The organism is Rahnella sp. ChDrAdgB13 (genome assembly GCF_017655185.1).
GTDB classification, from domain to species: domain Bacteria; phylum Pseudomonadota; class Gammaproteobacteria; order Enterobacterales; family Enterobacteriaceae; genus Rahnella; species Rahnella contaminans.
Window position 1 is genome coordinate 1 of record NZ_JAEMGT010000041.1, and the last position, 53,763, is coordinate 53,763.

Here is a 53,763-nt window from a genome sequence, read left to right on the forward strand (position 1 = left end):
GGCCGGATTTGAACCGACGACCTTCGGGTTATGAGCCCGACGAGCTACCAGGCTGCTCCACCCCGCGTCCGATGGAGGCGAACTATACTCCCCATGAGATTTCGTGCAACCCTTTTTTGAATTTATTCAAATAAAGCACCAAGTTGCTGGGTTTTTGTTCACAAAATCGTCGTTTGGGGGGCAATTTGGCTCAGTACACTTTTTTATACTGTGGCAATTCCTTTCTGATATTCCGTTTGTTATCGTTTCGCCAGTCATTTCCCTGAAAGTAAGAGAGCGCGGCAACAATGAAAGGACGTTGGAGTAAGTATCTGCTGAGTGGTCTGTTGATTGCAGTGTTGGCGGGCTGTTCCTCGCGGCCGACTGATCGGGGCCAGCAGTATAAGGATGGCCGTCTGGACAACGCGCTGGAATACGTGAATGAGCCGAACGCCACAGGAAAACCGGTCAACGCGCTGGATTATTCAAATCAGGTTGCTGCTGTACAAATCGCGTCTTCCTCTTTATATGGGAGAAATAACACGACGTTTCAGGCCGTGGAGCAATGGCTGCGCTCCGGGGCTGACACCCGTAACCTGAGCCAGTACGGCCTCAGCGCCTACCAGATGGAAGGTGCCGATAACTTTGGTAACGTGCAGCTGACTGGCTATTACACGCCCGTTGTGCAGGCGCGCTATACCCGTCAGGGCGAATTCCAGTATCCGCTATACCGGATGCCGCCAAAACGCGGTCGCCTGCCGGATCGCGCCTCTATTTACTCCGGTGCGCTAAGTGACAATTACGTGGTCGCCTGGACCAATTCCCTGATGGATAACTTCATGATGGAAGTGCAGGGCAGCGGTTATGTGGATTACGGTGACGGGCGTCCTTATATGTTCTTTGGTTATGCGGGCAAAAATGGTCACGCCTACCGCAGCATCGGCAAGGTACTTATCGACCGTGGCGAAGTAGCGCGCGAAAATATGTCGATGCAGGCCATTCGCCAGTGGGCTGACACTCACTCTGCGGCTGAAGTGCGTGAACTACTGGAACAAAACCCGTCATTTGTCTTCTTTAAACCTGAACCTTTCGCGCCGGTTCGCGGTGCCAGCGGTGTTCCGCTGATTGCCAAAGCCTCGGTGGCTTCCGACCGTTCGCTTATTCCGGCAGGCACCACGCTGCTGGCAGAAGTGCCTGAACTGAATGATAAGGGTAAGTTTACCGGTAAATATCATATGCGTCTGATGGTTGCGCTGGACGTCGGTGGTGCGATTAAAGGACAACATTTCGATATGTATCAGGGAATTGGTACGGATGCCGGGCATGCAGCAGGATTTTATAATCACTACGGGCGCGTCTGGGTGTTAAAATCAGCGCAGAACGGCAAACCGCTGTTCACCGCTTATTCACAATCAAATTAAGTTTTCAGACGCACTGAGGTTTTTCGTTCATGACAGCAACATACTCCGACGCTTATCAGCAACGCTTTGGCGGTACTGCTCGCCTTTATGGTCAGCAGGCGCTGGAGCTTTTCTCGCAGGCGCACGTCTGTGTGATCGGTATTGGCGGTGTCGGTTCCTGGGCGGCGGAAGCGCTGGCGAGAACCGGCATTGGCGCTATCACGCTGATTGATATGGATGATGTGTGCGTCACGAATACCAACCGGCAGATTCATGCATTACGGGAAAACGTCGGGCAGGCGAAGACTGAGATTATGGCGCAGCGTATTCTGGCGATTAATCCGGAGTGCAATGTGACCTGCATCGACGATTTCATTACACCCGACAATGTCGCTGAAATGCTCGACAGAGGTTTCAGCTACGTCATTGATGCTATCGACAGCGTGCGTCCGAAGGCGGCTTTGCTGGCGTACTGCCGCCGCTTTAAAATCCCTGTCGTCACAACGGGCGGTGCCGGTGGGCAGATTGATCCGACGCAAATCGCCGTCGTCGATCTGGCAAAAACCATTCAGGATCCGCTGGCGGCGAAACTGCGCGAACGCCTGAAAAATGATTTTAATGTCATGAAAAACAGCAAAGGGAAGCTGGGCATTGATTGTGTATTTTCGAGCGAGCCGCTGATGTACCCGCAGGCGGATGGATCGGTATGTACCTCACGCGTGACGGCGGAAGGGCCGAAACGTATGGATTGTGCTTCCGGATTTGGTGCGGCGACCATGGTTACCGCCACATTTGGTTTTGTCGCGGTTTCCCATGTCCTTAAAAAGATGATGGCGAAAGCTCAGCGTCAGGCTCAGGCGGCCTGACGGGCGAGGGCGGTTACGCCTTCTGCCAGCGCATTCAGCCCGCTGGAGCGGCTGGTGCTCAGTTGTTCGCGCAAACCTAATACGTCAAACAGCGCCAGCGGATCCCGCTTCAGGATTTCCGCTGGCGTTTTGCCTTCGACGGCCGTCAGTAATACGGCCAGCAACCCTTTCACGATCCGTCCTTCGCTGTCGCCATAGAAATGCATTGTTCCGTTTTCTGCCTTTTCGGCACCCAGCCAGACGCGGTTTTCGCAGCCTGATAATTCATTTTCAGGTGTTTTGAGCGAAACATCGAGCGGCGGCAGGGATTTCGCGAGCAGGATTAACTGGCGGTAGCGATCTTCCCACTGACGGAATGAAGCAAATTTTTCCGTCAGGGACGTTTCAGTGATTTCATGCCCGAAAGGGTGTGGGGCTAACATGGCTTTCCTCGGTGTAAATTAATCTGCTAACAGCGTCAGGGCGTATTTTACCGCCGCGACCAGCCGCGACACGTCGTTTTCGTTATTATACGGTGCAAATGAGGCACGCAATGTTCCGCTGATGCCCATCGCCTCCATTAACGGCTGCGCGCAATGCTGTCCTGCGCGAAGTGCGATCCCCTGTTCGGCCAGCAGTGTCACCAGATCGCTGTGGTGCACACCGGCGATATCAAAAGATAAAATCGATGAGTTTTGCGAACGGAAACTACGGAAACCTGCAAGTTCCGCAAGCTGTTGCTCTGCGAGCGTCGTGAGGTGCTGTGCATAAATTTCGGCGGCTGGCATATCGACAGTTTCCAGCCATTTCAGCGCCGCTGACAGGCCGATAACGCCTGCAATATTCGGCGTGCCAGCTTCGAAACGATGCGGAACGGTCTGAGGCGTAAAACCGGTCATCGATGCCTGTGTCAGCATTTTTCCGCCACCTTGCCACGGCTGCATATTTTCCAGCAGCGCCGTTTTGCCATAGAGCACGCCAATGCCTGTCGGGCCGTAGAGTTTGTGGCCGGAGAAAGCATAGAAATCAATGTCCAGAGCCTGCATGTCAGCCGGACAATGCACTGCGCCCTGCGCACCATCAATAAAGACCGGCGTTCCGTTGGCATGGGCAAGTTCGACAGCGCGTGCCAGATCCGGCACCCCTCCGGTGACATTCGACATCTGCCCCAATGCCAGCAGGCGGCTTTTGGAATTCAGAATGGTCGGAAGAGCGGAGATATCCGGCAAACCCTGCTCATCAACAGGCAGCGTGACGACGCGCGCCTGGCATTGTTGCGCCACAATCAGCCACGGGATCAGGTTTGCATGATGCTCCGCCTGGCTGACAATAATCTCATCGCCCGGTTGTAATTGCGGGCGCAGCCAGCCTTGCGAAACCAGATTGACGGACTCCGTCGTGCCGCGCGTCCAGACAATATCTTCTGAGCGGGGCGCATTAATCCACTGTGCAACCCGTGTTCTGGCCTGCTCATATTCTTCTGTCAGCATTTGCGCTGCGCGGTGCTGGCTGCGGTGAACCGTCGCGCCTTCCTGAGTATAAAAATTCAGGGTTGCGTCAATTACCGCCTGAGGCCGGAGCGCCGTCGCAGCGCCGTCGAGATAGCATTGCCCTTGTGACAGCGCGGGAAATTGTTGACGAAAATCAGCAGGTTTAAAGTCTTTCATACGAAATCAGATCCTTCGGCCTGAATGAAAAAGTACAGATTTATCTGTTACACAAGCCACTTATTCATTTTAGGAATGGTTACCTGGAAATTTATCAGAGGTTTGTTATGCTGAATTACGATGACTAGAAGCATTAGCCTGGGGTTTTCCCAGGATTTTAAAGCATTTTAATCTGCAAGGAGTCTATGATGAAGAAGATCGCCGCCGTAATTTCAGCCGCACTGCTGACAACAACACTTGCCGCCTGTTCAAGCAATTATGTGATGCACACCAACGATGGCCGGACCATTGTTGCTGAAGGCAAACCAAGCACCGACAGTGATACCGGTATGATCAGTTATACCGATGCGTATGGCAACAAGCAGCAGATCAATAAATCTGAAGTTAAAGAAATGGCAGAAGGGAACTGATCCCTCCGGTGAGACCCTGACGGGCACTCACTCAGATGCTTTATGGCAAAACCGGCCCCTCTTGCGACGTGGCCGGTTTTGTCACATTATGCGCAGCACAAAACGTGGCCTGCGGTGAAATTTGGGCAAAAAAAAGCACCGCAAATTGCGGTGCTGAAAAATCACTTTGGACAGACAGGGTAATGTACAGGAAGTGAAAAGTTTGTAGCATTCAAGCTACGTGTCCGGATTGCCAGACAATTGCAAACACAACATCACAACCACAAGCCAAAAGTATTTCAGCATCCTCATACCAATCTACTTTTCGTTCCGGCTCAGGAAGTGGCGCCACTATAGGTTTTTGCCTGTACATCCTCAACGGACAAATTATAATGTCTCGGATTAAAAAAACTAATATCAAAACCCACGGACAGGCGCTCCGCTTACCGGCGAATAAGAAGTATCCATTCTATGTCAAAACGTTTACCGCCTCTTAATTCTCTGCGGGTGTTTGATGCCGCAGCGCGCCACCTTAGTTTTACTAAAGCGGCTGAGGAATTGTTCGTCACACAGGCCGCCGTTAGCCACCAGATTAAGTCACTTGAGGACTTTTTAGGGCTAAAACTGTTTCGCCGGCGCAACCGGTCATTGTTACTGACCGAAGAAGGGCAGAGTTATTATCTGGATATCAAAGAAATATTCTCGGCTCTGAATGAGGCCACACGCAAACTTCAGGCGCGCAGCGCGAAAGGCGCGCTGACCGTCAGTTTACCGCCAAGCTTTGCGATTCAATGGCTGGTGCCGAGATTGTCTGGCTTTAACTCAGCTTATCCGGGCATTGATGTGCGTATTCAGGCTGTGGACCGCGAAGAGGACAAATTATCCGATGACGTGGACGTGGCGATTTTCCACGGGCGCGGCAACTGGCCGGGTCTGCGGGCAGAACGTTTATATGCCGAATATTTACTCCCGGTTTGTTCTCCGTCTTTGCTGATGAGTGATAATCCGCTGAAAGAACCGGCAGATTTGAGTCATCACACGTTATTGCACGATGCCTCGCGCCGTGACTGGCTGGCCTACACCAAACAGCTGGGATTGCAGCAGGTAAATGTTCAGCAGGGGCCAATTTTTAGCCACAGTGCGATGGTCGTTCAGGCGGCGGTTCACGGGCAGGGAATTGCGCTGGTGAATAATGTGATGGCGCAGACGGAAATTGAGGCCGGACGTCTCGTGTGTCCGTTCAGTGAAGTTTTAATCAGTAAAAATGCTTTTTATCTGGTTTGTCATGACAGTCAGGCAGAACTGGGTAAAATAGCCGCCTTTCGTCAGTGGATCCTCGCCCGCGCTGCCAGCGAGCAGGAAAAACTGCGTTTTCGTTTCGATCAGGCGTGATGCCTGAGTCTGGGGAAGGTTTTCCTGAACAGGCTGACAAAGCTGATAATTCGCGGCTTTATCAGCAAACAACGATAACAGGTAACGCATAATGACCAGTCGTTCAATGTTGATCTTTGCCGCGATCAGCGGTTTTGTTTATGTCGCTTTTGGCGCATTCGGTGCACACGTCCTGAGCCAGTCGCTCGGCGAGGCGGAAATGGCATGGATCCATACCGGCTTAACGTATCAAAGTATTCACACGCTGGCGGTGATGATTTTAGGTGTTGCGATGCAGCGCCAGCGTAATGTGTGGTTCTACTGGAGCAGCGCCTTTTTAGCGCTGGGAACCGTTTTATTCAGCGGCAGCCTTTATTGCCTGGCGCTGTCTCATCTCCGGTTATTCGTTTTTGTAACTCCGATTGGCGGTACCTTATTTCTGGTCGGTTGGATTTTGTTGTTGATCGGCGCACTGCGCCTGAAGAAAAAGGCCGAACGCCATGAATAAAGTTGCTCTCTACTGCCGTCAGGGTTTTGAAAAAGAATGCGCAGCAGAAATTACCGACAAAGCCGCGAAGATGGAAATCTTCGGTTTTGCCCGCGTAAAAGAAAACAGCGGTTATGTGCTGTTTGAATGTTATCAGCCGGATGACGCTGACCGTATTGCAAAAAATCTGCCTTTCCGCGAGCTGATTTTTGCCCGTCAGCTGATTGTCGTTGGCGAACTCCTGAAAGATTTACCGCCGGAGGATCGCGTTTCGCCGATCGTCGGTATGGTGCAGAACGTCATTACCAACGGTGGCGAACTGCGCGTTGAAGTGCCTGACACCAACGAAAGCAAAGAGCTGACCAAGTTCTGCCGTAAGCTGACTGTTCCGCTGCGTTCTGCGATGCGCGAGTGCCGCGTGTTGGGTAAGAAAGAAAATGCCCTGCGCCCGGTCGTTCACGTGTTCTTTATCGCGCCAGGTTGCTGCTATGTAGGCTATTCCTACAGCAATAACAATTCCCCGTTCTACATGGGTATTCCGCGCCTGAAGTTCCCGTCCGAAGCGCCGAGCCGTTCAACGCTGAAACTGGAAGAAGCGTTTCACGTGTTTATTCCGGCCGACGAGTGGGATGAGCGTCTGGCGAGCGGGATGTATGCGGTCGATCTGGGCGCGTGCCCGGGCGGCTGGACGTATCAGCTGACCCAGCGCAGCATGATGGTGACGGCGATTGATAACGGCCCTATGGCACCGAGCCTGATGGAAACCGGTCAGGTCATCCACTTACGTGAAGATGGTTTCCGCTACAAATCCACCAGTACCAAAAACTACTGGCTGGTTTGCGATATGGTAGAAAAACCGGCGAAAGTAGCCGCGCTGATGTGCGACTGGCTGGTGAACGGCTGGTGTCGCGAGGCGATTTTCAACCTGAAGTTGCCGATGAAGAAGCGTTATGAGGAAGTGTCTAACATTCTTGAACGCATTGATGAGCGCCTGAAGGAAAACGGCGTGAACGCGGAGATCTTTGCCAAGCAGCTTTATCATGACCGCGAAGAAGTGACCGTGCACATCCGCCGTTTCTGGTCGGCAATTGGTGGGCGTCGCGACGAGCGGGACCGCTGATACTTTCGAACATTCAGTCTGTTAATGAGGCGCTTCTCTTCGGAGAGCGCCTTTTTTAATGCAAAATTCAGGGTAAGCGCAGTTGCTGTAAATTGCCATCCAGCGCGATATCGGTTTGCAGCGTGGAAACCCGTTTACAGGCATAAGCCAGCTCGCGGTGTTCTTCCAGCTTTTTGCGCCATTTCTCCGGAACACCTTCCAGATTTTGGTAAAGCTCGTCCAGCGAACCGGTCTGCGTCAGCAATGTCACCGCTGTTTTCGGCCCAATTCCCGGCACACCCGGAATTTTACTGCTGCTGATCCCCGCCAGCCCCCAGTAATCGGTAAGCTGCTGCGGTAAAACGCCAAAGGTTTCGCGCACGAAAGGCATGTCCAGCCAGCGTTTCTGGAAGTAATCGCGGATTTGCACGTTCGGCGCCAGCAACTGGCAGTAACCTTTGTCCGTTGACACAATCGTGACCTGATGCCCGCCGGAAGAGACTTTTGCCGCCAGTGTGGCCGCCAGATCGTCCGCCTCATTTCCGGCGGAATGCCAGCAGGTGATGCCCATCGCGGTAAAACCCGCTTTCAGTTCCGGCATCTCCGCAAACAGGTTGTCCGGCATCGGGGAACGTCCGGCTTTGTAATCCGGCAGACACTGATGACGCCAGCTGTCGGCGCGATCGTCTTCATCGAAAACCGCAACGGCATGCGTCGCCTGTGTATGCTGAACGAGTTGTCTGGCGGCATTTTGGCAGGTGAGAAGACAAGGAGAACCCTGGACCGCGTGAATGCGGCGGATCAGGTTGAGGGCATCAATAATCAGCAGGTGTATTGCCATAAGCAGGTCATCAAAATCCATAAAATCAGAGCGACTTACGTCGCTCCGGGAACTGTTTCAGAAATGCAGCCTGAATGGTGTCAGGCGCAAATTTCATAACAGGGAATGTACGCGCTGCCCGGCAATTTCATGCGGTGCTGTGCGACAAAGCCCTGCAACAGACTGTCCATTTTTTTCATCAATGCCGGGTCGCCATGCAGCTTGAAACGCCCGTGCTTTTCGATAGCGTGAATACCGAATTCTTTCACGTTGCCGGCCACAATCCCGGAGAAGGCGCGACGCAGTGCGGCGGCCAGTTCCTGTGGTGGCTGGTTCGGATACAGATTCAGGTTCGCCATGTTTTCGTGATTTGGCTCAAACGGATGTTGCAGGTCCGGCGCAATACGAATTGACCAGTTGAAGCTGTAAGCATCCCCACTGTTTCGGCGGTTTTCTTTCACCAGCGGCATGGCGCGTTTCATCTGACGCGCGACTTCGGTCGGATCGTCAACGATGATGGTGTAGAACTTAGCGGCTTCTTCGCCCAGCGTGTCTTTGATAAAGGCATCCAGAACGAGGAAGTAATCCGCGCTTTCTTTCGGCCCGGTCAGGATCAGTGGCAGAACCTGATCGCTGTTTTCCGGATCCATCAAAATACCCAGCAGATACAACAGTTCTTCCGCCGTGCCTACGCCGCCCGGGAAGATAATGATCCCGTGAGCGATACGCACGAAAGCTTCCAGCCGTTTTTCGATATCCGGCATAATGATCAGTTCATTGACCAGCGGATTCGGTGGCTCAGCCGCGATGATAGAAGGCTCGGTCATCCCGATAAAACGACCGGCTTTATAACGCTGCTGCGCGTGGCCGACGGCCGCACCTTTCATCGGTGCTTCCATCGCACCCGGACCACAGCCGGTACAAATGTTCAGTTCACGCAAGCCCAGCTGGCTGCCGACGTTGCGGGCATACTGGTATTCGTTTTCATTAATTGAATGACCGCCCCAGCACACCACCATGTTCGGATCTTCATCCAGATGGAGCGCGCGGGCGTTGCGTAAAATAGAGAACACCATGTTGGTGAGATGGGCTGAATTCCCGCTGTTGAAATTCTCAAAGCGCGAATTGCTGGAAATCTGGGCATTAACGAACAGGATGTCGCGCAGGACGGCGAACAGGTTAGCCTGCAATGAACGGATTATCCGGCCGTCGACGAAGGCATCTTCCGGTGGATTAACCAGTTCAAGTTTCACGCCGCGCTCTCTGCGCAGCACGTTGATATCAAAACTTTCGAAACGTTCGAGGAGTTCTTTACTGCTGTCAGTCTGACTGCCGCTGTTGAGAACGGCCAGTGAACAGTTGCGGAAAAGACGGTATAAGTCGCTGCTCGCGGTTCGCTTGAGCATGTCGACTTCCAACTGCGACAACAAATCCATTGAGCCCAACGGGCTGATATGTGTAATCAAAGTTGCTCCTTGACACCAAATGGTGCTGTGAATGTTTCTGCTGAGTCCCGCTACGCATGATTTTTCGGATCACGTTTTTTGCGTCGCATCGCGGAAGACAAACAAAAACACTAGCCTGATAGCAAAGAGAACGCCGGATACGCTGTCCCCGGAATCTCTCTCTGAATTAACAGTAACCTTGTCATCAGGCTTTTACCAATGCTGACAGAGCGTTAGCTCAGTTCTTGAGCAATGCCCCGCATTATTGTCTGACAAGCCTCGCCGTTGCAGGTTCAAACGGGAAGTTAGATCTCCACGGATTGATATCCAGACCGCCGCGTCGGGTATAGCGGGCGTAGACGGCCAGCTTTTCTGGCTGACAGAAACGCAGGATGTCATTAAAGATGCGTTCGACGCATTGTTCATGGAATTCATTGTGATGGCGGAATGAAACCAGGTAGCGCAGCAGCGCTTCGCGATCAATTTTCGGGCCGCGATACTGGATTTGCACGGAGCCCCAGTCTGGCTGATGGGTGATCAGGCAGTTAGATTTCAGCAGGTGGCTGACCAGCGATTCTTCGACAATTTCTTCACCGGCGGATTCAGCAAGGTAGTCCGTGCTGAATTCATAGCTGTCGATTTCAATGTCCTGGTCGTCAATGCAGATACCTGCAAAGTGTCCGACCGGCGAGCCTTCGATGTCGGACAAACGGCTGACGGTGACGGTGACGTCGCCCTGAGCACAGGCGCCTAAATCCCGCGTTAAAGTTTCCTGTACCGCCTGCCAGTCCGGGAACACGGTCTGGTTGAAGCTGTTGAGGTAGAGCTTAAAGCTTTTGGACTCGATCAGATTCTGGCTGTCGGCTTTCAGGCTGATTTCACCGACGGCCACCTGTGGCAACCCTTTGGCGTTGAGCCACGACAGTTCGTACAGCGTCCAGATATCCGCGCCCTGGAACGGCAGGTTGTCAGGGAACAGGCCCAGCGGTTCGCGGTTCATGCTGCGTGGAACCGCCTGTAATAAAGAAGCGTCGTAGTGATCGACGTAAGCCGTGCTTTTGCCCAGCGTCAGTTGCGCCAGTGCGGGGTTATCCTGATAAGAGGACATGCTGTCACCTTGCTTAGAGATAGGTACAATAGGGAATAGCCACCAGTTTAACCCAGCCTTACCGGAAGATGAGAGAATTATGGAGTCTGAAGTATCTGTAGCATTGCGTGAATTTACTCAGCGTTATGTCGATGTCTGGCAGCAGGAGACAGGTATGCCGCCGTCCAGCGAAGCGCTGTTCGGCGTCGATTCCCCTTGTGTGGTGAAAACCGATGATGACGTTGTTTACTGGCTGACTCAGGTTTTCAGCCCGGCGGCCACGCTGGAAAATGTGGAACGTGCGATGGAATTGCAGTTGCGACCGGAAGCACACGCGTTTTACACCACGCAGTTCGCTGGTGATATGACGGCCAGCTGGCAGGGTAATGCGATGACCCTGCTTCAGGTCTGGAGCCCTGAAGATTTTACCCGTTTGCAGGAGAATCTGATTGGCCATCTGGTGACACAAAAACGCCTGAAACTGACGCCGACGGTTTTTCTGGCCACCACGGATTCCGAGCTGGATATGGTTTCTTTGTGCAATGTGACCGGAAATGTTGTTCTGGAACAGTTCGGCAGCAAAAAAAGAACGATACTCTCGCCTTCGCTGCCAGAATTCCTTACAATGCTGACCGCTGTTTACCCCGCCTGATGTTGTTCTGAACCCCCCATTCCCGCAGAGCTCAAATGGCTCACAAGCGTGTGAGAGATCTCTCACAAAGACTGTAAGAGATCTCGCTAATTTGACTTAATTACTCTCCCTCTTTATTTAATAAACTCTTTTATTTCAAATGGATAATGTTTTCTCCACCTGTAAGACGGCTCACATTCCCTGGTTTTGGCTTACACACTGTCTTGCTCCCAAGGTCGAAATCGACGATTCTAGTCGTGCACCAAGGAAGCATGAAACAGAACATCAGGATGATGGCTGATTCATAAAGCAGGGGACGGCTCAGGAAGAGTCAGGACGGCATCGGATTATGCCAGGATGTTTCAGGACGAAACCAGGGACACCTCCAGGACGGAGAAGAGAGCTCACAAAGGAAGCTGAGCGGGTCACAGATGACCAAGGGATTATAGTCAGGATGACTTAGGATAGCCCGTCAGGATGAAAGTAGGACGATGCGAAGGACAGCCGGTTAGGATAACCGCAGGAAAAGTTTTCAAGGATTGAGCAGGGAGCACTAATGTAGCTGGATTGCTATAAAACGAACCGGGGGCACTGTGAAAACAGTGCCCCCAACTTTTTGTTTTTCCGCTACAAATTCATGCGCTTTAAACCCACGCGTTATAAGACGCTACTGATTGAACAGGAGCATCTGTTCTTGTCAGCCAATCGCACCCAGCACGTCATCCTGCCCTTGCTTTTTAGGCAGCAGGAAAAGCGTGGCGAAAATATCCAGCAGGTAAATGGCGGCCAACAGGCTAATGGCGGCGGTAAAGGAAACCTGCGAAACCAGCAGGCCGATCACCAGCGGGCCAAAACCGCCCACACCGCGCCCCAGATTGAACAGCAAATTCTGTGCCGTCGCCCTGACGCGTACCGGATACAAATCAGAAATCAGTCCGCCGTAGCCGCCAATCATCCCGTTCACGAACATGCCCATCACCGCGCCGGCAAACAGCATCAGCGTCGGGTCAGAAAGCTGCGCGTAACACACTACCATGATGACCGCGCCAATCTGATAAATCAGGAAGATTTTCCAGCGCGGGAAACGGTCCGACAATACGCCGAACAGCCAGATCCCAAACGTCATCCCCACCACCGTTACCGCAGTCCATAAACCGGATTTTGTCAGGGAGAAACCGAAGTTTTTCGACAGATAGCTGGGCATCCAGATCATCAGCCCGTAATAGCCAAAATTCTGCACGGAGCAGAGGATCAGAATGCCGAGGCTGGCTTTGGTGGTGGCTTTATCACGAAACAATAATCTGATGCGGCTCAGCAGCGACCCCTGGTTATCAGTGGCCGTGTTTTTGACGAAGGCTTCTGGTTCGCCCATTGTGCGGCGGATCAGGAAAGAAGTCAGCGCCGGTAGCAGGCCTACAAGGAACATCCCGCGCCAGCCGATAATGCCGAGCAACATCGGTGTCAGGAAGGCGGCAAGTAACACGCCCAACTGCCAGCCCATCCCGACATACGCCGATGCGCGGTTACGTTTTTCAACCGGCCACGCCTCGGCAATTAACGCCATACCAATACCAAATTCGCCGCCCAGGCCCACGCCTGCCAGCGTGCGGTAAATGAGCAAATCCCAGTAACCTTGTGCAAAAGCGCACAGGCCGGTGAAGACGGAGAACATCAGAATGGTAAACGTCAGAACGCGGATTCGGCCAAAGCGGTCACTTATCGGGCCGAAAATGACGCCGCCGAGAACGGCACCAATCAGCGTCCAGGTGACCAGCGAGCCACTTTGTGATGATGTTAACCCGAATTCACTGGCGATGGCGGGCAGCATGAAACCAAGGATCAATAAATCGAAGCCGTCCATGGCGTAACCCGTGACGGAAGCCAGCATGGCTTTGGCTGGCGTAGCGTGTGTTTTTTGCGGATGTTGTGAGGACATGTTGACACATCTGTGAAGAAAAAAGTGGCGGTAGTTTGCCCGTATCGGGCTTTTACCGCCACCATGAAAAACTTATAGATTGATTGATAATTTGGATACGATGCAGAAGGTTGGGGCATCCGGCCTTCAATGTTATGCTTTGCGCCCCCGGCAGAAGCTGCCCGGGCCATGAACGAAGAGAGTAACCATGAATACAGAAAAACAGGTTCGCGAGATTTTAGAAGATATCGAACAGGCGATGCGCAACGATAAGCTATGGCATGCCACGCCGCCGGAACCAGAAGCTTTTGAAAGCAAAGAGCCGTTTTCGGTGGATACCATGTCCGCCGATCAGTGGTTGCAATGGGTTTTGATCCCACGCATGTACGCGTTGCTGGCTGCTGAAGCCCCGCTGCCTAGCCGTTTTGCCATCACCCCCTATTTTGAAGAAGCGATGCCTGAAGCAGCTCTGTTGCTGAACCAGCTGCAACGCCTCGACGACTTGCTCAATATAGAAGACTAACATGCTGGAAATTTTGTATCAGGACGAACATCTGGTCGCAGTGAATAAACCTGCGGGTATGCTGGTTCATCGCAGTTGGCTGGACCGACATGAAACAGTGTTTGTGATGCAAACATTACGCGATCAGATTGGTCAGCATGTTTTTACCGTTCATCGTCTGGATAAGCCGACGTCGGGCGTTTTGCTGCTGGCGCTGTCGAGCGATGTGGCGCGGCTATTGTCTCAGCAGTTTGAAAATCAGCAGATGAGCAAGGTGTACCACGCCGTGGTTCGCGGCTATGTCACTGAAGACGGAACGCTTGATTACGCGCTGACAGAAGAGCTGGATAAAATTGCCGATAAGTTTACGAATCCTGATAAAGCGCCGCAACCCGCAGTGACCCATTACCGTTCGCTCGCGCAGGTAGAAATGCCGGTCGCCGTCGGGCGTTACAATACAGCCCGATACAGTCTGGTGGAACTCATGCCGGAAACCGGTCGCAAGCATCAGCTTCGCCGTCATATGTCGCATTTACGTCATCCGATCATCGGCGACAGCGCACACGGCGATTTAAAGCAGAATCGCGGTATGACCGAGCATTTCGGCTGTTCCGGTTTGATGCTCCATGCCAGCCATATGCAGCTGCCACATCCGGTGACGGGTGAGTTGCTCAGCTTGCAGGCTCGCTGGGATCATCGCTGGCAAAATGTCGTGACGCAGTTCGGCTGGCAGGGAAAAGTCCCCGGGCTTGAAAGGGTTGAGTTTGACCCCGCTTACGGTCAGGATAGTGCACAAATTTAAGACGTTAAGATCATACAGGAGTGAAGCTCATGGCTGAAGTCGGAATTTTTGTCGGGACGGTTTACGGCAATGCGTTACTGGTAGCGGAAGAAGCGGAAACCGTGCTCAAAAGCCAGGGGCATGACGTCAAACTGTTTGAAGAAGGCACACTGGAAGCCTGGCAGTATTACCGCCATCATTTTGTGCTGGTGGTGACGTCGACGACCGGTCAGGGCGATTTGCCCGACAGCATCGCGCCGCTTTATGCCGCGATTCGAGATACCGTCGGTTATCAGCCAGAGCTTCGTTATGGCATGATTGCGCTGGGCGACAGCAGCTACGATCATTTCTGTGGCGGCGGTCATAAGCTGGATGATTTATTGCAAGAGCAGGGCGCTTCCCGGATTGGCGAAATGCTGGAAGTTGACGCGATGGAAACGGCTGAGCCGGAAACCGTGGCAATTCCGTGGGCCGAAAAATGGGGCCAGCTGCTGAAATAAGTTATTGCTGAAAATAAGTCAGTCAGGCGCAGCGCAAGGTAATAAAAAAGGTCAGGTTTAAAACCTGACCTTTTTGCTTTATGGCGGTTTGGATTGTGATTAATCAGCGGCCGTTAGTTAGTTTTTCCAGATCGGATTCAATCTCAGAAATTTTATTTGCCACAACGGATTCAAGGTGACGAAGGTCATCAAGAATTTTACGTTTCAGATCCACTTCGACCTGATCGCGCTGACAGATTTGATCCAGCTCATCAATGACATAACGCAGATTCGGGCTGATTTCATGAATTTCTTTATATCCCTGACCCGCATTATCGGCCACGATCGTTTTGCGCTGACGTGGGTATTTGAATTTCACGCTTTTAGCAAAAAATTCGCCTTTGTCTCTGCGGAAATAGATCTTCAGAATATCGTTATTGGCCTCCTGACGCAGGCTGTAACGATCAATATCGTCGGGATTATTAATGCCCAGGCTTTTCAGATTGTCATACATAGCGCCACCTTCGTTTAGGAGAATATCTGTTGATCATAATGAACCAAACAGCGGTCCGAATCGTTGACTGATGACACAATTCGCCATCTGCAAGATAAAAAAATAGCGGGTAATCTTTTTGAATTACCCGCTATTTAATTTTACTCGATGGTGCGCAGCAACTCATTCAGGCCTGTTTTGCCCAGAGTTTTCGCATCCACTTTCTTCACGATAACGGCGCAGTACAGGCTGTATTTACCGTCTTTAGAAGGCAGGTTGCCGGAAACCACGACGGAACCTGCAGGTACGCGGCCGTAGAATACTTCGCCGGTTTCACGGTCGTAAATTTTGGTGCTCTGGCCGATGTAAACGCCCATGGAAATCACAGAGCCTTCTTCAACAATCACGCCTTCAACGATTTCTGAACGCGCGCCGATGAAGCAGTTGTCTTCGATGATGGTCGGGTTAGCCTGAAGTGGCTCCAGAACGCCACCGATGCCAACGCCGCCGGACAGGTGAACGTTTTTGCCGATCTGCGCGCAAGAACCGACAGTCGCCCAGGTATCAACCATGGTGCCTTCATCAACGTATGCGCCGATGTTGACGTAAGAAGGCATCAGTACCGTGTTACGGGCGATGAACGCGCCTTTACGGACTGCCGCCGGTGGCACTACGCGGAAACCTTCACGCTGGAAACGGGCTTCGTCGTAGTCTGCGAATTTCATCGGGACTTTGTCGAAGTAACGGCTTTCGCCACCTTCCATAACCTGGTTGTCGTTGATTCTGAAGGACAGCAGCACCGCTTTCTTCAGCCACTGATGCGTTACCCATTCGCCATCAATCTTCTCGGCAACGCGCAATTCGCCGCTGTCGATTTTGTTGATGACCTGGTTCACGGCGTCGCGCGTTACGCTGTCAACGTTTGCCGGGGTGATGTCCGCACGGCGTTCGAAGGCTTGTTCAATAACGGTTTGTAGTTGCTGCATCCTGTTCTCTTTCCTGAATTGGTTTTAAAAGATAATGGTACTTGTATCACATTTTATCGCCCGGGTTGAGTGCCTCGGTTAATCGGCGTGTGATTTCCTTGCGAGTTTGTTTATCCAGCGCGCGGCGCTCGCCATTGGCCAGAATAAATAAGTCTTCTACGCGCTCGCCGATGGTCGAAATCCTTGCGCCATGTAACGAAAGCCCCAGATCCGAGAAGACTTCGCCGACGCGTGCCAGCAGACCCGGCTGATCGAGCGCGACCAGTTCCATATACGTCCTGCGGTCGGTATGTGTCGGCAGGAAGCTGACTTCGGTCTGCACGCTGAAATGGCGCAGTTTCGGTGACGGACGTCGCGCACGCGGCGGCTGATAAGCCTGCGTCATCGATTGTTCCAGCGCATAACGGATGGCTTCGTGCCGGTCCTGCGCCAGCGGGCTGCCGTCCGGTTCCAGCACGATAAAGGTGTCCATCGCCATGCCGTCGCGGTTAGTGAAAATCTGGGCGTCGTGGATGCTCAGGTTACGTCTGTCCAGCTCACCGGCTACCGTGGCGAACAGATACGGGCGGTCAGCGCTCCAGATGAATATCTCTGTGCCGCCACGCGTGGCCTGACGGCTGACTAACACCAGAGGTTTGGAAGAGTCATGCTCAAGCAAATGTCTGGCGTGCCACGCGAGCTGATTCGGTGAATGGCGAAGGAAGTAATCGGCGCGGCAGCGGCTCCAGATACGGTGCAGCGCTTCCTCATCGATATTATCCATACGCAGCAACGCCAGCGCCTGCAAGCGGTGATGACGCACGCGCTCGCGCAGATCCGGTGTATTTTGCATGCCGCGGCGCAGCTGTTTTTCGGTGGCGAAATACAGCTCGCGTATCAGGCTCTGTTTCCAGCTGTTCCACAGCGTTTCGTTGGTCGCGCAGATATCGGCAACCGTCAGGCTGACCAGATAACGCAGACGCACCTCGCTCTGCATCTCGGCGGCGAATTGCTGGATTTCATTGGGATCCTGAATATCGCGGCGCTGCGCGGTGACTGACATCAGCAGATGGCAGCGCACCAGCCACGAGACGAGTTGTGTTTCGCGCGAGTTCAGGCCGTGAAGTTCGGCAAACTCCAGCACGTCCTGTGCGCCGAGAATGGAATGGTCGCCGCCGCGTCCTTTGGCGATATCGTGGAAGAGGGCAGCGATCAGCAGCAATTCAGGCTGCGGCAGGCGCGGATACAATTCCACGCACAACGGATGTTTTGGCCGCGTTTCTTCATGGGCGAAGCTTTCTAATTTTTGCAGAACGCGAATGGTGTGTTCATCAACTGTATAGGCGTGGAAAAGGTCAAACTGCATCTGTCCGACGATTTGCCCCCACTGCGGCATATAAGCCCAGAGAACGCTGTGGCGATGCATTGGCACCAGCGCTCGCGAGACGGCGCCGGGGTGGCGCAGAATCGACATAAAGGTTTCACGCGCCTGCGGGATCATGCACAACGGTTCTTTCAGATGACGGCGTGCATGGCGTAGCAAACGTACCGTGGTGGAGTAAATGCCTTTGATTTCTCGATGGCGAACCATCAACTGAAACATGCTGATGATGGTTTCCGGGCGGTGCTCAAACAGTGATTCATCACGCAGATCGATGAGGTCACCGCGCAGCTGGAAATTCTCATCCAGCGGACGGGGTTTTTCATTCGGCCCGATGGCCAGAATCGCCTCATCAAACAGCTGCAATAACATCTGATTCAGTTCGCCAACCCGGCGGGTCATACGGTAGAAATCTTTCATCATGCGTTCGACGGGCTGATTGCCTTCGCCCTGATATTGTAACAGTTGCGCCACGCTTTGCTGTCTGTCGAAGAGCAGGCGGTTATCGTAACGTGGCAGCACCAGATGCAGCGCAAAACGGATGCGCCACAGGAAGCTCTGGCATTCAAGCAGTTCGTTGCGTTCGGCTTTCGTCAGGAAGCCAAACGCGACCATTTCATCGAGCGATGTGGCCCCGAAGTGGCGGCGGGCGACCCACAATATGGTGTGGATATCACGCAGGCCGCCGGGGCTGCTTTTGATGTCGGGTTCCAGGCCGTAGCTGGTGCCGTGATAGCGCTGGTGACGCTCTTTTTGCTCGGTAATTTTGGCACGGAAGAAATTTGGCGAAGGCCAGAAACCGTCACTGAAAATGTGTTTTTGCATGTTGAGGAACAAGGCGACATCGCCGCAAATCAGGCGGGATTCGATCAGATTGGTCGCGACCGTTAAATCGGCCAGCCCTTCCAGCAGACATTCCTCCAGCGTACGCACGCTGTGACCGACTTCCAGCTTCAGATCCCACAACAGGGTAATCAGCTCGCCAATGCGCTGCGCCTGCTCATCGTTGAGGCGCTTCTGGCTGAGTACCAGCACGTCGATATCAGACAGCGGATGCAATTCGCCGCGGCCGTAACCACCGACGGCCACCATTGCGGTTTCCGGGATATTGTCAAAGCCGTAAAACGTCCACAGGCGTTGCAGCAACTGGTCAATATAATGCGTGCGTGCATCGACCAGTTCTTCGGCGCGCTGTCCCGCATTGAAAGCTTCTGCCAGCCAGACCTGAAACTGTTCCATGTGTTGCTTGAGGCTCTGACGGTTTAAGTCGTCATCCGGGTAGGCGGAAGGGGAAACAGGCTGTGGCGGGAAAGCGCGGGTGAGTTCCTGCGTCGTTTGCGGCAGCAGGCTCTTTTCAGCAGAGAAATTTTCAATCATAGATGCGCAGCCTATTCCTACACGTTAAGGATAAAAAAACCGGCTTTCGCCGGTTTGATTGACAGATTTAACCCCTCTGCGCCGAGCGGGGAACTGTTAGTCGTGCGTCAGGATAGCCGGGATGGTGTCATCCTTACGCAGCGTCATAATTTCACAACCGTTATCTGTCACCACAATAGTATGCTCGTACTGAGCCGACAAGCTGCGATCTTTAGTTTTTACTGTCCAGCCGTCTTTCATGGTGCGGATACGGTAATCACCGGCATTGACCATCGGTTCAACGGTGAAAGCCATACCGGCCTGTAACACAACGCCACCGTCATCCGCATCGTAATGCAGAACCTGAGGTTCTTCGTGGAAACCTTCGCCGATGCCGTGACCGCAATATTCGCGCACCACGGAGAATTTCTCCGCTTCCACGAATTTTTGGATCTCTTTACCCAGCGTGCGCAGGCGGATGCCCGGCTTGATCATGCGCAGAGCAATGTACAGGCTTTCCTGCGTGATACGGCAAAGACGTTCGCCAAGAATGGTCGGTTTGCCTGCGATGAACATCTTAGAGGTATCGCCGTGGAAACCGTCTTTAATCACGGTAACGTCGATATTGACGATGTCGCCATCTTTAAGGATTTTGTCTTCGCTCGGGATACCGTGGCAGACCACTTCGTTGATAGAGATGCACACCGATTTCGGGAAGCCGTGGTAATCCAGGCAGGCAGAAATGGCGTGTTGTTTGTTGACGATGTGATCGGAACAAATTCGGTCGAGCTCGCCGGTGCTGACGCCCGGTTTAACGTAAGGCTCAATGATTTCCAGCACTTCCGCAGCCAGACGGCCAGCGACGCGCATTTTTTCGATATCTTCCGGGGTTTTGATTGAAATTGCCATGAGTAATCCTGCAGGTTCTGTACATCGGGTGTGCTTTATTTCTGCACCGATGTCGTCAATAATTAGCTGTGGCTTATGGTATCAGCCCTGATATTACCTGCCAAACTATCATTTTCCGGGAAGTCATCCGGTGAACAAAAGTTGCTGCCGGGTCGTTATTTATGGTATAAAGCGCGCCGGCAATCCGCTCTGAGTCTTAACGACGCTGAGGGATTAAAGCCAAAATCACTCATTGTGTACTTATTAACGTAAGTAATAACACACACGTATCGACACATTCGCCGGGGTGCTCTGGGAATTCGTTCTGCAGGGTCGGTGTTATGGGATACGTGGAGGCATAACCCCAACTACTTAATAGAGGTTTTATCATGGCAACTGTTTCCATGCGCGACATGCTCCAGGCTGGTGTTCACTTCGGTCACCAAACCCGTTACTGGAACCCGAAAATGAAGCCATTCATCTTCGGCGCACGTAACAAGGTTCACATCATCAACCTGGAAAAAACTGTTCCAATGTTCAACGAAGCTCTGGCTGAGTTGCAGAAGATTTCTGCCCGTAAAGGCAAAATCCTGTTCGTTGGTACTAAACGCGCAGCAAGCGAAGCGGTAAAAGAAGCTGCACACAACTGCGACCAGTTCTTCGTGAACCATCGCTGGTTGGGCGGCATGCTGACTAACTGGAAAACTGTTCGTCAGTCCATCAAACGTTTGAAAGATCTGGAAGTTCAGTCTCAGGACGGTACTTTCGAGAAGCTGACCAAGAAAGAGGCGCTGATGCGTACTCGCGAATTGGCTAAGCTGGAAAACAGCCTGGGTGGTATCAAGGATATGGGTGGTCTTCCTGATGCTCTGTTCGTTGTCGACGCTGATCACGAACACATTGCAATCAAAGAAGCTAACAACTTGGGTATCCCGGTATTCTCCATTGTTGATACCAACTCCGATCCGGATGGCGTTGACTTTGTTATCCCAGGTAACGATGACGCAATCCGTGCAGTAAATCTGTACCTGAGCGCTGTTGCTGCTACTGTCCGTGAAGGCCGTTCGCAAGATCTGGCTGTTCAGGCAGAAGAAAGCTTCGTAGAAGCTGAATAATAAGGCAAGCTCAGCAGAGCCCTTATTAACCAGGTATTGAAATATGTTGGTTAGGGGGCCTTTATTGGCCCCCTTTGCTTATCTTAAATGCGAGAAATATCTCACCGCAAAAAGCCTTTTTGCACTGAGATAATCGAGGAAAATACAATGGCTGATATTACCGCTGCCCTAGTAAAAGAACTGCGCGAACGTACTGGCGCTGGCATGATGGATTGTAAGAAAGCTCTGGTTGAAGCTAACGGCGACATCGAGCTGGCAATTGAAAATATGCGTAAATCTGGCGCGATCAAAGCGGCGAAAAAAGCAGGCAACGTAGCTGCTGACGGCGTGATCAAAACCAAAATCGAAGGCAACTACGGTGTGATTCTGGAAGTTAACTGCCAGACTGACTTCGTTGCTAAAGATGGTGGTTTCCAGGCTTTCGCTGACAAAGTATTGGACGCTGCGGTTGCAGGCAAAATCACCGACGTTGAAGTGCTGAAAGCACAATTCGAAGAAGAGCGTGTTGCTCTGGTCGCAAAAATCGGTGAAAACATCAACATTCGTCGCGTTTCTTCCCTGGAAGGCGAAGTGTTGGGTAGCTACCTGCACGGCGCACGTATCGGTGTTCTGATCGCAGCTAAAGGCGCTGACGAAGATCTGGTTAAACAAATCGCTATGCACGTTGCTGCAAGCAAGCCTGAATTTGTTAAACCAGAAGACGTGTCTGCTGAAGTTGTTGAAAAAGAGTACCAAGTACAGCTGGACATCGCTATGCAGTCTGGCAAGCCTAAAGAAATCGCAGAGAAAATGGTTGAAGGCCGCATGAAGAAATTCACCGGCGAAGTTTCTCTGACTGGTCAGCCTTTCGTAATCGACCCAAGCAAAACTGTGGGCCAGGTTCTGAAAGAGCACAACGCTGACGTTGTTAACTTCATCCGCTTCGAAGTGGGCGAAGGTATCGTGAAAGTTGAGACTGACTTTGCTGCTGAAGTTGCAGCGATGACTAAACAGTCTTAATCAGTATCTGATACACCTAAAATGGAACCGCTGCGAAAGGGCGGTTCCGTTTTATCCAGCCCCAAATTCCCATTACATTGTGCGTGTGGCCATTCAGACAGCGCTATGATGTAAAGACCGACTATCCATTAAGACACATTGCTTCTAGGACAGACACCATGGCTACCAATGCGAAACCCGTTTATCAGCGTATCCTGCTCAAACTCAGTGGCGAAGCCCTGCAGGGCAGTGAAGGTTTTGGTATCGACGCGAGTGTATTAGATCGTATGGCTCAGGAAGTGAAAGAGCTGGTCGAACTCGGCATTCAGGTAGGCGTTGTGATCGGCGGCGGTAACTTGTTCCGCGGTGCGGGTCTGGCGCAGGCTGGCATGAATCGTGTTGTAGGCGACCATATGGGTATGCTGGCGACTGTCATGAATGGTCTGGCGATGCGTGACGCGTTACACCGTGCTTATGTTAACGCACGTTTGATGTCCGCAATCCCTTTGAACGGTGTTTGTGATAATTACAGCTGGGCTGAAGCGATCAGCCTGTTGCGTCATAACCGCGTGGTGATTTTCTCCGCCGGTACCGGCAATCCTTTCTTTACCACCGACTCAGCAGCGTGCCTGCGTGGTATCGAAATCGAAGCCGATGTGGTATTAAAAGCCACCAAAGTCGACGGTGTTTATTCCGCCGACCCGGTGAAAAATCCGGAAGCGACATTGTACGAAAAATTGACCTATCAGGAAGTGCTGGAACAGGAATTGAAAGTGATGGATCTGGCGGCGTTTACACTGGCCCGCGATCACAATCTGCCAATTCGTGTTTTCAACATGAACAAACCGGGCGCACTGCGTCGAGTGGTGATGGGTGAAAATGAAGGGACGCTGATTTCTAACGCGGAGTGATCCTTCACAATTGAACATACCGTTCAGCCAGCCTGTGCTGGCATAAGTATTCACGGACTATACTGATGTTATGGTCTGCCAGGTAACCAGCTTTCAAGGGTTCACAACGTGATTAACGAAATCAAAAAAGACGCTGAAATCCGTATGGATAAATGCGTTGAAGCATTCAAAACACATATCAGCAAAATCCGTACCGGTCGTGCTTCTCCAGGCATCCTGGATGGCATCATGGTCGATTACTATGGTTCATCTACACCACTGCGCCAGCTGGCTCAGGTAACGGTTGAAGATTCCCGTACTTTGGCTATTTCCGTATTTGACCGCTCTATCAGCGCGGCTGTGGAAAAAGCGATCATGACATCTGATTTGGGTCTGAACCCATCTTCTGCGGGAGCGACCATCCGCGTTCCATTGCCAGCACTGACTGAAGAGCGTCGTAAAGACCTGATCAAAGTTGTTCGTGGCGAAGCAGAGCAGGGCCGTGTTTCTGTGCGTAACGTCCGCCGCGACGCTAACGACAAAACCAAAGCACTGCTGAAAGATAAAGAAATCAGCGAAGATGAAGATCGCCGTTCTCAGGACGATATTCAGAAACTGACTGACATTTTCATCAAGAAAATCGACGTTGCGTTAGCTGAAAAAGAAACTGAGCTCATGGATTTCTAATCCGGCTTATGTCTCTCACAAAGCGCCGCAATTGCGGCGCTTTGTTTTTAAGTGGCCTCCAATTCTTTTATCTGTCTGCACAATCTCATGGACAAGCCCGATAAGAGGTTTCAGACTGTGCACTTTCCGAATTTACGAGCGTTATCCCGGGCATTTTCATGAAACAAATGACTATTCTTGGTTCGACAGGATCTGTCGGCACCAGCACGCTTTCCGTTGTCCGGTCTAACCCTGACGCGTTCTCTGTTAAGGCTCTGGTTGCGGGCCGCAATGTCGACGTTATGGCCCAGCAATGTCTGGAGTTTCGTCCGGCCTATGCGTCGATGGCGGATGAGTCTTCTACGCGCAAATTGCGGGCAATCTTGTCGGAACAGGGAATCCACACTGAAGTCCTGTCTGGCCCGGATGCGGCAATCGAACTGGCGGCGCTGGATGATGTCGATCAGGTGATGTCTGCCATTGTCGGCGCTGCGGGGCTGTTACCGACGTTGTCTGCCGTTCATGCGGGCAAACAAGTTCTTCTGGCAAATAAAGAATCCCTGGTGACCTGCGGCCGCATTTTCATGGATGCCGTGCGTCAGAGTCAGTCTCAGCTTTTGCCTATCGACAGCGAACATAATGCGATTTTCCAGAGTTTGCCTGAATCCGTTCAGAGACAACTGGGCTATGCTTCACTCGAGGAACACGGGATTTCGCGCATTGTACTGACCGGTTCCGGCGGACCATTCCGCGAATTACCTTTAGATCAATTCAGCCGCGTGACACCGGAACAGGCATGCGCTCATCCGAACTGGTCAATGGGACGCAAGATTTCTGTCGACTCTGCCACGATGATGAACAAAGGGCTGGAGTATATTGAAGCGCGCTGGCTGTTTAATGCGTCAGCCGCCGAAATGGAAGTAATTATCCATCCGCAGTCGGTTATCCATTCTATGGTTCGCTACCGTGACGGCAGCGTACTGGCTCAACTGGGCTCACCGGATATGCGAACGCCCATTGCGCATGCCATGGCGTATCCCCGCCGTGTGGCGACTGACGTTGAAGCACTGGATTTTTGTAAGATGGGCGCACTGACGTTTAGCGATCCGGATTACGCGCGTTATCCTTGCCTTCAGCTTGCTATCGAAGCCAGCAATACCGGGCAGGCGGCCACTACCACGCTGAATGCAGCAAATGAAATTTCAGTGGCGGCTTTCCTGAATGGCGAGATTCGTTTTACTGACATTGCTTCACTGAATCGTCAGGTTATGGAGCAGTTAGTGAGCGCCGAACCGACGTCTGTTGAGGAAGTGTTGGAGATTGACGCTCGCGCACGTGCATCGGCAAAGGATAAACTTCCTCAGTTTGCGCGATAAGACCGGTTTAGTGCTTATGCAGCAGTTTGTTAGCGCCACATTGAAATGGTATAGTCTGCGCCACACTGACAGTAGATTTGGCTTTTCTGAGCCTGAATGTTAAAGGTGAATCGGTGATCTGTCAGTGTAAGCCGTGCCTGTAAGGGAGACACGGCTTTTTTGCGCGTGTTGCCGCACCCTCGGTAAAAGGTGCAGCGTCAGCTAAACGTTGTAGCGTGAGCCATATCAGGCTTATGTCAGCTGGAAAGCCGTTGTGTTCTGATAAAAGGAAATGAGTACGCGTTATGTCCCTCGAAAATCAACAGATGTCTGATATGTGTTGCTCTCAACCTCGCCATGTTGCCATTATCATGGACGGCAACGGACGCTGGGCAAAACGTCAGGGTAAAATGAGGGTATTCGGTCATAAAGCGGGAGTGAAGTCAGTGCGTAAAGCGGTAAGCTTTGCTGCCAGTCATCACCTTGATGCGCTCACGCTTTATGCCTTTAGCAGTGAAAACTGGAATCGTCCGGCTCAGGAAGTTTCCGCCTTGATGGAGCTGTTCGTTCGTGCGTTAGACAGCGAAGTTAAAAGCCTGCATAAACACAATGTCAGGTTGCGGATCATTGGCGATGTCAGTCGTTTTAGTGCTCGTCTGCAGGAACGCATTCGTCGTTCAGAAACACTTACTCAAAATAACGACGGTCTGACCCTGAACATCGCTGCAAATTACGGTGGCCGGTGGGATATTATTCAGGGCGTGAAGACGCTGGCCGGGCAGGTTGAAGCCGGTACATTGCGGGCAGAGCAGATTACAGAAGAATTGCTGAATTCAGCGGTCTGTATGAGCGAACTGGCACCCGTCGATTTGGTGATCAGAACCGGTGGGGAACATCGGATCAGTAACTTTTTGCTGTGGCAGATTGCCTATGCGGAGCTCTACTTTACCGATGTCCTCTGGCCTGATTTTGATGAAAACACCTTTGAAGGTGCGTTGACCGCGTTTGCACAGCGAGAGCGCCGCTTCGGGGGGACTACACCTATCGGCGCCGATGCGTCCTAGGGAGAACATTTGCTGAAGTATCGCATTATCACAGCTTTGATTTTAATACCGATTGTTATTGCAGCACTCTTTTTGCTGCCGCCGGTGGGGTTCGCCATTGTCACCCTAGTGGTGTGCATGCTGGCCGCGTGGGAGTGGGGTCAGCTCGCCGGGCTTGCAACCCGTAGTCAGCGTATCTGGCTGGCGATACTGTGTGGTTTTCTGTTAGCCGCCATGATGTTGAGCATTCCGGCTTATCATCAGAGTGTTTACTTACCACAGGTTAGCGGCTCGCTGTGGGCAGCGCTGGCGTGGTGGTGTCTGGCGTTAGTTCTGGTTGTTGCGTATCCGGCTTCCGCTGCATTCTGGCGTCATTCGCGCGTGTTGCGTGTGCTGTTTGGCGTACTGACGATTGTGCCGTTCTTCTGGGGCATGGTTGCGTTGCGTCAGTACGGTTATGCTGAGAATCCTCACACAGGCGCGTGGTGGCTGTTATATGTCATGCTGCTGGTCTGGGGTGCTGATTCCGGTGCTTACCTGTTTGGTAAGTTGTTCGGTAAGCATAAACTGGCACCAAAAGTTTCTCCGGGGAAAACCTGGGAAGGGTTTATCGGTGGGCTGGTGACATCTGCCCTGATAGCCTGGTTGTTTGGCCGGTATGCACCTTTGAGCGTGCAGCCGGCAACGTTATTGATTTGTTCTGTGGTTGCTGCGCTGGCTTCTGTGCTGGGCGACCTGACGGAAAGTATGTTCAAGCGTGAAGCCGGAATCAAAGACAGTGGTCATATGATCCCGGGTCATGGCGGAATATTGGATCGCATTGACAGCCTGACTGCTGCGGTTCCTGTATTCGCCTGCCTGATGCTGTTAGTGTATTAACCGTCGCAGACGGTGAAGTTTTCTAAGGAATAGTTGGACATATGATGAACATACTCTGGAGCCTGGCCGCCTTTATCGTTGCATTGGGGGTGCTTATCACCGTGCACGAGTTCGGCCATTTCTGGGTTGCTCGTCGTTGTGGTGTGCGTGTTGAACGCTTCTCTGTTGGTTTCGGTCGTGCATTGTGGCGTCGCACCGATCGCCAGGGAACGGAGTATGTGCTGGCCATTATTCCTCTCGGGGGCTACGTCAAAATGCTCGACGAACGCGTCGAGGCTGTAGCCCCTGAATTTCGTCATCAATCCTTTAATAACAAAAAAATCTGGCAGCGTGCTGCTATCATCAGCGCCGGGCCAATTGCCAATTTTATCTTTGCTGTTTTTGCATACTGGCTGATCTTCGTGATTGGTGTGCCGACCGTGCGTCCGGTTGTTGCAAATGTCACTGCAAATTCAATCGCTGCGCAATCCAATATTTCTCCGGGAATGGAACTAAAGTCTGTTGCCGGTATCGAAACGCCTGATTGGGATTCAGTTCGTATGGCGTTGATTGGCGAGATTGGTGATGATCAAACGACAGTGGGAGTTGCGCCTTTTGGCTCCAATAATGTTGTTGAGAAAACACTGAATTTACGTCAGTGGCAGTTTGATCCTGAAAAGCAGGATCCGGTGGTCTCTCTGGGTATGATTCCACGAGGTCCGCAGATAGAATCTGTCTTGCAGGAAGTGCAGCCAGATTCAGCCGCGCAAAAGGCGGGTTTGCAAGCCGGAGACAGGATCGTTAAAGTCGATGGTCAGATTCTGGAAAGTTGGCAGTCGTTTGTCATTCAGGTGCGTGACAATCCGGGCAAGCCAATCAGTCTGGAAGTTGAGCGGGGTGGTTCTCCCGTCGCTTTAACACTGACGCCGGATACGAAGTCTGCAGGTAAAGGCAAAATACAGGGTTTTGCTGGTGTGGTCCCGAAAGTGGTGCCGCTGCCTGATGAATACAAAACAATCCGTCAGTATGGTCCGTTTGTGGCGTTTTATGAGGCCGGGGATAAAACCTGGCAACTGATGAAACTCACCGTGAGTATGCTGGGTAAGTTAATTACCGGGGATGTGAAGCTGAACAATCTGAGTGGCCCAATCTCCATCGCACAGGGCGCAGGAATGTCAGCGGAGTATGGTTTGGTGTCTTACCTCACGTTTTTGGCACTCATCAGTGTCAATCTGGGGATCATCAACCTCTTCCCGTTACCGGTATTAGATGGTGGCCACCTGCTGTTTCTTGCAATAGAAAAGCTCAAAGGTGGGCCAGTTTCCGAGCGAGTTCAGGACTTCAGTTACCGCATTGGTTCAGTTTTGCTGGTGTTGTTGATGGGGCTTGCACTTTTCAATGATTTCTCCCGTCTTTAAGACCGGAGATTAGGTTAGGAAGAACGCATAACAACGATGGCGATCAAAAAGTTGCTCATAGCGTCGCTGCTGTTTGGCAGCGCCACCGTATACGGTGCAGACGGTTTCGTAGTGAAAGATATTCATTTCGAAGGCCTGCAGCGAGTTGCCGTCGGTGCGGCGTTACTCAATATGCCGGTTCGTGTCGGTGATACCGTTACTGACGATGACATCAGTAATACCATTCGCGCATTGTTTGCCACTGGCAACTTTGAGGACGTTCGTGTCCTTCGCGATGGTGATTCTCTGATTGTCCAGGTCAAGGAACGTCCAACGATTGCCAGCATCACTTTCTCCGGTAATAAATCGGTGAAAGATGACATGCTGAAACAAAACCTGGAAGCCTCTGGCGTCCGCGTTGGCGAAGCGCTTGACCGTACAACCATCGGCAGTATTGAAAAAGGCCTGGAAGATTTCTATTACAGCGTCGGTAAATACAGTGCGTCGGTAAAAGCGGTTGTGACCCCTTTACCGCGTAATCGTGTTGACCTGAAACTGGTGTTTACCGAAGGTGTTTCTGCCAAAATTCAGCAGATCAACATCGTGGGTAACCATGCCTTCTCGACTGATGAACTGATTTCCCGCTTCCAGTTGCGCGATGAAGTGCCTTGGTGGAACGTGGTCGGTGACCGTAAATACCAGAAACAAAAGCTGGCGGGTGACCTTGAAACCCTGCGCAGTTTCTATCTGGATCGCGGTTATGCCCGTTTCAACATTGATTCGACTCAGGTCAGCCTGACGCCGGACAAAAAAGGCATCTACATCACGCTGAACATCACAGAAGGTGAGCAGTACAAACTTTCTGGCGTTGAAGTTACCGGCAGCATGGCGGGTCACTCAGCTGAAGTTCAGAGCCTGACTAAAATTGATAAAGGCGAGCTGTACAACGGCGCTAAAGTCACCAAGATGGAAAACGACATCAAGCAGATGTTGGGCCGTTATGGCTATGCCTATCCGCGTGTGACTACTCAGCCTGAAATTAACGATGCAGACAAGACAGTAAAACTGCATATCAACGTAGATGCGGGTAACCGTTTCTATGTGCGTCATATCCGTTTCGAAGGCAATGACACCAGTAAAGACAGCGTTCTGCGCCGTGAAATGCGTCAGATGGAAGGTGCCTGGTTAGGTAATGATCTGGTCGATAAAGGTAAAGAGCGTCTGAACCGTCTGGGTTACTTCGAAACTGTTGATGTGGATACACAACGCGTTCCGGGTTCACCGGACCAGGTTGATGTGGTCTACAAAGTGAAAGAACGTAACACCGGTAGTTTCAACTTTGGTGTCGGTTACGGTACTGAAAGTGGTGTCAGCTTCCAGGTTGGTGTCCAGCAGGACAACTGGCTGGGTACGGGTAACTCCGTAGGCATCAGCGGTACGAAAAATGATTACCAGACGTACGCAGAATTCACGATCACAGATCCGTACTTCACCGTTGACGGTGTGAGTCTGGGCGGTCGTATTTTCTATAACGACTTTAAAGCGGATAATGCGGACCTGTCTGACTATACCAACAGAAGTTACGGTATTGGCGGCAACCTTGGTTTCCCTGTCAATGAGAACAACTCATTGCGTCTGGGGCTGGATTACGTACACAACGATCTGTCCAATATGGAACCTCAGATCGCGATGTTCCGTTATCTGAACTCTGTGGGCCTGAAACCTGCGGTAACGACCAGCGATAACTCAGATGCTGATTTCAGTGCTGATGACTTCTTCGTGAATCTGGGCTGGGGTTATAACAACCTTGACCGTGGTTACTTCCCGACGTCAGGGACCAAAGCCAGCCTGAACGGTAAAGTGACCGTGCCGGGTTCAGATAACGAATATTATAAAATCACTTTCGATTCAACCAGCTATATGCCGCTGAATCAGGATCGTGATTGGGTACTGATGGGGCGTGCGCGCGCAGGTTATGCGGATGGTCTGGGCGGCAAAGAAGTGCCGTTCTATGACAACTTCTATGCCGGCGGTTCAAGCAGTGTTCGTGGTTTCCAGTCCAACACCATTGGTCCGAAAGCAGCTTATTACAAATGTACTACGGCTAATACCTCGTACAGCACCTGCCCGATTGATAATTCGAGCGATGCAGTGGGCGGTAACGCAATGGCCATCCTGAGTGCGGAACTGATTGTTCCAACTCCGTTTGTTAGCGAGAAATACGCTAACTCATTGCGTACGTCTCTGTTCGTGGATAGCGGTACAGTCTGGGATACAGGTTGGGAAAACACGCCGCAAACTATTGCAGCGGGTGTGCCTGATTACAGTAAGCCTGGCAACATTCGTGTGTCTTCTGGTCTGGCGTTGCAGTGGCAGTCTCCTCTGGGGCCGCTGGTGTTCTCTTACGCACAGCCAGTTAAGAAATACGAAGGCGACAAAGCGGAACAGTTCCAGTTTAACATTGGTAAAACCTGGTAACGTTTTGTCTGCAAAGCGTTTATTCAGCTGAATCGCAATGGCCTGATGCTGAATTTGATACACGGGTTTCGGCCCGTGTATTGTTTTAATGTCGGGTGTTTTGTGTAATTTACTGTGCCATCTGGCACAAACGGGTGATGGAAGGAGTTTATAGTGAAAAAGTGGTTATATGCCGCAGGCCTCGGTTTAGTTATGGCTTCTTCAGCTAGCGTTCAGGCTGCTGACAAAATTGCTATCGTTAACGTCGCTAGCATTTTCCAACAGATGCCAGCTCGCGAAGCTGTGGCTAAACAACTGGAAAACGAGTTCAAAAGTCGTGCAACTGATTTGCAATCTCAGGAACGTGATCTGCAAACCAAAATGCAACGTCTGCAACGTGATGGCTCGACCATGAAAGCCAGCGATCGTTCTAAACTCGAAAAAGACGTTATGGCTCAGCGCGAAGCTTTCTCAGCTAAAGCGCAGCAGTTCGAGCAAGATAACCGTCGTCGCCAGGGCGAAGAACGTAACAAAATCCTGAGCCGTATTCAGGACGCTGTGAAATCTGTTGCCAGCAAAGAAGGTTATGATGTTGTTATTGATGCAAACGCTATTGCATACGCAAGCAATGACAAAGATATTACTGCTGATGTGCTGAAACAGGTTAAATAAACATGTCTTCAATTCGACTGACTGATCTCGCACAGCAGTTGGATGCACAATTGCACGGTGATGGCGAAATTGCCATCACCGGCGTTGCTTCAATGCATTCCGCACACTCTGAGCAAATCACGTTTTTATCAAACAGCCGCTACCGTGAACAGTTGGCCTCCTGTCATGCAGGTGCCGTAGTGTTGACGGAAGCGGATCTGCCATTTTGCCCTACAGCGGCATTAGTGGTTAAAAACCCTTACCTGACGTACGCGCGTATGGCGCAGTTGCTGGATACTACGCCAGCACCGGCACAGGATATTGCTGCGAGCGCGGTGATATCAGACAGTGCTTCATTGGGTAAGAATGTCTCGGTTGGCGCAAATGCAGTCATCGAATCGGGCGTTGTGCTGGGTGACAATGTTGTCATCGGCGCAGGCTGCTTTATCGGTAAAGAGGCAAAAATAGGCGCGGGTACACGTTTGTGGGCCAACGTTTCTATTTATCACCGCGTAGAAATTGGTGAGTTGTGCCTGATTCAGTCAGGTACGGTGATCGGTGCTGACGGTTTTGGTTATGCCAACGACCGCGGCAACTGGATCAAAATTCCTCAGCTGGGCACCGTCATCATTGGCGATCGCGTAGAAATTGGTGCGTGCACCACGATTGACCGCGGCGCGCTGGATGACACCATTATCAGCAACGGAGTTATCATTGATAACCAATGCCAGATTGCACACAACGTCGTGATTGGAGACAATACGGCGGTGGCTGGCGGTGTTATTATGGCCGGTAGTCTGAAAATTGGACGCTACTGCCAAATCGGTGGAGCCAGTGTTATCAACGGTCACATGGAGATTTGTGACCAGGCTGTCGTAACAGGAATGGGAATGGTGATGCGACCAATCACTGAACCTGGGGTATACTCCTCCGGTATTCCGTTACAACCGAATAAAGTTTGGCGTAAGACGGCTGCGTTGGTAATGAATATTGATGAGATGAATAAGCGCTTGAAAGCTGTCGAGCGTAAAATCGAAAAAGATTAATTACCATTTACGGTGACGCTTTGTGTTCCCTTTGTTGAGTGAACCTGCGACATACGTTCCTATTTGCGGCCTGCCTGATGACCTTTTTTTGGGGTCTGGCAGGCCGTGTTATTGATGCCATCAGTTTTTTATAGACAGGAAGAGTATTTTGACTACTGACACTCATACTCTGCGTATTGAAGAGATACTGGATTTATTGCCACACCGTTACCCGTTTTTACTGGTTGATCGCGTGCTGGATTTTGAGAAAGGCAAATTTTTGCGTGCTGTGAAAAACGTTTCTTTTAACGAACCGTTCTTCCAGGGCCATTTCCCGGGCAAACCTATCTTCCCAGGCGTATTGATTCTGGAAGCGATGGCTCAGGCCACCGGTATTCTGGCATTTAAAAGCGTGGGTAAACTGGAGCCAGGCGAACTGTATTACTTCGCAGCAATCGATGATGCACGCTTTAAACGTCCGGTCCTTCCGGGTGACCAGATGGTTCTGGAAGTTGAATTCATTAAAGAGCGTCGTGGTGTTGCTCGTTTTAAAGGTGTCGCAAAAGTAGATGGTGAGATTGCTTGCGAGGCATCAATGATGTGCGCCCGTCGCCGGGAGTCTTAATACATGATTGACAAAACCGCCTTTATTCATCCAAGCGCTATTGTTGAAGAAGGTGCCGTTATCGGTGCCGGAGTGCATATCGGTCCTTTCTGCTACGTGGGTTCCCAGGTAGAAATCGGAGAAGGTACTGAGCTTAAATCACACGTAGTTCTTAATGGCGTGACCAAAATTGGTCGCGATAACCGCATTTTCCAGTTCGTCTCCATTGGTGAAATTAACCAGGATCTGAAATATGCCGGTGAACCAACACGCGTTGAGGTCGGCGATCGCAACAATATTCGTGAGAGCGTTACCATTCACCGTGGTACCGTTCAGGGCGGTGGTCTGACAAAAGTGGGCAGCGATAACCTGTTGATGGTTAACGCACATATCGCCCACGATTGTGTCATTGGAAATCGCTGTATTCTGGCGAACAACGCGACACTTGGCGGCCACGTTGAAGTTGATGATTTTGCGATCATCGGCGGCATGACCGCAGTGCATCAGTTCTGCATCATCGGCGCGCATGTGATGGTAGGTGGTTGTTCTGGCGTTGCCCAGGATGTCCCTCCGTTCGTCATTGCGCAGGGTAACCATGCGACACCTTTCGGTATCAATATCGAAGGTCTTAAGCGCCGTGGTTTTGAGAAAGCAGATCTGCACGCAATCCGTAATGCCTACAAGTTACTGTACCGCAGCGGTAAAACGCTGGAAGAAGCACAACCGGAAATCGCTGCAATCGCCGCTGAATTCCCGAAAGCTAAACCTTTCAGTGATTTCTTTAGCCGCTCTACCCGCGGCATTATTCGCTGATCTGCGCTACGGAAAACAATGCAAAAGCCTGTTCTGACAATTGGCCTGGTGGCCGGTGAAACGTCCGGTGACATTCTTGGCGCCGGGCTGATCCGAGCCCTGAAAAAACATCATCCTGATGCCCGTTTTGTAGGTGTTGCAGGTCCGCTGATGCAGGCGGAAGGATGTGAAGCCTGGTACGAAATGGAAGAGCTGGCTGTGATGGGCGTGGTGGAAGTTTTAGAACGGCTGCCACGCCTGTTGAAAATCCGCAAAGACCTCACCCGACGTTTCAGCGAACTTCAGCCAGATGTTTTCGTGGGCATTGATGCTCCCGACTTCAATATCACACTGGAAGGCCGCCTGAAACAGCGCGGCATCCGTACCATCCATTATGTCAGCCCGTCAGTGTGGGCCTGGCGACAAAAGCGTGTATTCAAAATTGGCAAGGCGACAGATTTAGTTCTTGCATTCCTGCCTTTCGAAAAAGCGTTTTACGACAAATTTAACGTTCCCTGCCGCTTCATCGGTCATACGATGGCGGATGCCATGCCTTTGCATCCGGACAAGCAGGCGGCTCGTGCATCGCTTGGGATCCCTGATGATGTCCATTGCCTGGCATTATTGCCGGGAAGCCGCCATGCCGAAGTCGAAATGCTCAGCGCGGATTTCCTGAAAACAGCGTTACAGCTGCGACAGACTTATCCTGATTTGCACATCGTGGTGCCGCTGGTTAACGCCAGGCGTCGCGAGCAATTCGAGCGTATCAAGGCTGAGATTGCGCCTGACCTGCCTGCGCATTTGCTCGATGGCAAAGGGCGTGAAGCGATGATTGCGAGCGATGCTGCACTTCTTGCGTCTGGCACAGCCGCGCTCGAGTGTATGCTGGCGAAATGCCCGATGGTCGTGGGTTATCGCATGAAGCCTTTTACGTTCTGGCTGGCGGAGCGTCTGGTGAAAACCCCTTATGTATCCCTGCCAAACTTGCTGGCAAGACGGGAAATTGTCACCGAATTGCTGCAAACCGAATGCGTACCGGAAAAGCTTTCTGCCGCACTTCTGCCGTTACTGGCGGGTGATGAAAAAAGCGAGGAATTGCGTAAAATTTTCCTGGAATTGCATGAAAGCATTCGCCGTGATGCTGATGAGCAGGCCGCTCAGGCCGTAATGGAGCTGGCAAACCGATGAGTGAATTATTTGTTTATCCGCAGGCCGTGTGTATTGCCGGTGTGGATGAAGTTGGCCGCGGTCCGCTGGTCGGCGCAGTGGTGACGGCTGCGGTGATCCTCGATCCTGCCAACCCGATTATGGGGCTGGCGGATTCAAAGAAGCTCACCGAAAAACGTCGCGAAGCGTTATACATTGAAATCAAAGAAAAGGCGCTGGCCTGGAGTCTCGGGCGGGCAGAGCCGCATGAAATTGATGAACTGAACATCCTGCATGCCACGATGCTTGCCATGCAAAGAGCCGTTGCCGGCCTGGCACTGACGCCGGATATGGTGCTGATTGATGGCAACCGTTGCCCGAAATTGCCAATGGCTTCGCAGGCCGTGGTGAAAGGTGACAGTAAAGTCGCTGAAATCAGCGCGGCATCCATTCTTGCCAAAGTGACCCGCGATCGCGAAATGGTTGAACTGGATTTGCAGTTCCCTGAATATGGTTTTGCGAAACACAAAGGCTATCCGACGCCGGTGCATCTTGAAAGTCTCGCCCGGCTTGGTGCGACAGCACATCACCGCCGCAGTTTTGCGCCGGTAAAACGCGCACTCGGGCTGGCCTAGCGCGTCACTTTGTTTCTGCCCCTGACTTTTATTTATAAATTAGCGGGCACATAAACTCTTAATTCACATATTTCTGGACTCTGGATATGGCCGAACCTCGTTTTATTCATCTGCGCGTACATAGCGACTATTCCATGGTGGATGGCCTCGCGAAAGTGGGGCCGCTGGTGAAATGCGCAGCGTCACTCGGCATGCCTGCTCTGGCTATCACCGATTTCACCAACCTGTGCGGGCTGGTGAAATTTTACGGTGCGGCGCACGGCGCAGGCGTTAAGCCGATTATCGGCGCAGACCTGAATGTTCAAAGTGAAATCCTCGGCGATGAACTTGCGCAGCTGACCGTACTGGCAATGAACAATCAGGGTTATCAGAACCTGACACTGCTCATTTCCCGTGCTTATCAGCGCGGCTATGGCGCGGCGGGCCCGATTGTTGACCGCGAGTGGCTGGCTGAGCTGAATGAAGGGCTGATCCTGCTTTCTGGCGCGAAAATGGGCGATGTTGGCAAGTTCATGATCCGCGGAAATGGCCCGCAGGTTGAGCAATGCCTGGAGTTCTATCAGCAATATTTCCCCGATCGTTATTATCTAGAACTGATCCGCACCGGTCGCGCAGAGGAAGAAAACTATCTGCATGCCGCCGTGGCGCTGGCGACGGAGCGCGGTTTGCCCGTTGTGGCCACCAACGACGTACGTTTCATGGTCCCGACGGACTTTGATGCCCATGAAATCCGCGTAGCCATCCACGATGGCTTTACGCTTGATGATCCGAAACGCCCGCGCAATTACACTTCGCAGCAATACATGCGCAGTGAAGACGAAATGTGCGAGCTGTTTGAAGATATTCCCGAAGCGTTGCAAAACAGTGTTGAAATCGCCAAACGCTGCAACGTAACAATCCGTCTGGGCGAATACTTCCTGCCGCAATTTCCGACGGGCGATATGACCACGGAAGATTTCCTGGTCGAAAAATCGAAAATCGGGTTGGAAGAACGTCTCGAGTTTTTATTCCCGGATCCTGAAGTCCGCGCGCAACGTCGGCCTGAATATGACGAACGTCTGGATATCGAACTTAAAGTTATCAACCAGATGGGCTTCCCGGGCTACTTCCTGATCGTTATGGAGTTCATCCAGTGGTCGAAAGATAACAGCGTGCCGGTCGGGCCGGGACGTGGTTCCGGTGCAGGTTCACTGGTGGCCTATGCGCTGAAAATCACGGATCTGGATCCCCTTGAATTCGATCTTCTGTTCGAACGTTTCCTTAACCCTGAACGTGTTTCCATGCCCGACTTTGACGTCGACTTCTGCATGGAAAAACGCGACAGGGTTATCGACCACGTCGCGGAAATGTACGGTCGTGAAGCCGTTTCGCAGATTATTACTTTCGGTACGATGGCGGCGAAAGCGGTTATCCGTGACGTTGGCCGCGTGCTGGGTCATCCCTATGGTTTCGTCGATCGCATTTCGAAATTAGTTCCGCCGGATCCGGGTATGACGCTGGAAAAAGCGTTTGCTGCTGAACCTCAGTTGCCTGAGATTTATGAGGCGGATGAAGAAGTTAAGTCGCTTATCGACATGGCGCGTCAGCTGGAAGGCGTTACACGAAATGCCGGTAAGCACGCAGGTGGTGTGGTTATTGCGCCGACGAAAATTACCGACTTTGCGCCGCTCTATTGCGACGCCGAAGGTAATCATCCGGTTACACAGTTCGATAAAAACGACGTGGAATATGCCGGGCTGGTGAAGTTCGACTTCCTGGGCCTGCGTACGCTGACGATCATCGACTGGGCGCTGGAAATGATCAACGCGCGCCGCGCAAAAGCGGGTGAAGCACCGCTGGATATCGCTGCGATCCCGCTTGATGACAAGAAAAGTTTCGACATGCTGCAACGCTCGGAAACCACAGCGGTTTTCCAGCTTGAATCCCGTGGCATGAAAGATTTGATCAAACGCCTCAAACCCGACAGCTTCGAAGATATGATCGCACTGGTGGCGCTGTTCCGCCCAGGGCCGTTACAGTCGGGGATGGTAGATAACTTCATCGACCGTAAACACGGTCGTGAAGAGATTTCTTACCCCGATATCCAGTGGCAGCATGAGTCCCTGAAACCGGTACTGGAGCCGACCTACGGCATCATTTTGTACCAGGAACAGGTTATGCAGATTGCTCAGGTTCTGGCGGGTTATTCGCTGGGCGGCGCAGACATGTTACGTCGCGCAATGGGTAAGAAAAACCCGGTCGAAATGGCTAAACAGCGCGGCGGCTTCGAAGATGGCGCTAAATCACGCGGCGTTGACGGCGAACTGGCGATTAAAATCTTTGACCTGGTAGAGAAATTTGCCGGTTACGGCTTTAACAAATCTCACTCAGCCGCCTACGCTTTGGTGTCGTACCAGACGTTATGGCTGAAAGCGCACTATCCGGCCGAATTCATGGCGGCGGTAATGACCGCTGATATGGATAACACCGAGAAAGTTGTCGGGCTGGTGGATGAATGCTGGCGTATGGGCCTGAAAATTCTGCCGCCGGACATCAACAGCGGTCTGTATCACTTCCACGTTAACGACGAAGGTGAGATCGTTTACGGTATCGGCGCGATAAAAGGCGTGGGTGAAGGCCCGATTGAAGCGATTATTGAAGCGCGTAATGAAGGCGGCTATTTCAAAGAGTTGTTTGATTTGTGCGCGCGGGCCGACGTCAAAAAGCTGAACAAACGCATTCTTGAAAAACTGATTATGTCCGGCGCTTTTGACCGGCTTGGGCCGCATCGAGCCGCTCTGATGAGTTCTCTCAGTGACGCGCTGAAAGCGGCAGATCAGCACGCGAAAGCGGAAGCGATTGGTCAGGTAGACATGTTTGGTGTTCTGGCTGAAGCACCTGAACAGGTTGAAAAATCTTACTCAAACGTGATGCCGTGGCCGGAACAAACGGTGCTCGATGGCGAACGGGAAACGCTCGGCTTGTATCTGACCGGGCATCCGATCACGCAGTATCTGAAAGAAATCGAACGTTATGGCGGCGGACAGCGTTTGAAAGATATGCACCCGACGGATCGGGGTAAAATGACCGTCGCAGTGGGGCTGGTTCTCGCTGCACGCGTTATGGTCACCAAACGCGGTAACCGCATTGGGATCTGTACGCTTGACGATCGTTCCGGTCGTCTCGAAGTGATGTTGTTCACCGAAGCGTTGGAAAAATTCCAGCATTTATTGGAAAAAGACCGTATCCTTATCGCCACAGGACAGGTCAGCTTTGATGACTTCAGTGGCGGGCTTAAAATGATGGCCCGCGATGTAATGGACATCAGTGAAGCACGGGAAAAATATGCTCGCGGTCTTGCTATCTCGCTGACTGACAGGCAAATTGATGACCAGCTTTTGAACCGTCTCCGCCAATCGTTGGAACCTCACCGATCGGGGACGATACCAGTGCATCTGTATTACCAACGAGAAAATGCAAGAGCCCGGCTGCGATTCGGGGCGTCATGGCGTGTTACGCCAACGGACAAACTGTTGCTGGATTTGCGAGGCCTGGTCGGTAGTGAGCAGGTGGAACTGGAATTTGACTAAAATAGGAATGCTATGAGTCTGAATTTTCTTGATTTTGAACAGCCGATTGCGGAACTGGAAGCGAAAATTGACTCGCTGACTGCAGTCAGCCGTCAAGACGAAAAATTAGATATTAATCTGGACGAAGAAGTTGCACGCTTGCGCGAGAAAAGCGTTGAACTGACCCGTAAGATTTTCTCTGATCTGGGTGCCTGGCAGATTGCCCAACTGGCGCGCCATCCTCGTCGCCCTTATACCCTGGATTACATCAAACATATCTTCACCGATTTTGATGAACTGGCGGGTGACCGTGCATTCGCGGACGATAAAGCTATCGTTGGCGGTATTGCTCGTCTGGGCGAACGTGCTGTGATGATCATTGGTCATCAGAAAGGCCGTGAAACCAAAGAGAAAATTCGTCGTAACTTCGGTATGCCTGCACCTGAAGGGTATCGCAAAGCGTTACGCCTGATGGAAATGGCCGAACGTTTCAAACTGCCAATCATCACCTTCATCGACACCCCGGGTGCATACCCTGGTGTGGGTGCGGAAGAACGTGGCCAGTCTGAAGCGATCGCCCGCAACCTGCGCGAAATGTCGCGTCTGAACGTCCCGGTTATCTGCACCGTGATTGGTGAAGGGGGTTCCGGTGGTGCTCTGGCAATCGGCGTGGGTGACAAAGTTAACATGCTGCAATACAGCACCTACTCGGTCATTTCACCGGAAGGCTGTGCGTCTATCTTGTGGAAGAGCGCAGATAAAGCCCCTCTGGCTGCGGAAGCAATGGGTATTATTGCTCCGCGCCTGAAAGAGCTGAAACTGATCGACTCCGTGATCCCGGAACCTCTGGGTGGCGCGCATCGTAACGTTGAGGCAATGGCCGCTTCTCTGCGTGCACAACTGGAAGCTGACCTGAGCGATCTGGATGTTCTGAGCACTGAAGAACTGCGCAACCGTCGTTATCAGCGTTTGATGACTTACGGTTACTGCTGATATCAGCAATGTATTGCGAAAGGCTATGCTCCGGCATAGCCTTTTTTATTGACCGTTTTTCCTTCTCAGATTTTCCTGCATTCTTAAATTCCCTCTTTTTGGTCGAAACCCGGTGGTAAAGGGTACACAGCGTCCGTTAACCGTGTTTCTATAAATACCTGAGAGATATACAACAGAAGGATTTGTCAGATGAATATTATCGCTATCATGCGCCCGGAAGGGGCCTACTATAAAGATGAGCCAATCCGTGAACTGGATAGCGCGCTGACGCTTCTCGGATTCCAGATTATTTATCCACGCGATCGTGCTGACTTACTGAAACTCATCGAAAATAATGCCCGTATCTGCGGGGCGATTTTCGACTGGGACCAGCACAGTGAAGAGCTGTGTACGGAAATCAATGAACTGAATGAATACCTGCCGCTTTACGCGTTCATCAATACGCACTCCACGCTGGACGTTGATGTCAATGAGATGCGTATGGTCTTGTATTTCTTCGAGTATGCTCTGGCTGCTGCCGATGATATTGCCAAGCGTATTCGCCAGTACACCGATGAATATATCGACACCATCACACCGCCGCTGACCAAAGCGTTATTTACCTATGTGGAAGAAGGGAAATATACCTTCTGTACGCCCGGACATATGGCCGGTACGGCCTTTCTGAAAAGCCCGGTCGGAACGCTTTTTTATGACTTCTTCGGGGCTAAGACCCTGAAAGCGGATGTGTCGATTTCGGTAACGGAACTCGGTTCCCTGCTCGACCATACCGGCCCGCATTTAGAGGCGGAGGAATACATCGCGCGAACGTTTGGGGCGGAGCAAAGCTATATCGTTACCAATGGCACATCCACGGCAAACAAAATTGTCGGGATGTACGCCGCGCCTGCGGGCAGCACCGTGCTGATTGACCGAAACTGCCACAAATCTCTGGCGCATCTGATGATGATGACCAACATCGTGCCGGTGTATTTGCGTCCGAACCGCAATGCCTACGGTATTCTGGGCGGGATCCCGCAACGGGAATTCACACGTGAAAGCATTGAAGAGAAGATCGCGCAGACCGAAAATGCCACCTGGCCCGTGCATGCGGTGATCACCAATTCCACCTACGACGGGCTGCTTTACAACACGGATTACATCAAAAATACGCTGGATGTACCGTCGATTCACTTTGATTCCGCGTGGGTGCCGTACACCAATTTCCATCCGATTTATGATGGCAAAAGTGGAATGAGTGGCGAGCGGGTTCCCGGCAAAGTGATTTATGAAACGCAGTCGACGCATAAATTGCTGGCGGCTTTCTCACAGGCTTCCATGATTCACATTAAAGGCGACTATAACGAAAGCACCTTTAATGAAGCCTACATGATGCACACCACCACATCGCCGAACTACGGCATTGTGGCGTCGGCAGAAACTGCGGCGGCTATGTTGCGCGGAAACCCCGGACGGCGGCTCATCAACCGTTCTGTGGAACGTGCGCTGCATTTCCGTAATGAGATACAACGGCTGCGTGAGGAAACTGACGGCTGGTTCTTCGGTATCTGGCAACCTGAGCATATTGATGAAGCAGAGTGCTGGCCGCTGAATCCTGATCAGAACTGGCATGGTTTTGCTGATGCCGATACCAATCATATGTATCTGGATCCGATCAAAGTGACGATCCTGACGCCCGGCATGAATGAAATGGGCAAACTCGAAGAAGAGGGGATCCCGGCGGCACTGGTGGCGAAATTCCTTGATGAGCGCGGCGTGGTAGTGGAAAAAACGGGTCCGTACAATCTGCTTTTCCTGTTCAGCATTGGTATTGATAAAACCAAATCCATGAGCCTGATGCGCGGGCTGACGGACTTCAAACGCAGCTATGATCTTAATCTTCGGGTCAAAAATATGCTTCCGGACCTTTATGCAGAAGATCCGGATTTCTACCGTAATATGCGCATTCAGGATCTGGCTCAGGGGATCCACAAACTGATTGTCCGCCATGATCTTCCACGTCTGATGATCGAGGCTTTTGATGTGTTGCCGGAAATGAAAATGACGCCATATGAAATGTTCCAGCATCAGGTGCGCGGGCATATCGATGAGTGCGACATTGACGAACTGATTGGCAAAGTCTCTGCCAATATGATTCTGCCGTATCCACCGGGCGTGCCCGTGGTGATGCCCGGTGAGATGATTACGCAAGAGAGCCGGGCCGTTCTCGATTTTCTGATCATGCTGTGTTCTATCGGTGAGCGTTATCCGGGATTTGAAACGGATATTCATGGAACCCGTCTCACAGAAGACGGGCGCTATCTGGTAAAAGTTTTAAAACTCCCGGAAGCGGGTTAACAAACCGCCCTCTTCGTGAGGGCTTTTTATTGACGTCTGCGAACACCCTGAGTAACGTGCACAGCAGGAATTAACAGGAAATCATCATGCTTAATCTTCGCCAGGTTCATCACATCGCGGTCATTGGTTCTGATTATCAGGCCAGTAAACATTTCTATTGCGATATTCTTGGGTTTACCTTACTTGGCGAGTTTTACCGCGAAGAACGTGATTCATGGAAAGCCGATCTGGCACTGAACGGCCAGTATACGATTGAGTTGTTCAGCTTCCCGAATCCACCTGCCCGTCCAAGCCGGCCTGAATCCTGCGGTTTGCGCCATCTGGCGTTCAGCGTTGAAGATATCGGGCAGTCCGTCAGTGCACTGGAAGCCGCCGGTGTCTTTTGCGAACCGGTGAGAACAGATCCTTATACCGGCAAACAGTTTACTTTTTTCACCGATCCCGACGGCCTGCCGTTAGAGCTTTACGAATCCCGGTAATCTCATGAATCGTCATCCGTCAGCACTGTTTCTGACTGAACATCTGCGCAGCAAAATTGGGTCTGCGCGAAAACTTTGCGTGGCATTTAGCGGCGGTCTGGATTCAACCGTTTTGCTGGCTGGTCTTGCGCAGTTGCGGGACAACCAGATCCCGGACTTACGGCTGCGGGCATTACATGTGCATCACGGATTAAGCCCGTTTGCGGATGGCTGGGCGATACATTGCCATGATTTTTGTCAGCTGAGGAATATCGGGCTGTCGGTCATCAAGGTTCAGGTAAATGCCCGTGATGGCGGGATTGAAGCGGCAGCAAGAGCTGCGCGCTATCAGGCATTTTCAACACAGCTGGAAGAAGGCGAAGTCTTACTGACAGCGCAACATCTTAACGATCAGTGTGAAACGTTTTTGCTGGCGCTCAAACGCGGTAGTGGCCCTGCGGGTTTGTCGGCGATGAGCGCGAACAGTATGGGACTGGGTTATCGGCTGATGCGGCCGTTGCTCGATCTCAGCCGGGATCAGCTTGAGGAATACGCAGATCAACATCAGCTGACGTGGATCGAGGATGACAGCAATTGTGATGCCCGTTTCGATCGTAATTTTTTGCGACTCAATATTCTTCCTTCGCTCTATGCGCGCTGGCCGCATTTCGCGCAATCCACCGCCCGCAGCGCTTCGTTATGTGCGGAACAGGAATCCCTGCTTGATGAACTGCTCAGTGAGTCCCTGACGGCGTTAACAGATGAACGGGGAAGTTTATCTGTTGAGGGCATGGGGAGTTTCTCGGCGGCAAGACGTTCCGCGCTGCTGCGCCGCTGGCTGGCTGGCCGTGAAGCAAAAATGCCTTCCCGCGAACAGCTCCAGAGAATTTGGGATGAAGTGGCGTTAAGCCGTGAAGATGCACAGGCGCAGCTTCAGCTTGGGAGTTTTGTTGTGCGACGTTATCGCCAGCGTCTGTATCTGTTGCCCCAATATTCATCCCTCAAGGATCAGGTCATCAGCTGGGATCCTGCTGACAAACTTCTGTTGCCTGACGCTCTGGGTGTTTTATCAGTTTCTGCAATTCGTGATGCGGGTGATGAAAGCTGTGTCATCCGCCAGCCGCGCGCGGGAGAAACGATCACCGTTCGCTTTCATGCTTCCGGGATGATTGAAAAGGTTGGGCGCGATCGTGCCCGTCAGGCGAAAAAGTTGTGGTCTGAGTTAGGCGTGCCGCCCTGGCAACGGGATCGCATTCCGCTGGTTTATTACAATGAACAGCTTATTGCTGCACCTGGCTGGTTTATCACCCGTCAGGCACTGGCTGAAAATAACGAAGGACAATGGCGGCTGTTATGGTCCGGTTGCTCAATAAAATAGAAAGCGGTTAATTTTGGGAGTTGTAATGCTGAGAATTTTGTTGCGGGCAATGGCAGGGTTATTGCCGCTGATATTGCTGAGTTCACCGGTTCTGGCTCAGGGAAACAGTGCTGATGGTCAGTCTAAATCGGCAAGTTGTGCTGCATGCCACGGCGCAAAGGGAAAAGCGGTTAATGCTATTTACCCTAATCTGGCCGGGCAAAATGAAGATTATCTTGCACTGGCGTTGCGTGCTTATCAGAAAGGAGAACGCAGCGGCGGGCAGGCGGGTGTCATGCAGGCTTTTACGTCATCACTGTCTGAGCAGGATGTTAGTGATCTGGCAGCTTACTATGCCAGTCTGACGCCGCTTAAATAGGAAATGGGGTGGTTGCAGAAATGTAAACGGGCAACCCTGAGATTGCCCGTTAGTCATAGTCACGGAGGTTTTCGCTTATTCTGCGCTCACGACCACCGTGCCAATTTCCGGATGGCTAAAGCTTTCTATATGATCAAGCCGCAGATCGCGTTGTTCTCCGCTGGCCTCGACCACCAGATACTCCACTTTCTTACGCATTAACAAATCTTTGGCTTTTGCCTCAACGACTTCTCCGCTACGCAGCTTCAGCGTCAAAACCAGGTGATGCTGGCAGGCGAGCTCGAGATTATCGTAGTCATCACAATTGATGGGTTGGTACTCATCATTCATCGACATAATCGCTCACCAATAAGTTAGCGGCGGCGTAGGCCGCCTGGTCCCTAACGGAAGACGGAAGCTCAGCATTCGCTGCCACTTCGTCCAATGCTTTCAATACACAACCCAACGCATCGGGCACATATCCGAGATCGCCGCTGGCGATTTCAGAATATTTACGGCGTACCAACTCACAGTATTGTTGCATAAGTTCTCCCTAAAAAGCGTATCCCTCTGAGGAAAGCGCAGAAAGATAAACTCTCAGTATTTAACGACTATAGCACAGGAGAGTGTGAGTTATTAGCAGGCCTGTAAAGGTAAATCGTTTGCGTACAGCCTTTATTCAGAAGGTCCCTCGGGGGAAAACTGGTTTAGGCAGGACGCTTTCAAGTACACTGTGCGTCTGATATCAAGAGGTTTCCCATGGCGCTAAAAGCAACAATTTATAAAGCAGCAATCAATATTGCTGATATGGATCGTAATTTCTTTCATGACGCCAACCTGACTTTGGCCCAGCATCCCTCAGAAACAGAACAACGAATGATGCTGCGTCTGCTGGCATGGATTTATCATGCAGATGAACGCCTGACTTTTACCCGTGGATTAAGTGCGGAAGACGAACCTGAAATCTGGCGTAAAAACGATCATAACGGCATCGAATTATGGGTTGAATTAGGGTTGCCGGATGAGAAGCGTCTGAAAAAGGCCTGTAACCAATCGCGCGAAGTCGTGCTTTACGCTTATGGTGAGAGAGCGGCAAAAGTCTGGTGGTCACAAATTGAAGGGAAGGTCAGAGGTTTTAACAACCTTCGCATTCGATATTTAGAAGATGAGCTTCTGAATCAGCTGACCGCTTTTGGCAGCAGGACCATGGATTTACAGGCAACTTTACAGGACGGAACTATTTGGCTTTCCGATGCTCAGAGTAATTTGGAAATTCATTTTTCTGAATGGAAAGAGTTTGCCGGAAATGACGGAAGGTAATCAGCGTGCTAATCCTTTCCGGAAAACTGGAAATCCCTGACAGCGAAATCGAATTAACGGCGATCCGCGCGCAGGGAAATGGTGGTCAGAACGTCAATAAAACATCAACGGCGATCCATTTACGCTTTGATATTAAAGCGTCAAGTTTGCCAGAATATTACAAAGAGCGGTTACTGGCATTCAATCACCATTCTATTACTGCCGACGGTTGGGTAATCATTAAAGCCCAGGAATACCGGAGTCAGGAGCAGAACCGAGAAGCCGCTGTAGCCCGGCTGAGTACATTGATTTCGCAGGCGATGGTGGTAGAAAAACCTCGCCGGGCGACGAAGCCGACCAAAGGGTCTAAAATTCGTCGCGTAGAAAGTAAAGTGCGCAAAGGTGCCACAAAAGCATTACGAGGCAAAATTCGTCAGCCTTAAATCGTGTTGCAGGACAATCTTTATCGCAGCACAAGGAAAAAGCAGTAGGGGAGAAACTGTGAAAAAAATCATTATCACGGCAGTGCTGGCGCTCGGGGCGCTGTCACTGTTCGGCTGCCACACCGCTGCCTTCAATCATGAAAAACCGCTTCAGGCGATGCAGCAAAGTTACAGCGGTGTTTTGCCTTGCGCAGATTGCAGCGGCTTAAAAACCTCATTGTTCCTGCAACAGGACGGGACTTACATCTTGCAGGAAGTGTATCAGGGCAGCAAAGAGGGCGATCAGAGCTTAGCCAGCTACGGCCGTTGGGCGCGCACGGCAGATAAACTGGTGCTGACTGACAGCCATGGCGAGAAGCGCTATTTCCATCCAAAAGATGAAAATCTGGAAATGCTTGATCACAGCGGTGAGCCGATCGTTTCTTCATTCAACTACACGCTGAAACCTGTGCAGCAGAGCCTGCCTAAAACGCCAATGGCACTGACCGGCATGATGCAATACAGCGCCGATGCGGCCTCTTTTAAAGATTGCGCAACGGGTAATATTTTCCCGATGTCTGCCAATAAAACGCTGGAAGCTGGCTACCTTGCTGCGCGTAAAGCGCCGAACCAGCTGGTCTTCATCTCGATGGACGGCCACTTTATGACAGAACCTTCAATGGAAGAGGGGCAAATGCAACGGGCGGTTGTTGCGGATAAGAATATCAGCTTTGATGCCAATAAAGTTTGCCCTTAGCCTTTAAGCTTTTATCGGATTGTACAAACAAAAATGCCCGCACAATGCGGGCATTTTAATGGGCGAACGTCTGTCGCTAAAATATTAACGCGGGATCTGGCTCAGCAGATATTCAACAATATCGCCTTGCTTAATCATTTGTTTTTCACCGCTGCGACGGTTTTTGTATTCCAGCTCTTCAGCGTCCAGATTACGATCACCAATCACAACGTGGTGTGGAACACCGATCAGTTCCATGTCTGCAAACATGACGCCCGGACGCTCTTTACGATCGTCGAGAATCACATCGATACCGTGTGAACGCAGTTCTTTGTACAACGCTTCCGCCGCATCTTTCACGCGGAAAGATTTGTGCATGTTCATTGGCAGAATCGCAACCTGGAACGGGGCAATGGCGTCCGGCCAGATAATTCCACGGTCATCGTGGTTTTGTTCGATAGCCGCAGCGACCACGCGGGTCACTCCGATGCCGTAACAGCCCATGGTCATGACCTGATTACGGCCATCTTCGCCCTGAACTGTTGCATTCATCGCTTCTGAGTATTTAGTACCCAACTGGAAGATGTGGCCAACTTCGATACCGCGCTTGATAACCAGAGTACCCTGACCGTCCGGGCTTGGATCGCCGGCAACCACGTTACGGATGTCTGCCACTTCTGGCAGCGCAACATCGCGATCCCAGTTAATACCAAAGTAATGTTTACCGTCGATGTTTGCGCCAGCGCTGAAATCGCTCATAGCGGCAACGGTGCGGTCAGCAACAACTGGCATTGGCAGATTAACCGGGCCGAGTGACCCCGGGCCTGCTGCAACGATTTCGCGGATTTCAGCTTCTGTTGCGAAAGTCAGCGGAGCAGCAATTTGTGGCAGTTTTTCGGCTTTGATCTCGTTCAGTTCATGGTCACCACGAACCAGCAGGGCAACCAGTTTATGGCCGCTTTCCGGGGTAGCGTGAACCATCAGGGTCTTCACGGTTTTCTCAACCGGCACCTGGAACTGTTCAGTCAGTTCAGCGATGGTTTTAGCATCTGGTGTTTCAACAACACGCATTTCTTCAGATGCTGCAGCGCGTGGCGTCGTTGGCGCTAATGCTTCAGCGAACTCAATGTTAGCCGCGAAATCAGAAGAATCAGAGAACACGACATCATCTTCGCCGCTCTGTGCCAGAACCTGGAATTCATGTGATGCGCTGCCGCCGATAGAACCGGTATCTGCCAGTACAGCACGAAAATCCAGACCCATGCGGTTGAAAATTTGGCTGTAAGCCGCATACATCGCATCGTAAGTTTCCTGAAGGGATTCCTGCGTCGTGTGGAACGAGTAGGCATCTTTCATCAGGAATTCACGTGAACGCATCACGCCAAAGCGCGGACGAACTTCATCGCGGAATTTGGTCTGGATCTGGAAGAAGTTCAGCGGCAATTGTTTGTAGGAACTGACTTCATTACGGATCAAATCCGTAATGACTTCTTCGTGGGTTGGACCCAGTACGAACGGACGCTCGCCACGGTCAACGAAACGCAGCAGTTCCGGGCCGTATTGTTCCCAACGTCCGCTCTCCTGCCATAAATTAGCGGGCTGAACTACCGGCATAGACACTTCAATGGCGTTCGCGTTGTTCATTTCTTCGCGTACGATGTTTTCAACTTTTTTGAGAACACGTAAGCCGGTTGGCAGCCAGGTGTACAGGCCGGAGGCCAGTTTACGGATCATACCAGCGCGAAGCATCAGCTGGTGGCTGATGACTTCTGCGTCGGCTGGCGTCTCTTTCAGTGTAGAGAGCAGATATTGAGTAGTACGCATGATGTGTTGGTTCCGTTAGCACTGCAAATTGCAATCGGGCTGCCAGCGGCAGCCAAAACGTGAAAAGTGGCTTAGTTTACCAGCGAGTTGGTGTTGCCAAAAGAGACGCAAAGGAAATTTAGTCTTCGTCGAGGGACATTACCTGATTCAGGGAGCCTACAACCCGCCAGCGGACATTAAATTCCAGCAGGCGAACGGCGTAATCCCGTTCAGCAGATTCACCTTTGCGGTAAGCAGGACGCGGATCCTGCCCTAATACCTGTGTAATAAAGCGGCGCAGATGCGGATATTTTCCTTCATGTTTTGCCAGTTGAGATACTGCCTGAGGGAGAAATTCCACGGGCATATCGGCTTGCGGCGCATGTTGGGCAAAACTCGCACGGGCTTCAGGATGGCTTTCTGCAAATGGCAGATAAGGTTTGATATCAACAACAGGGGTGCCATCGACGAGGTCGAGACTGCCAAGTTGCAGAATCACACTCTGCCCCTGACAGTGAATGCCTTTTAGTTCAACCAGCGACATGCCCAGCGGATTGGGGCGAAAAGTTGAACGTGTGGCAAACACGCCAGTACGAATATTGCCACCAAGGCGCGGCGGACGCACCGTCGGGCGCCACCCCCCGTCCATCGTCTGATGAAAGATGAACATCACCCATAAATGACTGAAATCTTCCAGCCCGCGTACGGCCTCGGGCTGGTTATAAGGAGCATGAAGATGTAATTCGCCGCCTCCATCCTGAACTAACCCCGGCTGGCGCGGAACAGCAAACTTCTCTTTGTAGGGAGAATGAATGGTCCCTATTTGCTCAAAAGAAAATGAGGTCATTTAAAGGTGACATTCAGAGCCGAACCCTGACAAATTGCCTGCTGGAAACAGCCAGGGACGCCGCCGACGATCTCGCACTGATGCAACAGCACCGCATTTGCTTTCATATAAGAGGCGCGGGTCAGCATTCTTTTACGCGCAGCCGCAAGGCTTGGTGGCGTATCGTTTTGATCGCTCTGGCAAGACTCGCCAGAAACTTCACCCAGGTCGCGGAAAGGTGTTCCGACCAGAGCTTCAGCATCTTTATACAGTTTGACGGGGGCAGGGCGAACCGGAGCCGGTTTTGGTTTGACAGGTTTTGGCTCTTCTTTAACAACAGGTGCAGTGGTTGTTGGCTGTGTGTGTTGAGTCAGGGAACAACCCGCCAGCAAAAGTGCCGACAAACAGAGAGGTAAAGCACGCATGGTATGTCCTCTGCTTTTTTAATATGTTTACAGGAAAGAATGTGGCGTTATTGAACCAAGGTATTGAGGAAATAACAAGGCGGGCATAAGCCCGCCTTGAATTTATTTGTGAAAGGAATATTTGCGAGAGTAATTATCAGGATAAATACTGAGTTCCTGACATTCGCGAATTACCAGCCTTTCACCGCGCCGCCGTTGAAGATCTTGTTCGCTGCGGCGTTAACTTCGTCAGACTGGTAAGCCTGAACGAATTTCTTCACGTTTTCAGCATCTTTATTGTCTTCACGCGCAACGATCAGGTTAACGTACGGAGATTCTTTATCTTCAACGAAGATGCCGTCTTTCTCTGGCGTCAGGTTAATCTGGCTGGCGTAAGTGGTGTTGATTACAGCCAGTGCGATTTTTGCATCATCCAGTGAACGTGGCAGTTGTGGTGCTTCCAGCTCAACCAGTTTCAGGTTTTTAGGGTTCTCAGTGACATCCAGAACAGTCGGCAGCAAGCCAACACCGTCTTTCAGTTTGATTAAACCTTGTTTTTGCAGCAGCAGTAATGAACGGCCCAGGTTAGTCGGGTCGTTTGGCAATGCAACCTGATCGCCATCTTTCAGCTCATCGATAGACTTAATTTTTTTAGAATAACCGGCGATTGGGTAGACGAAAGTATTGCCGACCGGAACCAGTTTATAACCACGATCTTTAATTTGTTGATCCAGGTAAGGTTTATGCTGGAAGGCGTTAACATCGATATCGCCTTTGCTCAGCGCTTCGTTTGGCAGCACGTAGTCGTTGAAAGTCACCAGCTCTACGTCAAGCCCATATTTTTCTTTAGCGACTTTCTGTGCAACTTCAGCAACCTGCTGTTCAGAACCGACAATCACACCCACTTTAATATGGTTAGGATCCTGTTCTTTCGGCCCGCAACCAACTAAAGCCAGCGTTCCCAGAAGCGCGCCGACAACTGCAATGGATTTAAATTTATTAGACATGTCCTTTCCTCAATAAGCGGATAAAAATTATTCGCAGGGTTAGCTATTACAGCTGTTGTTTCATTATTTATGCGTGACTGCTTTTACGATGCGGTCGCCGCAAAACTGAATTAAATACACCAAAACGACTAACAGGACTAATACCGTATTCATTACAGTTGCGTCATAACCAATGTAACCGTACTGATAACCGATTTGCCCTAATCCACCAGCACCGACAGCACCGCCCATAGCAGAATAACCCACCAGAGTGATCAGCGTGATAGTGGCTGCGTTGACCAGACCCGGCAAAGCTTCCGGCAACAAGATTTTACGGATGATTTGCATTGGCGTGGCGCCCATGGCGCGTGAGGCTTCAACCAGACCGCTTGGGATTTCCAGCAACGCATTCTCAACCATACGCGCGATAAATGGCGCCGCGCCAACGGTCAGGGGGACAATTGCCGCCTGTAAACCGATTGAAGTCCCGACGATCAGACGTGTGAACGGAATCATCCAGACGAGCAGAATAATAAAAGGTATAGAACGGAAAATGTTAACCAGCGCAGACATCACGCGATAGACGTTTTTGTTCTCTGCAATCTGCCCCGGACGGGTGACGTAAAGCAGCACGCCAAAAGGCAGACCCAGAACGAAACCGAAGAAGCCAGAGGTCAGTGTCATGATGACAGTTTCCCAAATCCCCCGACCCATTAACCACATCATTGGCTCAGACATAACCGAGTACCTCTACTTTTACCTGATTTTCATGCAGGAACTGAATTGCTGCCTGAGTGTTTTCTTCTGCACCGTGCATTTCTGTCAGCATAATCCCGAACTTCACGCCGCCGGCATAATCCATCTGAGCACTGATAATATTATTGTTTATGTCGAAACGGCGCACGGCCTCTGAAAGCAAAGGCGCATCAACGGACTGGCCGGTGAATTCCAGACGTAATAAAGGTACCCGACCGGCTTCAGGTTCAGGAACCAGACGTACGGCGTAATCTTCCGGGACATCCAGGTGCAGCGTTGACTGAATAAACTGCTGCGCCAGCGGGGTTTTAGGGTGTGAGAACATCTCACTCACTTTATCCTGCTCGATTAATTTGCCATCGCTGATCACCGCAACCTGATCGCAAATGCGCTTAACGACATCCATCTCGTGCGTGATCAACAAAATAGTTAATCCAAGGCGACGGTTGATATCTTTCAGCAATTCAAGAATTGCGCGGGTGGTCGCCGGGTCAAGAGCACTGGTCGCTTCATCGCACAACAAGACTTTAGGATTGCTGGCCAGAGCGCGCGCAATCGCCACACGCTGTTTTTGACCGCCGGAAAGATTGGCCGGATAAGCATCATGTTTATCTTCCAGGCCCACAAGGCTCAGCAACTCGGAAACACGTTTTTTGATTTCAGCAGAAGAAAGGTTATCCAGCTCCAGCGGCAATGCCACATTGCCAAAGACAGTACGTGACGACAGCAAATTAAAGTGCTGAAAAATCATACCAATCTGGCGGCGTGCGCGGGTCAGCGCTTTCTCGGAGAAGGACATCAAATCCTGACCATCAACCAGTATCTGGCCTTTGGTCGGGCGTTCCAGCAAATTGACGCAGCGGATTAATGTACTTTTCCCCGCGCCAGATGAGCCGATTACGCCATAAATTTGCCCGGCAGGGACGTGAAGACTCACGTCAGAGAGCGCGACGATCTGGCGCGAACCCTGCTGGAAAACCTTGGTGATGTTTGAAAGTTTAATCATATTTTTTTTATTCTGTCTTTTTGCCGTGACGTGGTGAAATTAACTCTGCGGGAGCACTTCCCCGAAGCATGTCGTGGATGCTAAGGCGTCTAGACGTCTAAGTCAACCAGGTTAGCGTTCTCACGAGCAGTGAAAACATGCGATACTGATGCCGTTAACCCGCCATCAGGAGCAAATTCGTGGCACAACCAGTTTCAGCAATCTTTCTTGACCGTGATGGGACTTTGAATGTCGATCACGGCTATGTACATGAAATCGATGATTTCCAGTTTATCGATGGTGTTATTGATGCCTGCCTTAAACTCAAAGAGATGGGCTTCTTATTGGTATTAGTTACCAATCAGTCCGGTATCGCGCGCGGTAAGTTTACCGAAGATCAGTTTATGACGCTGACGGAGTGGATGGACTGGTCGCTTGCCGACAGAGGCGTCGATCTCGACGGCATCTATTTCTGCCCGCATCATCCCGAAGGTACCGTTAAAGAGTTTACTCAGGTTTGCGATTGCCGTAAGCCTCTGCCAGGTATGTTTATGACAGCCAAAGAGGAACTCAATATTGATATGGCTTCATCTTATATGGTGGGCGATAAACTCGAAGACATGCAGGCAGCTGCGGCGGCGGGTGTCGGCCATAAGATTTTAGTACGCACCGGCAAGCCGGTTACCGAACAGGGTGAAAGTGCAGCCGACGCCGTACTGGAAAGCTTTGCTGCATTGCCTTCCTTTATAGCAAAAGCGCAAAAATAACTGTCTTTGGATAAAAAAACGGCAAACGAAATAAAACTGTATTTATTCGCTTGCCATTAAAATCGAACTCCCTATAATGCCGCTCCATCGACAGGGAACAACGTGAACAACATCACGAAGTGACCGGGTCGGAAAG

53 protein-coding genes and 1 tRNA gene are annotated in these 53,763 nt (G+C 51.4%); 35 read left to right on the forward strand and 19 right to left on the reverse strand.

The genetic code is table 11. From position 1 onward, the window contains the following. Positions 1-59 (reverse strand) — tRNA-Met (locus J8X26_RS13255). Positions 60-287: 228 nt separating this feature from the next. Here J8X26_RS13255 and mltA point away from each other — a divergent pair. Further along, positions 288-1,400, forward strand: a complete 1,113-nt coding sequence (gene mltA, locus J8X26_RS13260) for a murein transglycosylase A (RefSeq protein WP_165061757.1) — start codon at positions 288-290, stop codon at positions 1,398-1,400. A gap of 29 nt (positions 1,401-1,429) precedes the next feature. After that, positions 1,430-2,245, forward strand: coding sequence for a tRNA cyclic N6-threonylcarbamoyladenosine(37) synthase TcdA (tcdA, locus tag J8X26_RS13265; RefSeq protein WP_208951096.1), 816 nt, complete (start codon positions 1,430-1,432; stop codon positions 2,243-2,245). On the opposite strand, the gene csdE is transcribed toward tcdA, so the two are convergent. Both csdE and csdA read right to left on the reverse strand, forming a co-directional pair. Next, the gene (gene csdE / locus J8X26_RS13270; protein ID WP_208951097.1) at positions 2,233-2,667 is read right to left on the reverse strand and encodes a cysteine desulfurase sulfur acceptor subunit CsdE; all 435 of its coding nucleotides are present in this window, start codon (positions 2,665-2,667) and stop codon (positions 2,233-2,235) included. The two genes, tcdA and csdE, sit on opposite strands and share 13 nt — an antisense overlap. Positions 2,668-2,685: 18 nt before the next feature. Further along, positions 2,686-3,891 carry a cysteine desulfurase CsdA gene (gene csdA / locus J8X26_RS13275; protein ID WP_208951098.1) on the reverse strand — a complete coding sequence of 402 codons (1,206 nt, stop codon included), beginning with the start codon at positions 3,889-3,891 and terminating at the stop codon, positions 2,686-2,688. A 188-nt stretch (positions 3,892-4,079) separates the two neighbouring features. Between csdA and J8X26_RS13280 the strand changes: the two genes are divergently transcribed. The 4 genes from J8X26_RS13280 to rlmM all read left to right on the forward strand — a co-directional run bounded on the left by J8X26_RS13280 (position 4,080) and on the right by rlmM (position 7,258). Continuing rightward, positions 4,080-4,301: a YgdI/YgdR family lipoprotein gene (locus tag J8X26_RS13280; RefSeq protein WP_104924609.1), complete on the forward strand. Its 222-nt coding sequence runs from the start codon at positions 4,080-4,082 to the stop codon at positions 4,299-4,301. Positions 4,302-4,751: 450 nt separating this feature from the next. Then, positions 4,752-5,672: a transcriptional regulator GcvA gene (locus tag J8X26_RS13285; protein WP_152326510.1), complete on the forward strand. Its 921-nt coding sequence runs from the start codon at positions 4,752-4,754 to the stop codon at positions 5,670-5,672. A 91-nt stretch (positions 5,673-5,763) separates the two neighbouring features. Further along, positions 5,764-6,159, forward strand: a complete 396-nt coding sequence (locus J8X26_RS13290; protein WP_152326511.1) for a DUF423 domain-containing protein — start codon at positions 5,764-5,766, stop codon at positions 6,157-6,159. Then, positions 6,152-7,258 carry a 23S rRNA (cytidine(2498)-2'-O)-methyltransferase RlmM gene (rlmM, locus tag J8X26_RS13295; protein ID WP_101079232.1) on the forward strand — a complete coding sequence of 369 codons (1,107 nt, stop codon included), beginning with the start codon at positions 6,152-6,154 and terminating at the stop codon, positions 7,256-7,258. Before J8X26_RS13290 ends, rlmM begins: the two co-directional genes overlap by 8 nt. 67 nt (positions 7,259-7,325) lie before the next feature. Here rlmM and xni read toward each other — a convergent pair whose 3' ends face one another. The 3 genes from xni to queF all read right to left on the reverse strand — a co-directional run bounded on the left by xni (position 7,326) and on the right by queF (position 10,610). Then, the gene (gene xni / locus J8X26_RS13300) at positions 7,326-8,078 is read right to left on the reverse strand and encodes a flap endonuclease Xni (protein WP_165061761.1); all 753 of its coding nucleotides are present in this window, start codon (positions 8,076-8,078) and stop codon (positions 7,326-7,328) included. 80 nt (positions 8,079-8,158) lie between these two features. Beyond that, positions 8,159-9,523, reverse strand: coding sequence for a nucleotide 5'-monophosphate nucleosidase PpnN (ppnN, locus tag J8X26_RS13305; RefSeq protein WP_152326513.1), 1,365 nt, complete (start codon positions 9,521-9,523; stop codon positions 8,159-8,161). A 241-nt stretch (positions 9,524-9,764) separates the two neighbouring features. Further along, entirely contained in the window at positions 9,765-10,610 is an 846-nt protein-coding gene (queF, locus tag J8X26_RS13310) for an NADPH-dependent 7-cyano-7-deazaguanine reductase QueF (protein ID WP_208951099.1), read from the reverse strand. A gap of 79 nt (positions 10,611-10,689) precedes the next feature. Between queF and syd the strand changes: the two genes are divergently transcribed. Continuing rightward, entirely contained in the window at positions 10,690-11,241 is a 552-nt protein-coding gene (syd, locus tag J8X26_RS13315; RefSeq protein WP_152326515.1) for a SecY-interacting protein, read from the forward strand. Between the two features lie 676 nt (positions 11,242-11,917). On the opposite strand, the gene J8X26_RS13320 is transcribed toward syd, so the two are convergent. Then, complete coding sequence (locus J8X26_RS13320) at positions 11,918-13,156, reverse strand: MFS transporter (RefSeq protein WP_208951100.1); 1,239 nt, start codon at positions 13,154-13,156, stop codon at positions 11,918-11,920. A 187-nt stretch (positions 13,157-13,343) separates the two neighbouring features. Between J8X26_RS13320 and J8X26_RS13325 the strand changes: the two genes are divergently transcribed. The 3 genes from J8X26_RS13325 to J8X26_RS13335 are packed head-to-tail and all read left to right on the forward strand — an operon-like array spanning position 13,344 to position 14,918. Further along, complete coding sequence (locus J8X26_RS13325; RefSeq protein WP_165061765.1) at positions 13,344-13,658, forward strand: YqcC family protein; 315 nt, start codon at positions 13,344-13,346, stop codon at positions 13,656-13,658. 1 nt (position 13,659) lies between these two features. Beyond that, entirely contained in the window at positions 13,660-14,439 is a 780-nt protein-coding gene (truC, locus tag J8X26_RS13330) for a tRNA pseudouridine(65) synthase TruC (RefSeq protein WP_208951101.1), read from the forward strand. A 29-nt stretch (positions 14,440-14,468) separates the two neighbouring features. Then, entirely contained in the window at positions 14,469-14,918 is a 450-nt protein-coding gene (locus J8X26_RS13335) for a flavodoxin (protein ID WP_104924619.1), read from the forward strand. Positions 14,919-15,021: 103 nt separating this feature from the next. On the opposite strand, the gene J8X26_RS13340 is transcribed toward J8X26_RS13335, so the two are convergent. The 4 genes from J8X26_RS13340 to map form a co-directional block, all read right to left on the reverse strand. After that, positions 15,022-15,411 carry a DUF3461 family protein gene (locus tag J8X26_RS13340; protein WP_013574189.1) on the reverse strand — a complete coding sequence of 130 codons (390 nt, stop codon included), beginning with the start codon at positions 15,409-15,411 and terminating at the stop codon, positions 15,022-15,024. 140 nt (positions 15,412-15,551) lie between these two features. Next, positions 15,552-16,376 (reverse strand): 2,3,4,5-tetrahydropyridine-2,6-dicarboxylate N-succinyltransferase, encoded by an 825-nt coding sequence (gene dapD, locus J8X26_RS13345; protein ID WP_152326519.1) that lies wholly within the window; start codon positions 16,374-16,376, stop codon positions 15,552-15,554. Positions 16,377-16,422: 46 nt separating this feature from the next. Further along, complete coding sequence (gene glnD, locus J8X26_RS13350; RefSeq protein WP_152326520.1) at positions 16,423-19,113, reverse strand: bifunctional uridylyltransferase/uridylyl-removing protein GlnD; 2,691 nt, start codon at positions 19,111-19,113, stop codon at positions 16,423-16,425. A 96-nt stretch (positions 19,114-19,209) separates the two neighbouring features. Further along, positions 19,210-20,001, reverse strand: coding sequence for a type I methionyl aminopeptidase (gene map / locus J8X26_RS13355; protein ID WP_152326521.1), 792 nt, complete (start codon positions 19,999-20,001; stop codon positions 19,210-19,212). Between the two features lie 368 nt (positions 20,002-20,369). Here map and rpsB point away from each other — a divergent pair, with 368 nt between their 5' ends. The 21 genes from rpsB to J8X26_RS13460 all read left to right on the forward strand — a co-directional run bounded on the left by rpsB (position 20,370) and on the right by J8X26_RS13460 (position 44,664). Further along, on the forward strand, positions 20,370-21,095 hold the full coding sequence (gene rpsB / locus J8X26_RS13360; RefSeq protein ID WP_152326522.1) for a 30S ribosomal protein S2: 726 nt from the start codon (positions 20,370-20,372) through the stop codon (positions 21,093-21,095). A 147-nt stretch (positions 21,096-21,242) separates the two neighbouring features. Continuing rightward, on the forward strand, positions 21,243-22,094 hold the full coding sequence (gene tsf, locus J8X26_RS13365; protein WP_152326523.1) for a translation elongation factor Ts: 852 nt from the start codon (positions 21,243-21,245) through the stop codon (positions 22,092-22,094). A gap of 158 nt (positions 22,095-22,252) precedes the next feature. Further along, positions 22,253-22,984, forward strand: coding sequence for a UMP kinase (pyrH, locus tag J8X26_RS13370; protein ID WP_101079218.1), 732 nt, complete (start codon positions 22,253-22,255; stop codon positions 22,982-22,984). A 108-nt stretch (positions 22,985-23,092) separates the two neighbouring features. Further along, positions 23,093-23,650 carry a ribosome recycling factor gene (gene frr / locus J8X26_RS13375; protein ID WP_152326524.1) on the forward strand — a complete coding sequence of 186 codons (558 nt, stop codon included), beginning with the start codon at positions 23,093-23,095 and terminating at the stop codon, positions 23,648-23,650. A 158-nt stretch (positions 23,651-23,808) separates the two neighbouring features. Further along, on the forward strand, positions 23,809-25,005 hold the full coding sequence (gene ispC, locus J8X26_RS13380; RefSeq protein WP_208951102.1) for a 1-deoxy-D-xylulose-5-phosphate reductoisomerase: 1,197 nt from the start codon (positions 23,809-23,811) through the stop codon (positions 25,003-25,005). A 284-nt stretch (positions 25,006-25,289) separates the two neighbouring features. Further along, positions 25,290-26,048 carry a (2E,6E)-farnesyl-diphosphate-specific ditrans,polycis-undecaprenyl-diphosphate synthase gene (gene ispU / locus J8X26_RS13385; RefSeq protein ID WP_095923213.1) on the forward strand — a complete coding sequence of 253 codons (759 nt, stop codon included), beginning with the start codon at positions 25,290-25,292 and terminating at the stop codon, positions 26,046-26,048. A 9-nt stretch (positions 26,049-26,057) separates the two neighbouring features. Continuing rightward, positions 26,058-26,906, forward strand: coding sequence for a phosphatidate cytidylyltransferase (cdsA, locus tag J8X26_RS13390; RefSeq protein WP_152326526.1), 849 nt, complete (start codon positions 26,058-26,060; stop codon positions 26,904-26,906). Positions 26,907-26,947: 41 nt separating this feature from the next. Continuing rightward, positions 26,948-28,303 carry a sigma E protease regulator RseP gene (gene rseP / locus J8X26_RS13395; RefSeq protein WP_152326527.1) on the forward strand — a complete coding sequence of 452 codons (1,356 nt, stop codon included), beginning with the start codon at positions 26,948-26,950 and terminating at the stop codon, positions 28,301-28,303. A gap of 36 nt (positions 28,304-28,339) precedes the next feature. Next, the gene (gene bamA / locus J8X26_RS13400) at positions 28,340-30,760 is read left to right on the forward strand and encodes an outer membrane protein assembly factor BamA (RefSeq protein ID WP_165061770.1); all 2,421 of its coding nucleotides are present in this window, start codon (positions 28,340-28,342) and stop codon (positions 30,758-30,760) included. A 153-nt stretch (positions 30,761-30,913) separates the two neighbouring features. Beyond that, a complete protein-coding gene (gene skp / locus J8X26_RS13405; RefSeq protein ID WP_056781728.1) occupies positions 30,914-31,411 on the forward strand; it encodes a molecular chaperone Skp in 498 nt (165 codons plus the stop codon). 2 nt (positions 31,412-31,413) lie between these two features. Continuing rightward, the gene (gene lpxD / locus J8X26_RS13410) at positions 31,414-32,436 is read left to right on the forward strand and encodes a UDP-3-O-(3-hydroxymyristoyl)glucosamine N-acyltransferase (protein ID WP_208951103.1); all 1,023 of its coding nucleotides are present in this window, start codon (positions 31,414-31,416) and stop codon (positions 32,434-32,436) included. A 148-nt stretch (positions 32,437-32,584) separates the two neighbouring features. Further along, positions 32,585-33,040, forward strand: coding sequence for a 3-hydroxyacyl-ACP dehydratase FabZ (gene fabZ / locus J8X26_RS13415; protein WP_095923207.1), 456 nt, complete (start codon positions 32,585-32,587; stop codon positions 33,038-33,040). 3 nt (positions 33,041-33,043) lie between these two features. Next, positions 33,044-33,832: an acyl-ACP--UDP-N-acetylglucosamine O-acyltransferase gene (gene lpxA, locus J8X26_RS13420; RefSeq protein WP_165061772.1), complete on the forward strand. Its 789-nt coding sequence runs from the start codon at positions 33,044-33,046 to the stop codon at positions 33,830-33,832. Between the two features lie 18 nt (positions 33,833-33,850). Next, positions 33,851-34,999, forward strand: a complete 1,149-nt coding sequence (lpxB, locus tag J8X26_RS13425; RefSeq protein ID WP_208951104.1) for a lipid-A-disaccharide synthase — start codon at positions 33,851-33,853, stop codon at positions 34,997-34,999. After that, on the forward strand, positions 34,996-35,592 hold the full coding sequence (gene rnhB, locus J8X26_RS13430) for a ribonuclease HII (protein ID WP_208951105.1): 597 nt from the start codon (positions 34,996-34,998) through the stop codon (positions 35,590-35,592). Before lpxB ends, rnhB begins: the two co-directional genes overlap by 4 nt. Positions 35,593-35,678: 86 nt before the next feature. Continuing rightward, positions 35,679-39,161 carry a DNA polymerase III subunit alpha gene (gene dnaE / locus J8X26_RS13435; protein WP_152326533.1) on the forward strand — a complete coding sequence of 1,161 codons (3,483 nt, stop codon included), beginning with the start codon at positions 35,679-35,681 and terminating at the stop codon, positions 39,159-39,161. Positions 39,162-39,173: 12 nt separating this feature from the next. Further along, positions 39,174-40,133, forward strand: a complete 960-nt coding sequence (accA, locus tag J8X26_RS13440) for an acetyl-CoA carboxylase carboxyl transferase subunit alpha (protein ID WP_013574209.1) — start codon at positions 39,174-39,176, stop codon at positions 40,131-40,133. Between the two features lie 189 nt (positions 40,134-40,322). Then, a complete protein-coding gene (locus J8X26_RS13445) occupies positions 40,323-42,470 on the forward strand; it encodes a lysine decarboxylase LdcC (RefSeq protein WP_208951106.1) in 2,148 nt (715 codons plus the stop codon). 86 nt (positions 42,471-42,556) lie between these two features. Next, positions 42,557-42,949: a VOC family protein gene (locus J8X26_RS13450; protein WP_165061784.1), complete on the forward strand. Its 393-nt coding sequence runs from the start codon at positions 42,557-42,559 to the stop codon at positions 42,947-42,949. Positions 42,950-42,953: 4 nt separating this feature from the next. Continuing rightward, positions 42,954-44,306: a tRNA lysidine(34) synthetase TilS gene (gene tilS, locus J8X26_RS13455; RefSeq protein ID WP_208951107.1), complete on the forward strand. Its 1,353-nt coding sequence runs from the start codon at positions 42,954-42,956 to the stop codon at positions 44,304-44,306. A gap of 25 nt (positions 44,307-44,331) precedes the next feature. Further along, the gene (locus J8X26_RS13460) at positions 44,332-44,664 is read left to right on the forward strand and encodes a cytochrome c (protein ID WP_152326537.1); all 333 of its coding nucleotides are present in this window, start codon (positions 44,332-44,334) and stop codon (positions 44,662-44,664) included. Positions 44,665-44,739: 75 nt separating this feature from the next. Here the strand turns inward: J8X26_RS13460 and rof are convergent, their stop codons facing one another. Then, a complete protein-coding gene (gene rof / locus J8X26_RS13465; RefSeq protein WP_101079200.1) occupies positions 44,740-45,000 on the reverse strand; it encodes a Rho-binding antiterminator in 261 nt (86 codons plus the stop codon). Then, on the reverse strand, positions 44,987-45,187 hold the full coding sequence (locus tag J8X26_RS13470) for a YaeP family protein (RefSeq protein WP_015696108.1): 201 nt from the start codon (positions 45,185-45,187) through the stop codon (positions 44,987-44,989). Before J8X26_RS13470 ends, rof begins: the two co-directional genes overlap by 14 nt. Before the next feature lie 215 nt (positions 45,188-45,402). Between J8X26_RS13470 and J8X26_RS13475 the strand changes: the two genes are divergently transcribed. The 3 genes from J8X26_RS13475 to nlpE are packed head-to-tail and all read left to right on the forward strand — an operon-like array spanning position 45,403 to position 47,121. Further along, positions 45,403-45,963: a YaeQ family protein gene (locus J8X26_RS13475; protein WP_152326538.1), complete on the forward strand. Its 561-nt coding sequence runs from the start codon at positions 45,403-45,405 to the stop codon at positions 45,961-45,963. A gap of 5 nt (positions 45,964-45,968) precedes the next feature. Continuing rightward, complete coding sequence (arfB, locus tag J8X26_RS13480; RefSeq protein WP_165061789.1) at positions 45,969-46,385, forward strand: alternative ribosome rescue aminoacyl-tRNA hydrolase ArfB; 417 nt, start codon at positions 45,969-45,971, stop codon at positions 46,383-46,385. Between the two features lie 58 nt (positions 46,386-46,443). Continuing rightward, positions 46,444-47,121, forward strand: a complete 678-nt coding sequence (gene nlpE, locus J8X26_RS13485; protein WP_208951108.1) for an envelope stress response activation lipoprotein NlpE — start codon at positions 46,444-46,446, stop codon at positions 47,119-47,121. 84 nt (positions 47,122-47,205) lie between these two features. On the opposite strand, the gene proS is transcribed toward nlpE, so the two are convergent. The 6 genes from proS to metN form a co-directional block, all read right to left on the reverse strand. Beyond that, on the reverse strand, positions 47,206-48,924 hold the full coding sequence (gene proS / locus J8X26_RS13490; RefSeq protein WP_208951109.1) for a proline--tRNA ligase: 1,719 nt from the start codon (positions 48,922-48,924) through the stop codon (positions 47,206-47,208). 118 nt (positions 48,925-49,042) lie between these two features. Further along, on the reverse strand, positions 49,043-49,750 hold the full coding sequence (tsaA, locus tag J8X26_RS13495; RefSeq protein ID WP_208951110.1) for a tRNA (N6-threonylcarbamoyladenosine(37)-N6)-methyltransferase TrmO: 708 nt from the start codon (positions 49,748-49,750) through the stop codon (positions 49,043-49,045). Next, a complete protein-coding gene (gene rcsF, locus J8X26_RS13500; RefSeq protein WP_152326543.1) occupies positions 49,747-50,154 on the reverse strand; it encodes an Rcs stress response system protein RcsF in 408 nt (135 codons plus the stop codon). Before rcsF ends, tsaA begins: the two co-directional genes overlap by 4 nt. Positions 50,155-50,324: 170 nt before the next feature. Then, entirely contained in the window at positions 50,325-51,140 is an 816-nt protein-coding gene (locus J8X26_RS13505; RefSeq protein ID WP_104924646.1) for a MetQ/NlpA family lipoprotein, read from the reverse strand. A gap of 63 nt (positions 51,141-51,203) precedes the next feature. Then, positions 51,204-51,857: a methionine ABC transporter permease MetI gene (locus tag J8X26_RS13510; RefSeq protein ID WP_104924647.1), complete on the reverse strand. Its 654-nt coding sequence runs from the start codon at positions 51,855-51,857 to the stop codon at positions 51,204-51,206. Further along, positions 51,850-52,881, reverse strand: a complete 1,032-nt coding sequence (gene metN, locus J8X26_RS13515) for a methionine ABC transporter ATP-binding protein MetN (RefSeq protein WP_208951111.1) — start codon at positions 52,879-52,881, stop codon at positions 51,850-51,852. The genes J8X26_RS13510 and metN overlap by 8 nt, the downstream gene beginning before the upstream one ends. Before the next feature lie 179 nt (positions 52,882-53,060). On the opposite strand from metN, the gene gmhB reads away from it, so the two are divergent. Next, complete coding sequence (gene gmhB, locus J8X26_RS13520) at positions 53,061-53,627, forward strand: D-glycero-beta-D-manno-heptose 1,7-bisphosphate 7-phosphatase (protein WP_152326545.1); 567 nt, start codon at positions 53,061-53,063, stop codon at positions 53,625-53,627. Positions 53,628-53,763 lie beyond the last annotated feature (136 nt).

What these genes read in the sequence shown, in the direction of transcription:
- mltA (WP_165061757.1), top strand. Translation starts at nt 288, where the DNA reads ATGAAAGGACGTTGGAGTAAGTATCTGCTGAGTGGTCTGTTGATTGCA.
- tcdA (WP_208951096.1), top strand. Translation starts at nt 1,430, where the DNA reads ATGACAGCAACATACTCCGACGCTTATCAGCAACGCTTTGGCGGTACT.
- csdE (WP_208951097.1), bottom strand. Translation starts at nt 2,667, where the DNA reads ATGTTAGCCCCACACCCTTTCGGGCATGAAATCACTGAAACGTCCCTG.
- csdA (WP_208951098.1), bottom strand. Translation starts at nt 3,891, where the DNA reads ATGAAAGACTTTAAACCTGCTGATTTTCGTCAACAATTTCCCGCGCTG.
- J8X26_RS13280 (WP_104924609.1), top strand. Translation starts at nt 4,080, where the DNA reads ATGAAGAAGATCGCCGCCGTAATTTCAGCCGCACTGCTGACAACAACA.
- J8X26_RS13285 (WP_152326510.1), top strand. Translation starts at nt 4,752, where the DNA reads ATGTCAAAACGTTTACCGCCTCTTAATTCTCTGCGGGTGTTTGATGCC.
- J8X26_RS13290 (WP_152326511.1), top strand. Translation starts at nt 5,764, where the DNA reads ATGACCAGTCGTTCAATGTTGATCTTTGCCGCGATCAGCGGTTTTGTT.
- rlmM (WP_101079232.1), top strand. Translation starts at nt 6,152, where the DNA reads ATGAATAAAGTTGCTCTCTACTGCCGTCAGGGTTTTGAAAAAGAATGC.
- xni (WP_165061761.1), bottom strand. Translation starts at nt 8,078, where the DNA reads ATGGCAATACACCTGCTGATTATTGATGCCCTCAACCTGATCCGCCGC.
- queF (WP_208951099.1), bottom strand. Translation starts at nt 10,610, where the DNA reads ATGTCCTCTTATCAGGATAACCCCGCACTGGCGCAACTGACGCTGGGC.
- syd (WP_152326515.1), top strand. Translation starts at nt 10,690, where the DNA reads ATGGAGTCTGAAGTATCTGTAGCATTGCGTGAATTTACTCAGCGTTAT.
- J8X26_RS13320 (WP_208951100.1), bottom strand. Translation starts at nt 13,156, where the DNA reads ATGTCCTCACAACATCCGCAAAAAACACACGCTACGCCAGCCAAAGCC.
- J8X26_RS13325 (WP_165061765.1), top strand. Translation starts at nt 13,344, where the DNA reads ATGAATACAGAAAAACAGGTTCGCGAGATTTTAGAAGATATCGAACAG.
- truC (WP_208951101.1), top strand. Translation starts at nt 13,660, where the DNA reads ATGCTGGAAATTTTGTATCAGGACGAACATCTGGTCGCAGTGAATAAA.
- J8X26_RS13335 (WP_104924619.1), top strand. Translation starts at nt 14,469, where the DNA reads ATGGCTGAAGTCGGAATTTTTGTCGGGACGGTTTACGGCAATGCGTTA.
- J8X26_RS13340 (WP_013574189.1), bottom strand. Translation starts at nt 15,411, where the DNA reads ATGTATGACAATCTGAAAAGCCTGGGCATTAATAATCCCGACGATATT.
- dapD (WP_152326519.1), bottom strand. Translation starts at nt 16,376, where the DNA reads ATGCAGCAACTACAAACCGTTATTGAACAAGCCTTCGAACGCCGTGCG.
- glnD (WP_152326520.1), bottom strand. Translation starts at nt 19,113, where the DNA reads ATGATTGAAAATTTCTCTGCTGAAAAGAGCCTGCTGCCGCAAACGACG.
- map (WP_152326521.1), bottom strand. Translation starts at nt 20,001, where the DNA reads ATGGCAATTTCAATCAAAACCCCGGAAGATATCGAAAAAATGCGCGTC.
- rpsB (WP_152326522.1), top strand. Translation starts at nt 20,370, where the DNA reads ATGGCAACTGTTTCCATGCGCGACATGCTCCAGGCTGGTGTTCACTTC.
- tsf (WP_152326523.1), top strand. Translation starts at nt 21,243, where the DNA reads ATGGCTGATATTACCGCTGCCCTAGTAAAAGAACTGCGCGAACGTACT.
- pyrH (WP_101079218.1), top strand. Translation starts at nt 22,253, where the DNA reads ATGGCTACCAATGCGAAACCCGTTTATCAGCGTATCCTGCTCAAACTC.
- ispC (WP_208951102.1), top strand. Translation starts at nt 23,809, where the DNA reads ATGAAACAAATGACTATTCTTGGTTCGACAGGATCTGTCGGCACCAGC.
- ispU (WP_095923213.1), top strand. Translation starts at nt 25,290, where the DNA reads ATGTCCCTCGAAAATCAACAGATGTCTGATATGTGTTGCTCTCAACCT.
- rseP (WP_152326527.1), top strand. Translation starts at nt 26,948, where the DNA reads ATGATGAACATACTCTGGAGCCTGGCCGCCTTTATCGTTGCATTGGGG.
- bamA (WP_165061770.1), top strand. Translation starts at nt 28,340, where the DNA reads ATGGCGATCAAAAAGTTGCTCATAGCGTCGCTGCTGTTTGGCAGCGCC.
- lpxD (WP_208951103.1), top strand. Translation starts at nt 31,414, where the DNA reads ATGTCTTCAATTCGACTGACTGATCTCGCACAGCAGTTGGATGCACAA.
- lpxA (WP_165061772.1), top strand. Translation starts at nt 33,044, where the DNA reads ATGATTGACAAAACCGCCTTTATTCATCCAAGCGCTATTGTTGAAGAA.
- lpxB (WP_208951104.1), top strand. Translation starts at nt 33,851, where the DNA reads ATGCAAAAGCCTGTTCTGACAATTGGCCTGGTGGCCGGTGAAACGTCC.
- rnhB (WP_208951105.1), top strand. Translation starts at nt 34,996, where the DNA reads ATGAGTGAATTATTTGTTTATCCGCAGGCCGTGTGTATTGCCGGTGTG.
- dnaE (WP_152326533.1), top strand. Translation starts at nt 35,679, where the DNA reads ATGGCCGAACCTCGTTTTATTCATCTGCGCGTACATAGCGACTATTCC.
- accA (WP_013574209.1), top strand. Translation starts at nt 39,174, where the DNA reads ATGAGTCTGAATTTTCTTGATTTTGAACAGCCGATTGCGGAACTGGAA.
- J8X26_RS13445 (WP_208951106.1), top strand. Translation starts at nt 40,323, where the DNA reads ATGAATATTATCGCTATCATGCGCCCGGAAGGGGCCTACTATAAAGAT.
- J8X26_RS13450 (WP_165061784.1), top strand. Translation starts at nt 42,557, where the DNA reads ATGCTTAATCTTCGCCAGGTTCATCACATCGCGGTCATTGGTTCTGAT.
- tilS (WP_208951107.1), top strand. Translation starts at nt 42,954, where the DNA reads ATGAATCGTCATCCGTCAGCACTGTTTCTGACTGAACATCTGCGCAGC.
- J8X26_RS13460 (WP_152326537.1), top strand. Translation starts at nt 44,332, where the DNA reads ATGCTGAGAATTTTGTTGCGGGCAATGGCAGGGTTATTGCCGCTGATA.
- rof (WP_101079200.1), bottom strand. Translation starts at nt 45,000, where the DNA reads ATGTCGATGAATGATGAGTACCAACCCATCAATTGTGATGACTACGAT.
- J8X26_RS13470 (WP_015696108.1), bottom strand. Translation starts at nt 45,187, where the DNA reads ATGCAACAATACTGTGAGTTGGTACGCCGTAAATATTCTGAAATCGCC.
- J8X26_RS13475 (WP_152326538.1), top strand. Translation starts at nt 45,403, where the DNA reads ATGGCGCTAAAAGCAACAATTTATAAAGCAGCAATCAATATTGCTGAT.
- proS (WP_208951109.1), bottom strand. Translation starts at nt 48,924, where the DNA reads ATGCGTACTACTCAATATCTGCTCTCTACACTGAAAGAGACGCCAGCC.
- tsaA (WP_208951110.1), bottom strand. Translation starts at nt 49,750, where the DNA reads ATGACCTCATTTTCTTTTGAGCAAATAGGGACCATTCATTCTCCCTAC.
- rcsF (WP_152326543.1), bottom strand. Translation starts at nt 50,154, where the DNA reads ATGCGTGCTTTACCTCTCTGTTTGTCGGCACTTTTGCTGGCGGGTTGT.
- J8X26_RS13505 (WP_104924646.1), bottom strand. Translation starts at nt 51,140, where the DNA reads ATGTCTAATAAATTTAAATCCATTGCAGTTGTCGGCGCGCTTCTGGGA.
- J8X26_RS13510 (WP_104924647.1), bottom strand. Translation starts at nt 51,857, where the DNA reads ATGTCTGAGCCAATGATGTGGTTAATGGGTCGGGGGATTTGGGAAACT.
- metN (WP_208951111.1), bottom strand. Translation starts at nt 52,881, where the DNA reads ATGATTAAACTTTCAAACATCACCAAGGTTTTCCAGCAGGGTTCGCGC.